The organism is Streptomyces sp. NPDC127117 (assembly GCF_042677325.1).
Lineage (GTDB): Bacteria > Actinomycetota > Actinomycetes > Streptomycetales > Streptomycetaceae > Streptomyces.
In genome coordinates this window covers 53439-108110 of sequence record NZ_JBHXTM010000008.1, presented here as the reverse complement: position 1 = coordinate 108110, position 54672 = coordinate 53439, and the positions used below count along the sequence as shown (strand labels likewise).

55 protein-coding genes, 2 pseudogenes and 1 riboswitch (2 of these 58 running past the window's edge) are annotated in these 54672 nt (G+C 70.8%); of the genes and pseudogenes, 35 read left to right on the top strand and 22 right to left on the bottom strand.

Annotated features, from left to right (window positions below; genetic code table 11):
* The 3 genes in view from ACFVH0_RS10150 to ACFVH0_RS10140 are tightly spaced (at most 4 nt apart) and all read right to left on the bottom strand, a layout consistent with a single transcriptional unit that may run on beyond the window.
* On the bottom strand, positions 1 to 822 hold the 5' portion of the coding sequence (locus ACFVH0_RS10150) for a carbohydrate ABC transporter permease (protein WP_385819123.1). It extends 36 nt beyond the left edge of the window; 822 of the gene's 858 nt are visible here — the first part of the coding sequence; the start codon lies at positions 820 to 822; its stop codon lies off the left edge, out of view.
* Positions 819 to 1745, bottom strand: coding sequence for a carbohydrate ABC transporter permease (locus ACFVH0_RS10145; protein WP_385819122.1), 927 nt, complete (start codon positions 1743 to 1745; stop codon positions 819 to 821). The genes ACFVH0_RS10150 and ACFVH0_RS10145 overlap by 4 nt, the downstream gene beginning before the upstream one ends.
* 4 nt (positions 1746 to 1749) lie before the next feature.
* Positions 1750 to 2997 (bottom strand): ABC transporter substrate-binding protein, encoded by a 1248-nt coding sequence (locus ACFVH0_RS10140; RefSeq protein ID WP_385819121.1) that lies wholly within the window; start codon positions 2995 to 2997, stop codon positions 1750 to 1752.
* Between the two features lie 226 nt (positions 2998 to 3223).
* On the opposite strand from ACFVH0_RS10140, the gene gcvPA reads away from it, so the two are divergent.
* From gcvPA to ACFVH0_RS10100, 8 genes are all read left to right on the top strand, one after another.
* Complete coding sequence (gene gcvPA / locus ACFVH0_RS10135; RefSeq protein WP_385819120.1) at positions 3224 to 4615, top strand: aminomethyl-transferring glycine dehydrogenase subunit GcvPA; 1392 nt, start codon at positions 3224 to 3226, stop codon at positions 4613 to 4615.
* Positions 4612 to 6210 (top strand): aminomethyl-transferring glycine dehydrogenase subunit GcvPB, encoded by a 1599-nt coding sequence (gene gcvPB, locus ACFVH0_RS10130; protein WP_385819119.1) that lies wholly within the window; start codon positions 4612 to 4614, stop codon positions 6208 to 6210. Before gcvPA ends, gcvPB begins: the two co-directional genes overlap by 4 nt.
* On the top strand, positions 6207 to 7379 hold the full coding sequence (locus tag ACFVH0_RS10125) for an ATP-NAD kinase family protein (RefSeq protein WP_385819118.1): 1173 nt from the start codon (positions 6207 to 6209) through the stop codon (positions 7377 to 7379). Before gcvPB ends, ACFVH0_RS10125 begins: the two co-directional genes overlap by 4 nt.
* Before the next feature lie 44 nt (positions 7380 to 7423).
* A complete protein-coding gene (locus ACFVH0_RS10120) occupies positions 7424 to 8170 on the top strand; it encodes an SDR family NAD(P)-dependent oxidoreductase (protein WP_259930275.1) in 747 nt (248 codons plus the stop codon).
* Between the two features lie 49 nt (positions 8171 to 8219).
* A complete protein-coding gene (locus ACFVH0_RS10115) occupies positions 8220 to 8861 on the top strand; it encodes a GntR family transcriptional regulator (RefSeq protein WP_266422811.1) in 642 nt (213 codons plus the stop codon).
* A gap of 103 nt (positions 8862 to 8964) precedes the next feature.
* A complete protein-coding gene (locus tag ACFVH0_RS10110; protein WP_385819117.1) occupies positions 8965 to 10182 on the top strand; it encodes a DUF4032 domain-containing protein in 1218 nt (405 codons plus the stop codon).
* A 70-nt stretch (positions 10183 to 10252) separates the two neighbouring features.
* Positions 10253 to 10972, top strand: a complete 720-nt coding sequence (locus ACFVH0_RS10105; protein ID WP_385819116.1) for a lysophospholipid acyltransferase family protein — start codon at positions 10253 to 10255, stop codon at positions 10970 to 10972.
* 64 nt (positions 10973 to 11036) lie between these two features.
* The gene (locus ACFVH0_RS10100) at positions 11037 to 12086 is read left to right on the top strand and encodes an NAD-dependent epimerase/dehydratase family protein (protein WP_385819115.1); all 1050 of its coding nucleotides are present in this window, start codon (positions 11037 to 11039) and stop codon (positions 12084 to 12086) included.
* Positions 12087 to 12103: 17 nt separating this feature from the next.
* On the opposite strand, the gene ACFVH0_RS10095 is transcribed toward ACFVH0_RS10100, so the two are convergent.
* From ACFVH0_RS10095 to ACFVH0_RS10065, 7 genes are all read right to left on the bottom strand, one after another.
* Positions 12104 to 12871, bottom strand: a complete 768-nt coding sequence (locus ACFVH0_RS10095) for an urease accessory protein UreD (RefSeq protein ID WP_385819114.1) — start codon at positions 12869 to 12871, stop codon at positions 12104 to 12106.
* Positions 12868 to 13545, bottom strand: coding sequence for an urease accessory protein UreG (ureG, locus tag ACFVH0_RS10090; protein WP_385819113.1), 678 nt, complete (start codon positions 13543 to 13545; stop codon positions 12868 to 12870). Before ureG ends, ACFVH0_RS10095 begins: the two co-directional genes overlap by 4 nt.
* 26 nt (positions 13546 to 13571) lie before the next feature.
* The gene (locus tag ACFVH0_RS10085; protein WP_385819112.1) at positions 13572 to 14234 is read right to left on the bottom strand and encodes an urease accessory protein UreF; all 663 of its coding nucleotides are present in this window, start codon (positions 14232 to 14234) and stop codon (positions 13572 to 13574) included.
* A 34-nt stretch (positions 14235 to 14268) separates the two neighbouring features.
* Entirely contained in the window at positions 14269 to 15990 is a 1722-nt protein-coding gene (locus tag ACFVH0_RS10080) for an urease subunit alpha (RefSeq protein WP_385819111.1), read from the bottom strand.
* Positions 15983 to 16294, bottom strand: coding sequence for an urease subunit beta (locus ACFVH0_RS10075; protein WP_385819110.1), 312 nt, complete (start codon positions 16292 to 16294; stop codon positions 15983 to 15985). The genes ACFVH0_RS10080 and ACFVH0_RS10075 overlap by 8 nt, the downstream gene beginning before the upstream one ends.
* 15 nt (positions 16295 to 16309) lie before the next feature.
* The gene (locus ACFVH0_RS10070) at positions 16310 to 16612 is read right to left on the bottom strand and encodes an urease subunit gamma (protein WP_385819109.1); all 303 of its coding nucleotides are present in this window, start codon (positions 16610 to 16612) and stop codon (positions 16310 to 16312) included.
* 138 nt (positions 16613 to 16750) lie between these two features.
* Positions 16751 to 17158, bottom strand: coding sequence for a hypothetical protein (locus ACFVH0_RS10065; RefSeq protein WP_385819108.1), 408 nt, complete (start codon positions 17156 to 17158; stop codon positions 16751 to 16753).
* A 95-nt stretch (positions 17159 to 17253) separates the two neighbouring features.
* Here ACFVH0_RS10065 and ACFVH0_RS10060 point away from each other — a divergent pair.
* Positions 17254 to 18243 (top strand): annotated as a pseudogene (locus tag ACFVH0_RS10060) (ABC transporter permease).
* Positions 18244 to 18327: 84 nt separating this feature from the next.
* Here ACFVH0_RS10060 and ACFVH0_RS10055 read toward each other — a convergent pair.
* Positions 18328 to 18612, bottom strand: coding sequence for a type II toxin-antitoxin system Phd/YefM family antitoxin (locus tag ACFVH0_RS10055; RefSeq protein ID WP_385819107.1), 285 nt, complete (start codon positions 18610 to 18612; stop codon positions 18328 to 18330).
* Positions 18613 to 18705: 93 nt separating this feature from the next.
* Here ACFVH0_RS10055 and ACFVH0_RS10050 point away from each other — a divergent pair, with 93 nt between their 5' ends.
* The 3 genes from ACFVH0_RS10050 (at position 18706) to ACFVH0_RS10040 (ending at position 20706) form a co-directional block, all read left to right on the top strand.
* On the top strand, positions 18706 to 19341 hold the full coding sequence (locus tag ACFVH0_RS10050) for an ATP-dependent Clp protease proteolytic subunit (RefSeq protein WP_385819201.1): 636 nt from the start codon (positions 18706 to 18708) through the stop codon (positions 19339 to 19341).
* 7 nt (positions 19342 to 19348) lie between these two features.
* Positions 19349 to 19657 carry a hypothetical protein gene (locus tag ACFVH0_RS10045; RefSeq protein ID WP_385819106.1) on the top strand — a complete coding sequence of 103 codons (309 nt, stop codon included), beginning with the start codon at positions 19349 to 19351 and terminating at the stop codon, positions 19655 to 19657.
* Between the two features lie 391 nt (positions 19658 to 20048).
* A riboswitch (cyclic di-AMP (ydaO/yuaA leader) is annotated at positions 20049 to 20229 on the top strand.
* A gap of 3 nt (positions 20230 to 20232) precedes the next feature.
* On the top strand, positions 20233 to 20706 hold the full coding sequence (locus ACFVH0_RS10040; protein WP_385819105.1) for a C40 family peptidase: 474 nt from the start codon (positions 20233 to 20235) through the stop codon (positions 20704 to 20706).
* A 57-nt stretch (positions 20707 to 20763) separates the two neighbouring features.
* Here the strand turns inward: ACFVH0_RS10040 and ACFVH0_RS10035 are convergent, their stop codons facing one another.
* Positions 20764 to 21396: a LysE family translocator gene (locus tag ACFVH0_RS10035; RefSeq protein WP_385819104.1), complete on the bottom strand. Its 633-nt coding sequence runs from the start codon at positions 21394 to 21396 to the stop codon at positions 20764 to 20766.
* 72 nt (positions 21397 to 21468) lie between these two features.
* Between ACFVH0_RS10035 and ACFVH0_RS10030 the strand changes: the two genes are divergently transcribed.
* Complete coding sequence (locus ACFVH0_RS10030; protein ID WP_385819103.1) at positions 21469 to 22407, top strand: LysR family transcriptional regulator; 939 nt, start codon at positions 21469 to 21471, stop codon at positions 22405 to 22407.
* Positions 22408 to 22416: 9 nt separating this feature from the next.
* Here the strand turns inward: ACFVH0_RS10030 and ACFVH0_RS10025 are convergent, their stop codons facing one another.
* Positions 22417 to 22848: an ATP-binding protein gene (locus ACFVH0_RS10025; RefSeq protein ID WP_385819102.1), complete on the bottom strand. Its 432-nt coding sequence runs from the start codon at positions 22846 to 22848 to the stop codon at positions 22417 to 22419.
* 204 nt (positions 22849 to 23052) lie between these two features.
* On the opposite strand from ACFVH0_RS10025, the gene ACFVH0_RS10020 reads away from it, so the two are divergent.
* Both ACFVH0_RS10020 and ACFVH0_RS10015 read left to right on the top strand, forming a co-directional pair.
* Positions 23053 to 23913: a helix-turn-helix domain-containing protein gene (locus tag ACFVH0_RS10020; RefSeq protein WP_385819101.1), complete on the top strand. Its 861-nt coding sequence runs from the start codon at positions 23053 to 23055 to the stop codon at positions 23911 to 23913.
* A gap of 24 nt (positions 23914 to 23937) precedes the next feature.
* Complete coding sequence (locus tag ACFVH0_RS10015; protein WP_385819100.1) at positions 23938 to 24144, top strand: DUF397 domain-containing protein; 207 nt, start codon at positions 23938 to 23940, stop codon at positions 24142 to 24144.
* Here ACFVH0_RS10015 and ACFVH0_RS10010 read toward each other — a convergent pair.
* Positions 24137 to 25279, bottom strand: coding sequence for an 8-amino-7-oxononanoate synthase (locus ACFVH0_RS10010; protein ID WP_385819099.1), 1143 nt, complete (start codon positions 25277 to 25279; stop codon positions 24137 to 24139). The two genes, ACFVH0_RS10015 and ACFVH0_RS10010, sit on opposite strands and share 8 nt — an antisense overlap.
* A 142-nt stretch (positions 25280 to 25421) precedes the next feature.
* Here ACFVH0_RS10010 and bioB point away from each other — a divergent pair, with 142 nt between their 5' ends.
* The 4 genes from bioB (at position 25422) to ACFVH0_RS09990 (ending at position 29329) form a co-directional block, all read left to right on the top strand.
* Complete coding sequence (gene bioB, locus ACFVH0_RS10005; protein ID WP_385819098.1) at positions 25422 to 26585, top strand: biotin synthase BioB; 1164 nt, start codon at positions 25422 to 25424, stop codon at positions 26583 to 26585.
* A complete protein-coding gene (locus ACFVH0_RS10000) occupies positions 26578 to 27882 on the top strand; it encodes an adenosylmethionine--8-amino-7-oxononanoate transaminase (protein WP_385819097.1) in 1305 nt (434 codons plus the stop codon). Before bioB ends, ACFVH0_RS10000 begins: the two co-directional genes overlap by 8 nt.
* 1 nt (position 27883) lies before the next feature.
* The gene (gene bioD, locus ACFVH0_RS09995) at positions 27884 to 28573 is read left to right on the top strand and encodes a dethiobiotin synthase (RefSeq protein WP_385819096.1); all 690 of its coding nucleotides are present in this window, start codon (positions 27884 to 27886) and stop codon (positions 28571 to 28573) included.
* Positions 28574 to 28651: 78 nt separating this feature from the next.
* Positions 28652 to 29329 carry a class I SAM-dependent methyltransferase gene (locus tag ACFVH0_RS09990; protein WP_385819095.1) on the top strand — a complete coding sequence of 226 codons (678 nt, stop codon included), beginning with the start codon at positions 28652 to 28654 and terminating at the stop codon, positions 29327 to 29329.
* Positions 29330 to 29454: 125 nt separating this feature from the next.
* On the opposite strand, the gene ACFVH0_RS09985 is transcribed toward ACFVH0_RS09990, so the two are convergent.
* A complete protein-coding gene (locus ACFVH0_RS09985) occupies positions 29455 to 29826 on the bottom strand; it encodes a fic family toxin-antitoxin system, toxin component (protein ID WP_093551070.1) in 372 nt (123 codons plus the stop codon).
* Complete coding sequence (locus tag ACFVH0_RS09980; RefSeq protein WP_385819094.1) at positions 29823 to 30050, bottom strand: antitoxin; 228 nt, start codon at positions 30048 to 30050, stop codon at positions 29823 to 29825. Before ACFVH0_RS09980 ends, ACFVH0_RS09985 begins: the two co-directional genes overlap by 4 nt.
* 418 nt (positions 30051 to 30468) lie before the next feature.
* Here ACFVH0_RS09980 and ACFVH0_RS09975 point away from each other — a divergent pair, with 418 nt between their 5' ends.
* The 7 genes from ACFVH0_RS09975 (at position 30469) to mug (ending at position 37066) form a co-directional block, all read left to right on the top strand.
* Positions 30469 to 30975 carry a transglycosylase SLT domain-containing protein gene (locus tag ACFVH0_RS09975; protein WP_385819093.1) on the top strand — a complete coding sequence of 169 codons (507 nt, stop codon included), beginning with the start codon at positions 30469 to 30471 and terminating at the stop codon, positions 30973 to 30975.
* 60 nt (positions 30976 to 31035) lie between these two features.
* Complete coding sequence (locus tag ACFVH0_RS09970; RefSeq protein WP_385819092.1) at positions 31036 to 31461, top strand: GNAT family N-acetyltransferase; 426 nt, start codon at positions 31036 to 31038, stop codon at positions 31459 to 31461.
* A 173-nt stretch (positions 31462 to 31634) separates the two neighbouring features.
* Positions 31635 to 32972, top strand: a complete 1338-nt coding sequence (locus ACFVH0_RS09965; RefSeq protein ID WP_385819091.1) for a hemolysin family protein — start codon at positions 31635 to 31637, stop codon at positions 32970 to 32972.
* Positions 32969 to 33988: a hemolysin family protein gene (locus ACFVH0_RS09960; RefSeq protein WP_385819090.1), complete on the top strand. Its 1020-nt coding sequence runs from the start codon at positions 32969 to 32971 to the stop codon at positions 33986 to 33988. Before ACFVH0_RS09965 ends, ACFVH0_RS09960 begins: the two co-directional genes overlap by 4 nt.
* Before the next feature lie 126 nt (positions 33989 to 34114).
* The gene (locus ACFVH0_RS09955) at positions 34115 to 34963 is read left to right on the top strand and encodes an SGNH/GDSL hydrolase family protein (RefSeq protein ID WP_385819089.1); all 849 of its coding nucleotides are present in this window, start codon (positions 34115 to 34117) and stop codon (positions 34961 to 34963) included.
* 59 nt (positions 34964 to 35022) lie between these two features.
* Positions 35023 to 36465: an adenylosuccinate lyase gene (purB, locus tag ACFVH0_RS09950; RefSeq protein WP_385819088.1), complete on the top strand. Its 1443-nt coding sequence runs from the start codon at positions 35023 to 35025 to the stop codon at positions 36463 to 36465.
* A 19-nt stretch (positions 36466 to 36484) separates the two neighbouring features.
* Positions 36485 to 37066 (top strand): G/U mismatch-specific DNA glycosylase, encoded by a 582-nt coding sequence (gene mug, locus ACFVH0_RS09945; protein WP_385819087.1) that lies wholly within the window; start codon positions 36485 to 36487, stop codon positions 37064 to 37066.
* A 246-nt stretch (positions 37067 to 37312) separates the two neighbouring features.
* On the opposite strand, the gene ACFVH0_RS09940 is transcribed toward mug, so the two are convergent.
* The 3 genes from ACFVH0_RS09940 to ACFVH0_RS09930 form a co-directional block, all read right to left on the bottom strand.
* Entirely contained in the window at positions 37313 to 37750 is a 438-nt protein-coding gene (locus tag ACFVH0_RS09940) for a hypothetical protein (protein ID WP_385819086.1), read from the bottom strand.
* A 114-nt stretch (positions 37751 to 37864) separates the two neighbouring features.
* Positions 37865 to 38602 carry an ABC transporter permease gene (locus tag ACFVH0_RS09935; protein ID WP_385819085.1) on the bottom strand — a complete coding sequence of 246 codons (738 nt, stop codon included), beginning with the start codon at positions 38600 to 38602 and terminating at the stop codon, positions 37865 to 37867.
* Between the two features lie 2 nt (positions 38603 to 38604).
* Positions 38605 to 39543: an ABC transporter ATP-binding protein gene (locus tag ACFVH0_RS09930; protein ID WP_385819084.1), complete on the bottom strand. Its 939-nt coding sequence runs from the start codon at positions 39541 to 39543 to the stop codon at positions 38605 to 38607.
* Between the two features lie 108 nt (positions 39544 to 39651).
* On the opposite strand from ACFVH0_RS09930, the gene ACFVH0_RS09925 reads away from it, so the two are divergent.
* From ACFVH0_RS09925 to ACFVH0_RS09915, 3 genes are all read left to right on the top strand, one after another.
* Positions 39652 to 40845, top strand: a complete 1194-nt coding sequence (locus ACFVH0_RS09925; protein WP_385819083.1) for a sensor histidine kinase — start codon at positions 39652 to 39654, stop codon at positions 40843 to 40845.
* Between the two features lie 157 nt (positions 40846 to 41002).
* Positions 41003 to 41653: a response regulator transcription factor gene (locus ACFVH0_RS09920; protein WP_259934545.1), complete on the top strand. Its 651-nt coding sequence runs from the start codon at positions 41003 to 41005 to the stop codon at positions 41651 to 41653.
* Positions 41654 to 41752: 99 nt separating this feature from the next.
* Positions 41753 to 42910 (top strand): ROK family protein, encoded by a 1158-nt coding sequence (locus ACFVH0_RS09915; RefSeq protein WP_385819082.1) that lies wholly within the window; start codon positions 41753 to 41755, stop codon positions 42908 to 42910.
* 82 nt (positions 42911 to 42992) lie between these two features.
* On the opposite strand, the gene ACFVH0_RS09910 is transcribed toward ACFVH0_RS09915, so the two are convergent.
* Positions 42993 to 43760 (bottom strand): GntR family transcriptional regulator, encoded by a 768-nt coding sequence (locus ACFVH0_RS09910; protein ID WP_385819081.1) that lies wholly within the window; start codon positions 43758 to 43760, stop codon positions 42993 to 42995.
* 246 nt (positions 43761 to 44006) lie between these two features.
* Positions 44007 to 44921: an RNA polymerase sigma factor SigJ gene (gene sigJ / locus ACFVH0_RS09905; RefSeq protein WP_385819080.1), complete on the bottom strand. Its 915-nt coding sequence runs from the start codon at positions 44919 to 44921 to the stop codon at positions 44007 to 44009.
* 154 nt (positions 44922 to 45075) lie between these two features.
* On the opposite strand from sigJ, the gene ACFVH0_RS09900 reads away from it, so the two are divergent.
* Positions 45076 to 45906 carry an alpha/beta fold hydrolase gene (locus tag ACFVH0_RS09900; RefSeq protein WP_385819200.1) on the top strand — a complete coding sequence of 277 codons (831 nt, stop codon included), beginning with the start codon at positions 45076 to 45078 and terminating at the stop codon, positions 45904 to 45906.
* A gap of 75 nt (positions 45907 to 45981) precedes the next feature.
* Here ACFVH0_RS09900 and ACFVH0_RS09895 read toward each other — a convergent pair.
* Positions 45982 to 46830 (bottom strand): annotated as a pseudogene (locus ACFVH0_RS09895) (DMT family transporter); the annotation flags it as partial.
* 47 nt (positions 46831 to 46877) lie between these two features.
* Between ACFVH0_RS09895 and ACFVH0_RS09890 the strand changes: the two are divergent.
* The 5 genes from ACFVH0_RS09890 to ACFVH0_RS09870 form a co-directional block, all read left to right on the top strand.
* Positions 46878 to 48365, top strand: coding sequence for a PLP-dependent aminotransferase family protein (locus ACFVH0_RS09890; RefSeq protein WP_385819079.1), 1488 nt, complete (start codon positions 46878 to 46880; stop codon positions 48363 to 48365).
* A 92-nt stretch (positions 48366 to 48457) separates the two neighbouring features.
* Positions 48458 to 50038 carry an alkaline phosphatase D family protein gene (locus ACFVH0_RS09885; protein ID WP_385819078.1) on the top strand — a complete coding sequence of 527 codons (1581 nt, stop codon included), beginning with the start codon at positions 48458 to 48460 and terminating at the stop codon, positions 50036 to 50038.
* A 73-nt stretch (positions 50039 to 50111) separates the two neighbouring features.
* Positions 50112 to 51485 carry an SWIM zinc finger family protein gene (locus tag ACFVH0_RS09880; protein WP_385819077.1) on the top strand — a complete coding sequence of 458 codons (1374 nt, stop codon included), beginning with the start codon at positions 50112 to 50114 and terminating at the stop codon, positions 51483 to 51485.
* Positions 51482 to 54136 (top strand): DUF6493 family protein, encoded by a 2655-nt coding sequence (locus ACFVH0_RS09875; protein WP_385819076.1) that lies wholly within the window; start codon positions 51482 to 51484, stop codon positions 54134 to 54136. Before ACFVH0_RS09880 ends, ACFVH0_RS09875 begins: the two co-directional genes overlap by 4 nt.
* A 213-nt stretch (positions 54137 to 54349) precedes the next feature.
* On the top strand, positions 54350 to 54672 hold the 5' portion of the coding sequence (locus ACFVH0_RS09870; RefSeq protein ID WP_385819075.1) for a GNAT family N-acetyltransferase. 1084 nt of this gene lie beyond the right edge of the window; 323 of the gene's 1407 nt are visible here — the first part of the coding sequence; its start codon is at positions 54350 to 54352; its stop codon lies off the right edge, out of view.

Sequence of the window (54672 nt, the reverse complement as noted above, 5' to 3'; positions counted from 1 at the left end):
GAACTGCCGCTGGAACAGCAGGAAGAGGAGCATCAGCGGAAGCGTGGCGAGGAGCGAGCCGAGCATCAGTCCGGAGTAGTCGACGTGGGAGAGCCCCGTGAGGGTGTTGAGCGCGACGGGCACGGTGTATTTGTCCTCCGAGTTGAGCATGAGCAGGGGCCAGATGAAGCTGTTCCACTGCGCCATGAACGTGAAGATGACCAGGGCGCCGAGTTGCGGGCGCACGCATGGCAGCACCACCTGGTAGAAGGTGCGAAGTTCGCCGGAGCCGTCGATCCGGGCCGATTCGAGGAGCTCGTCGGGGAAGTCGACGAAGCTCTGCCGCATCAGGAGGATGCCGAAGGAGTTCGCCAGGAACGGCAGGATCACCGCCTGGTAGGAGTCGATCCAGCCGACGCTCGCCATCATCTGGAACAGCGGCACGAGCAGTACCTGGAACGGGATCATCATGGTGGCGAGCACGACGCCGAGCAGCAGTCCCCGGCCGCGGAAGCGGTACTTGGCGAGTCCGTAGCCGCACATGGCGGAGATCAGTGAGCTGAGCGCGGTGTGGACGACGGCGATGCCCACGCTGTTGAGGAGGACCCGGCCGAAGCCGATGGTGTCCTGGAGCCGCACCAGGTTGTCGAGCAGCCGGCCGCCCGGCAGGAACGGCGGCGGTGAATGGAACAGGTCGGACGTGGAGTGTGTCGCGGCGATCGCCATCCAGAGGAACGGCACCAGGCTGACGACGGCACCGGCCGCGAGCAGCAGCCTCACGGCATAGCGGCCCAGGCGCCGGGCCGGGTGGATGCGTACGGGGGCCTGCTGGAGGGCGTTCACCGGCGGCGCTCCCTTCCGAAGGCGACGTACTGGAGGGCGGAGATCGCGGCGATGAGGGCGACGACCACCCAGGCGATGGCGGCGGCGTAGCCGAAGTCGAGCTGCTGGAAGCCGACCTTGTAGAGGTAGACGACCGGGGTGAGGGTGGCGTCGTCGGGGCCTCCGCGGGTGAGGACGTAGTTCTCGTCGAAGAGCTGGAGCGTTCCGATGGTGGAGGTGATCACGCAGAACAGGACGACGGGGCGCAGCTGCGGCAGGATCACCCTGCTGTACGTGGAGAAAGTGGTGGCGCCGTCGATGGCGGCGGCCTCGTACTGTTCCTTGCCGATGGACTGGAGTCCGGCGAGCAGGATGACGGCGTTGTAGCCGGTCCAGCGCCAGGTGAGGGAGGCGATCAGGGAGACGCGGGCCCAGGTGGGACTGTTGAGCCAGTCGACCTGGCCGATGCCGACGGCACCGAGGATCTGGTTGACGAGGCCGCCGTCGGTCTTGAGGAGGACCTGGAAGACGACGGCGTAGGCGACGAGTGTGGTGACGGCGGGCAGGAAGTAGACGGCCCGCCAGGTGCCGCGGAAGCGCAGCCAGGACTGGTTGAGCAGGACGGCGAGGACGAGTGCCAGGCCGATCATCACGGGGACCTGCACGACGAGGATGACCCCGGTGTTGAACAGGGACTCCAGGAAGGCGGGGTCGTCGATCATGCGCCGGTACTGGTCGAGTCCGGCCCAGTGGGTGGCTCCGGCGTCCTCGGTGGTGAAGCTCTGCAGGAGGCTGGCGCCCAGCGGATAGGCGAAGAAGAGCACGAAGAGGACGGCCGCGGGCCCGGCGAAGATCCAGGCGGTGGGCCGTCGGCGTCTGCGGCGTGCCGCGGCCGGGGCGCGGGCGGGGGCGACCGGCCGTTCGTGGGCGGTGTGGACGGCCATCGGGCTACTTCACCCTTTCGCGGCCGGTGGCGGTGGCGAGCTGCCGCGCGGCCGAGTCGAGGGCGGCGCGCGGGTCCTTGCCGCGCAGCATCACGCCGGTGACGGCGGAGACCATGATGTCGGAGGCCTTGGCGTCGTCCTTGTTGTTCTCGACCGGCGGGATGTTGCGGGCCAGCCGGGCGAACACGTCGAGGGCCGCCTGTCCGCCGAAGTACTCCTGCTTCTCGCTCAGGTACGGGTCGTCGAGCGCGGGCAGGTAGGCGGGGAAGAGTCCCTCGCGTTTGAGCATGGAGACCTGGTTCGCCCTGCCGGTGAGCAGGAACTGGATGAATGCCCAGGCGAGGCGTGGGTTCTTGCTCTGCGCGGGTACGCAGAGCGTGGAGCCGCCGATGTTGGAGGTGCGGATGCCGTCGGTGGTGAAGCCGGGCAGCGGCACCACTCCGAACCTGCCCTTCAGCTCCGGCATCTCGTCGGTGAGCGTGCCCGTCCACCAGGCGGCGGTGGGCGTGGTGACGGCCTTGCCCTCCTTGGTGCCGGTGACGAGCCCGTCCCAGCCCTTCTCGTAGGCGACGAGCCCCTTGTCGTGCAGGGTCTTCATCAGGGTGAGGGACTTGACGGCCTCCGGGGTGTCGACGGCGACCCGGCCCCCCTTGAAGTAGGACTGGCCCTGCTGCTGGAGCAGCATCGGCAGGATCCCGGCGTCCGTGGAGTCCATGATGAGCAGCTTGCGGCCGGTGGCCTTCTTGATGCGGACGCCCGCTGCCACGTAGTCGTCCCACGTCAGCAGCGAGGCGGGGTCGACCCCCGCGGCGCGGAAGTGGTCCCTGCGGTAGTAGAGCGCGCAGGGGCCGATGTCCCAGGGCAGGGCGAGGACCGCGCTGTCCTTGCCGGTGACGGTGCGCCAGGCGGCGCGGTCGAAGTCACCTCCGTAGCGGCCGCCGAGGCTCGTCAGGTCGTAGAAGCCGCTGGGGAAGTTCCCGGCGTAGCGCGGCATGTAGCTGCCCTCGACCGTGAGGACGTCGGCAAGGCCCGTGCCCCCGCGCAGGCCCACGGTGATCTTGTCGTAGGCGTTGTCGTAGCCGATGTCGACGATGTCGACGGTGGTGCCGGGGTGGCGCTGCTCGAAGGCGCCGGCGAGGCGCTTCATGGCCTTGGCGGCCACGTCCCACGACCAGACGGTGATGCTGCCGCTGACCTTGCCCCCTCCGCCGTCCTCGATGTCCCGGGCCTCTCCGCCTCCCGCGCCGCCCATGGCACATCCACTGACCAGGGACGACGCCGCGGTCGCGAAACCTGTGGCCAGAACAACCCGTCGGGTGGGTCTCGTTGACACTCTTGCCTCCTGGAGCCTGAATGCCTAATGCTGTATTCAGAACACTGAATGACGGAGCCTGCCGTCAAGAGGTGTACAGCCAAAGACTTTTGTTGCTGTGATTCATGACCGGACCGACCGAGTCGGCTCACGCGAAAGGCGCGGCATGACGTCATCCCAGGACTTCGTTCCCCCCTACGCCCATCCCTACATTCCCAACGCCGTGCCGGCCGTGCGGCAGGCGATGCTGGAGGAGATCGGCGCCGCGGGCGTCGAGGACTTCTACGCCGACATCCCGGACGGCATCCGGCTGCACCGCCCCCTCGACCTGCCGGCCCCACTGCGTTCGGAAGCCGAACTCACCCGTCACATGGAGGGGTTGCTGGGACGCAACACCTCGACGCGACAGGCGCTCAGCTTCCTCGGGTCCGGTTGCTACCAGCACCACGTACCGGCGGTCGTGGACGAGGTGGTCAACCGCAGCGAGTTCCTCACGGCCTACGCGGGCGAGCCCTACGAGGACCACGGCCGCTTCCAGGCGCTGTGGGAGTACCAGTCGATGATGGCCGAGCTGCTCGACGTGGAGATCGTCAACGTCCCGGTGTACGACGGCTTCCAGGCCTCGGGCACCGCGCTGCGCATGGCCGGCCGGATCACCGGCCGCCGCCGGGTGCTCGTCGCCACCGCGATCGACGCCGACAAGCTCTCCCGCATCCGTGACTACGTACGCCCCGACCACGATGTGACGGTGATCCCGGTCGACGCGGACACCGGCTGCGCCGACCTCGGCGCAGTGCGCGAGGCGCTCGCCGCGGGCGACATCGCGGCGGTGTACGCGGACAGCCCGTCCGCGCTCGGAATCGTCGACGAGGCGCTCCCCCGCCTCGCCGAACTCGCCCATGAGGCGGGTGCGTTGTACGTGGTGGGCTGCAATCCGCTCACGCTCGGCGTGCTCGCGCCGCCCACCGCGTACGGCGCCGACATCGCGTGCGGCGACATCCAGCCGCTGGGCCTGCACCAGAGCTTCGGCGGCGGCAACGCGGGCTTCATCGCGACCCGCGACGAGGAGAGGCTGGTCGCCGAGTACCCGTCGCGGCTGTTCGGCCTGGTGCCGACGAGTGTCGAGGGCGAGTACGGCTTCGGTGACGTCGCCTACGAGCGGACCTCGTTCGCGCTGCGCGAGGAGGGCAAGGAGTGGGTCGGGACGGCCGCCGCGCTGCACGGCATCGGTGCCGGGGTCTATCTCGCGCTGATGGGACCGCAGGGCATGCGGGAGATCGGCGAGACGATCCTCGCGCTCACGGCGTACGCCCGCAGGAGCCTCTCCGAGGTACCCGGCATCGAGGTCCCCTACGGAGACGCCCTGCACTTCGCCGACTTCACCGTCCGCTACACGGGCGGGAGGACCGCCGCCGAGATCCGCGCCGAACTCAAGGAGCGGGGCATCTTCGGCTCCACACCGACCGGCATCCATGAAGCCGCTTACTGCGTCACCGAAGTCCACACCAGGGCCGACATCGACCGGCTCGCCGCGACCCTGAAGGAGATCGTCAAGTGACCGCCTCGCACGCGCCCGTGCCCGTCTCCCCCGAGGAGGCGCGCATCACTCCGAAGCCTCGGCTGCGCCGGTTCCAGCAGGCGTCCTGGGACGAGAAGCTGATCTTCGAGCTCGGTTCGCCGGGTGAGCGGGGCGTCCTCGTACCGGCCGCGGACCCGTCCGTCGCGCTGCCCGTGATCCCCGCCGCCCTGCGCCGCGCCGAGCCGCCCGCCCTGCCGGAGATGTCCCAGCAGCAGGTGCTGCGCCACTACTTGCGCCTGTCGCAGGAGAACCTCGGCGCCGATCTCAACATCGACGTCGGCCAGGGCACCTGCACCATGAAGTACAGCCCCAAGGTCAATGACCAGTTCGTCCGCGACCCCCGGATCGCGGCGCTCCACCCGCTCCAGGACGAGGACACGGTACAGGGCGTCCTCGGGATCATCCACAGCCTGGAGCAGCTGCTGAAGGAGATCTCCGGCATGGACCGGGTCTCGCTCCAGCCAGGCGCGGGCTCCGCCGCGATCTACACCAACGTCGCCATGATCCGCGCCCACTTCGCCGCGCGCGGCGAGCTGGACCAGCGCGACGAGGTCATCACGACGATCTTCTCCCACCCGTCCAACGCCGCCTGCGCGAAGACGGCCGGCTTCAAGGTCATCACCCTCCACCCGGACGCGGACGGCTACCCCGACATCGAGGCGCTGAGGGCGGCGGTCGGCCCGCGCACGGCGGCGCTCCTGATCACCAACCCCGAGGACACCGGGATCTACAACCCGCGCATCGAGGAGTTCGTACGGATCGTGCACGAGGCGGGCGGCCTGTGCTCGTACGACCAGGCCAACGCGAACGGCATCCTCGGCATCACCCGGGCCCGGGACGCTGGCTTCGACCTGTGCCACTTCAATCTGCACAAGACGTTCTCGACCCCGCACGCGTGCGGCGGACCGGCGGCGGGCGCCTGTGCCGTCACCGAGGAGCTGGCCCCGTACCTCCCGCGCCCGACCGTCGAGTTCGACCAGGAGACCGGTGTGTACCGGCTGGACGACGACCGGCCCGAGTCGGTCGGCAAGATGCGGCCGTTCTACGGCGTCGTGCCGAACCTGGTACGCGCCTACGCGTGGATCATGTCGCTCGGTGCGGAGGGGCTGCGGGCCGCCGCCGAGACGGCCGTGCTCAACAACAACTATCTGCTCCACAAGGTCCGGCAGATCCCGGGCGTCTCCGTGCCGTACGCGGCCGGACGCCCGCGCGTGGAGCAGGTCCGCTACAGCTGGGAGAAGCTCCACGAGGACACCGGCCTGCACTCCGAGGACATCGGCCTGCGCGCCGCGGACTTCGGCACGCACTACTGGACCAGCCACCACCCGTACGTGGTGCCGGAACCCATGACGCTGGAGCCGACCGAGTCCTACACGCGCGCCGACCTCGACGAGTACGCGGCGATCCTCGCCGAGATCGCCCGCGAGGCGTACGAGGACCCGGAGACCGTACGCACCGCACCGCACCGTTCGACGATCCACCGGGTACGCCCCCAGGCGCTGGACGACCCGGCGACCTGGGCGGTCTCCTGGCGCGCCTACCGCCGCAAGGTGCTCGGTGAGGCCGGCCGGTGACACGGATCGGTCTGGTGGTCAATCCGGTCGCCGGACTCGGCGGCCGGGTGGGCCTGGGCGGCACCGACGGCCCCGACCGTCCGCGCGTGGCACTCTCGCTGGGCGCACGCCCGCAGGCGGGAGCGCGCGCAGCCGCCGCCCTGGGTGAACTGGCCGTGCGTCGGGCTGTGTTGACCGACCCCGGGCCGCGGGGCGGAGCAACACCCCCCGCACTCCTCGTCCTCACCGCCGCCGGCCCCCTGGGCGCCGACTCCGTCGCCGCGGCCGGGCTCGCGGGGCGGGTCGTGTACACCGCGGGCACCGGGCGGGACACCTCGGCCGCGGACACCGCCGCCGCGGTGCGGGCGGTCGTGGCCGAGGGCGTCGACCTGCTGCTCTTCGCCGGCGGCGACGGCACCGCGCGCGATGTGCTCGGCGCCTTCGGCGACGTGCGCTGTCCGGTCCTCGGCATACCGACCGGCGTCAAGATGCACTCGGCCGTCTTCGCCGTCGGCCCGCGTGCCGCGGGCGAGGTCGCGGCGGCGTGGCTCGCCCGCACGGGCGGCGTCCGGCTGCGGGACTCCGAGGTGATGGACCGCGACGAGAAGGCCCTGGCCGAGGGGCGCGTCACCTCCCGGCTCTACGGGTGGCTGCCCGTCCCCGACGTCCCGGTCCGGGTGCAGCAGCGCAAGACCGGCAGCACCACCGCCTCGCCCGAGGCGGTCGGCGGGATCGCGGCCGAGGTCGCCGAGCGGGTCGGGGACGGGCTGCTGGTGCTCGGTCCCGGCAGCACCACCCGGGCGGTCGCGGCCGCGCTCGGCGCGGACATCTCGCTCACCGGGGTCGACGCGCTCGCCCTGCGGCCGGGCCGCCCGCCCCTGGTCGTGGCCCGCGACGCCCGCGAGGACACCCTCCTGGCACTCGGCCCTGCCCGGATCGCCCTCTCCCCCATCGGCGGCCAGGGGTTCCTCCTCGGCCGCGGCAACCAGCAGATCTCACCACGCGTGCTGCGCGCGGCGGGCGGCCGCGAGCACCTGCTGGTGCTGTGCACGGAAGCCAAGCTGGCCGCGCTCGGCGGCCGCCCGCTACTCCTCGACACCGGCGACGACGCGCTCGACGCGGAGCTGTCCGGCCACCTTCCCGTCATCACCGGCAGGCGGCGCACCTCGCTGTACCGCCTGGCCATGTGACCACGTACCCCGGACACCCCCACCCAGGACACAAGGAGCCCACGATGATCTCCCTCGACGGCAAGCGCGCGATCGTCACCGGCGGCGGAGCCGGCATCGGCCGCGCCACCGCCCAGGTCCTCGCCGAACTCGGCGCGCGCGTGGTGATCGCCGACATCGACACGGACGGTGGCGAACGCACCGCGAAGGACACCGGAGGAACCTTCGTGCGCTGCGACGTGTCACGGCGCGAGGACTGCGAGGCCGTCGTGCGGACGGCCGAGGAGCGGTTCGGCGGCGTGGACGTCCTCTTCAACAACGCCGGCATCATCCGCCGCTCCACGGTCTGCGAGATCACCGAGGACGACTGGGACCTGGTGATGGCCGTGAACATCCGCTCGGTGATGCTGATGAGCCGCCTGGTGATCCCGGGGATGGCGGCCCGGGGCGGCGGCTCCATCGTCAACACCGGCTCCGGGTGGGGCATCCGCGGCGGTGGCCGGGCCGTCTCGTACTGCGCGTCGAAGGGTGCCGTCGTCAACATGACCCGCGCCATGGCCATCGACCACGGCCCCGACAACATCCGCGTCAACTGCGTCTGCCCCGGCGACACGGCGACCGGGATGCTCGCCGAGGAGGCCCGCCAGCTCGGCGAGAGCTCCGACGCGTTCTACGCCGACGCCGCGGACCGGCCGCTCGGCCGGATCGGGCAGCCCCGGGACATCGCACAGACCGTGGCGTTCCTCGCCTCCGACGCCTCGGCGTTCCTGAGCGGGGCGATCATCCCCGTCGACGGCGCCGGTACCGCGTGACCCGCCGGTAGCGGATAATCGACCGGACCGAAGGGGAGGGCAGCCTCACATGCCAATCGAAAACCGCCCGCTGCGCGAACAGGTCAAGGAGGAACTGATCAAGCGGCTCGGGCGCGGCACGATCGCGACCAACTCCCCGATCAACGAGGGGCAGCTCGCCACCGAGCTCGGCGTCAGCCGTACTCCGCTGCGCGAGGCACTGATCACGCTGGAGCGTGAGGGCGTCATCACCAGCGAGCGTGGCAAGGGCTTCCGCTTCACGCCGCTCAGCGCTCAGGAGTTCCGCGACCTGTCCGCGATCGTCGCGACGCTGGAGGCGCTCGCGCTGGAGTCCAGCGATCCCGAGCATCTGGCGGCTACGGCCCCGCGCCTCCTTGAGGAAGCCCGCGCGTTCTCGGCCCCGCAGGCGCCGCACGACGTCATAGAGCGTTACGACGACGCGTGGCACGACCTGCTGCTGTCGGGCTGCACCAACGACCGTCTGATGAAGCTGATCACCTCCCTGAAGGTGACGATGCACCGCTACGAGCGGGTGGCCCTGGGCGACCAGGACATCCTGGAGCGTTCCGCGGAGGAACACGAGCGGATCGCCGAGTGTCTGCAACGCGGCGACCTCGACGCGGCCGTCGCGGCGCTCAAGGAGAACTGGAACAGCGGGATGCACCGGATCCTGGAGCACCTGAAGGACTGATGCCACGGGTGGTGGTGCGGGTCCGGCACCGGTCTTGACCCGCACCGCCCCTTCGGGGTCCGATCACGGTGGATCCGCCGCTCGACCCAGGGACTGTGACCGCATGACTCTGCAGATCAGCGCCACCAACCCCGAACACCCGGCCCTCCTGCTCGAACTGCCCTGGCACATCCCCCTGGAGCAGTGGCCGGACGAGTACCTCGTGCCGCTCCCCCGCGGCATCTCCCGCCACGTGGTGCGCTACGCGCGAGCGGGTGAGGAGACCGTGGCCGTGAAGGAGCTGGCCGAGCGGCCGGCGCTGCGCGAGTACGGACTCCTGCGTACGCTCGACCGGCTCGGGATACCCGCCGTGGACCCGCTCGCCGTGGTCACCGGCCGGACCGAGGCCGACGGCTCGCCCCTGGAACCGGTTCTGATCACCCGTCATCTGGGCGGTTCTCTGCCCTACCGGTCGATGTTCGAGACGACCATGCGCCCCGGCACGGTGCACCGCCTGATGGACGCCCTGGCCGTCCTGCTCGTACGGCTGCATCTGACGGGGTTCGCCTGGGGGGACTGCTCGCTGTCCAACACCCTGTTCCGGCGGGACGCGGGCGCGTACGCCGCCTACCTCGTGGACGCCGAGACCGGTGAGCTGCACCCCCGGCTGAGCGACGGGCAGCGCGGGTACGACATCGAGCTGGCCCGGGTCAACATCAGTGGCGAGATGCTCGATCTGGAGGCGGCCGGCGCGCTGCATCCGTCCATCGACCCGATCGCGTTCGGCCTGGAGATCGAGGAGCGCTACCGGGCGCTGTGGACGGAGCTGACCCGCACCTCCGTCTACCCTGCGGGCAAGCACCACTACATGGAGCGCCGGATCCGCCGCCTCAACGACCTGGGTTTCGATGTCGCCGAGATGCAGATCTCGCACTCGGACCAGGGAGACACGGTCACGTTCGTGCCCAAGGTCGTGGACGCCGGTCATCACCAGCGCCAACTCCTGCGGCTCACCGGGATGGACGCCGAGGAGAACCAGGCGCGGCGGCTCCTGGGCGACCTGGAGAGCTGGATGGCCACCCAGCACGACTACGCCCCGGGCGACCGGCAGGGTGCCCGCACCGAGGTGCTGGCCCACCGCTGGGTCCGGGAGATCTTCCGGCCCACCGTGCGCGCGGCGCGCGACCATGTGCCTGCCCGGATGGACGCGGCCGAGCTCTACCACGAACTCCTCGAACACCGCTGGCACCTGTCCGAGCAGGCCCAGCACGACATCGGACTCGACGCGGCGGTCGAGGACTACGTCAGGAAGACGGCTGCAGCGGACGACGGCTGCACATAGGCTGCCCTCCCGGAGCTGTGCCCTGGCGATCCCAGGGATGATCCAGACGAGAGGCCCTAGGAGCCGCCCCGTGTTCTATCACGTGCTCAAATACGTCTTCATCGGGCCGCTTCTCCGATTGTTCTTCCGCCCCAGGATCGAGGGTCTGGAGCACATCCCGGAGGACGGCGCGGCCATCGTCGCCGGCAACCATCTGTCGTTCTCCGACCACTTCCTGATGCCCGCGATCCTCAAACGGCGCATCACCTTCCTCGCCAAGGCCGAGTACTTCACCGGGCCGGGTGTGAAGGGGCGGCTGACCGCCGCTTTCTTCCGCAGCATCGGGCAGATCCCGGTGGACCGCTCCGGCAAGGAGGCCGGGCAGGCGGCGATCCGGGAGGGGCTCGGGGTGCTGAGCCGGGGCGAACTGCTGGGGATCTACCCGGAGGGCACCCGCTCGCACGACGGCCGGCTCTACAAGGGCAAGGTGGGCGTAGCCGTCATGGCGATCAAGGGACAGGTGCCCGTGGTGCCGTGCGCGATGGTGGGTACGTTCGAGATCCAGCCGCCGGGAAAGGTCGTCCCGCGCATCAAGCGCGTCACCATCCGCTTCGGTGAGCCGCTGGACTTCTCCCGCTACGCCGGGCTGGAGAACCAGAAGGCCGCGGTCCGGGCGGTCACCGACGAGATCATGTACGCGATCCTGGGGCTCTCGGGTCAGGAGTACGTCGACGAGTACGCGGGCAAGGTGAAGGCCGCGCAGGCCGAAGAGGCGGCGCAGTCCAAGAAGTTCCCGAAGCGGCGACGCTGACAGCGGATCCGCGCTCGGTGAACTTCGCGGGTCCGGGCGGCCGGCCGGACCTAACGTCGATCCCATGAACGCGGGAAACGCATGGGTGCTGGGTGCGACGGGACAGATCGGGCGGGCGGCGGTGCGGTCGCTCGTGGCGGACGGCTGGGAGGTGACGGCCGCCTCGCTCGGCGGCGGCCGGGACGCCGGGTGGGACGGATCGGTGCGCACGGTCGCCCTGGACCGCAACGCCGAAGGGGCGCTCGCGGCGGCGCTGGGCGACGGCTGTGACGTACTGGTCGACATGGTGGCGTACGACGCGGATCATGCCCGCCAGCTGACCGGTCTCGCGGACCGGATCGGTTCGGCGGTGGTGATCTCCAGCGGTGCTACGTACGAGGACGACCGGGGCCGCAGCTTCGACACACAGGGCGAACCCGATGGCGCTCCGCACTATCCGCTGCCGATCCCGGAGTCGCAGCGGACCGTGCCGGCCGGTGACACGACGTACGGGACGCGGAAGATCCGGCTGGAGCGGGATCTGCTGGCCGCCGGGGACGCACTGCCGGTGACGCTGCTGCGGGCCGGGGCGATTCACGGGAAGCACTGCCGCTCACCGCGTGAGCTGTATTTCGTGAAGCGGCTCGTGGACGGCCGCGACCGGCGGGTGCTCGCGTTCGGTGGGGAGTCCCGCTTCCACCCGGTCCATGTCTCCAACCTGGCCGAGCTGATCCGGCTCGCCGCCCTGCGCCCGGGTTCGCGAGTGCTGAACGCCGGGGATCCGCAGGCGCCGACGGTCGCGGAGATCGGCGAGGCCGTCGACGCGGTGCTCGGCCGCCGCACCCCGACCGTGCTGATTGCGGGCCCGCCCGGGAAGGACGGCGTCGGCGGGACGCCCTGGAGCAGCCCCCACCCCATCGTGTACGACATGACGGCCGCCGAGCGTGAGCTCGGGTACCGGCCGGTCACCGGCTATGTGCAGTCGCTTCCGGAGACGGTCGAGTGGATCGCCGCACGGCTTGCGGACCAGGACTGGACAAAGGCCTTCCCCGCCATGCTCCGGTCGTACGGGGAGAAGCTCTTCGACTACGCGGCGGAGGACGCCTGGCTGGCGGCGTACGACCGGAGGGGGTGAGACGGCGCCCGCGTGGTTCACCCTGCGCGGGCGTCGAGCAGATCGTTCATCGCCTCGTCCAGCACACCGCGCAGCCGGCGCGCATCGGGGGCGAGGGCGGTGACCAGCACGGCCGGGCCGGCGAGCGGGGTGAGCACAGCGGTGTCCCCCAGCACTCGCGCTTCGGGGCATTTCTCGTCGAACGCCGGTTCCACTACGAGGAGTTGCCCCACGGCCCGGCGGCCTCCCAGCACCGCCGCACCGTCCCAGCCGCCGGGGGCGCCCGGCCCGTAGGCCAGCTGCTGGTCGATGAGCGGACGGCCCGCGCGGTGCACGGTGAGGCGGCTGATGAGGGTGCCGGTGGTCTCGGCGTGGCGGCCCAGGATCTGTTCCTCGCGGAGCACCAGGCGTGCGGTGGGGGCGAGCCGGACCCGGGTGGTCATGTGCAGAGCGCTGCCGTGCGCGGAGACGAGCTGTTCCGGCAGCCAACGCAGCTCGGCCCGCTCCCCGACGCTCAACTCGATCCCGTAAGTGGCGGGTTCGCGCACTTCGCCCGGAAGGGCCACGGTCGCCGCCGCCGAGTCGACGGTGAGCCGGGCGCCCTCGCCGACGTGCGTCACGACGGTGAGCCGGTCCCCGCCGAGCGGTGCGCTCATGGCGCCGACGACGGTGACCCGGGCACCGGACCCGGGCGTGGTCCGGGTACGGCGCGGGGCGAGCGGCCCGTCGCCCTCCAGCACGGGCAGCGAGGTGGTGCCCCGGCCGTCGAGGGCCGCGGTGATCCGGGCGGTGGCTCGGACGCTCATGCGGTCCAGGCGGCGAGCTGCCCGCGCACCCAGTCGGCGACCGGCCCGACGCCCTCCTCGGAGGTGAGCGAGGTGAAGGCCACGGGGAGCGGGCCGCGCTGCTGCGCCGCGTCTTCGGCCATCCGGCCGAGATCGGAGCCGACATGGGGGGCGAGATCGGTCTTGTTGATGACGAGCAGGTCCGAAGTGGTGACGCCGGGGCCGCCCTTGCGCGGGATGTCGTCGCCGCCCGCCACGTCGATGACGAAGATCTGCGCGTCGACGAGGCCCTTGGAGAAGGTGGCGGTGAGGTTGTCGCCGCCGGATTCGACCAGGATCAGATCGAGCGGGCCTGCGGTGTCCTCCAGGTCCTCGACGGCTTCGAGGTTGGCGGAGATGTCGTCGCGGATCGCGGTGTGCGGGCAGGCGCCGGTCTCGACGGCCTGGATGCGCTCGGGCGGCAGGACGGCCTCACGGAGCAGGAAGGCGGCGTCCTCGCGGGTGTAGATGTCGTTGGTGACCACCGCGATGGAGAGCCGGTCGCGCAGGGCCCGGCAGAGGGCGGCGACGGTCGCGGTCTTGCCGGAGCCGACCGGTCCGCCGAGTCCGATGCGCAGGGCGCGGCGGGTTCCGTCGGGGCGGGCGGCGTCGGCGCTCACGGCGGCGGGGCCGTGTCGGTCGTGGTCGAGATGCATGGATGCGGCTCCTGGTTCGTGCGGGGTCATGAGGCGAACAGACGGACCGGCCGGGCCGCGTGTGCCTCGGCGGTGATGTCGAGCAGGGGTGCCGAGGCTGCGGGCAGCGCGTGGATGGTTCCGTGCGCCGCCGCGGCGGCCAGTGCGGCGATCCGGTCGACTTCCGGTGCGAGGCGGGCGAGGACGGCGGTGGCCTCGAAGGGGTCGAGGGAGAGCAGTCGGACGACGGCGGCAGCGGGTCCACCGACGGTTTCGTAGGCGACGCAGTGCGCGGCGTCCTCGGGGCCGAGACCCGCCGAGCGTGCGGTGAGGCCGAGAACGACGGGCTGGTGGGCGCCGCGCGGCCGGGCCGCGGCGAGCGCGTCGAGTTCGGGGCTCGGCCAGGTGGCTCGGGCCGCCCGCATCAGCTGCCGGCCGAGCCTGCGGGCGACGGCGCGCAGGGCGGGTGACGGGGTGCGGGCGTCGGCGGCCTCGTCGAGCGCGAGCGGGTCGTGGCCATGGGCGGCCGCCGCGGCGAGTGCGGCAGCCGTGAGTCCGGTGGTGTGCAGACGGCCCCGGCAGAAATCGGTGAGGTCCTCGGCGTTACGGATCCGGCCCGCCTTCACGGCCGGTTCGGCGCCGCCGGAGTGAGCATGGCCACCGGCGGGGAACCGGCCGTCGGCGAGGACGAGCAGGGCCGCGCGGCTCATCGCACGCCCCGCCGCGAGCGTGGTGCGTTCCGCATCAGAAGAGGAAGTAGCGTTGGGCCATGGGCAGTTCGGCGGCCGGTGCCGGTTCGACCGGCTCGCCGTCGATCGTCACGGCGAAACTGTCGGGGTCGACCCGGACGTCCGGAAGCGCGTCGTTCTCCCGCATGTCCGCCTTGGTGACACCGCGCGTGCTGCTGATCGGCACGAACCGCTTGCCGAGACCGAGGCGCTCCGGCAGCCCGTCCCGGATTGCGGCATCGGCGACGAAGTTGAAGGAGTTGGCCTCCGGTGAACGACCCACCGCGCCGAACATCGGGCGGGGCAGCACCGGTTGCGGGGTCGGGATGGAGGCGTTGGCGTCGCCCATCTGCGCGTAGGCGATCTGGCCGCCCTTGATCACGGTCTGCGGCTTGACGCCGAAGAAAGCCGGCTCCCACAGCACCAGGTCGGCGAGCTTGCCCTGCTCCACCGAGCCGATCTCCCGGTCGAGCCCCTGGGCGACCGCCGGATTGATGGTGTATTTGGCGACATAGCGACGTACTCGTCGGTTGTCGGCCCGTCCGTCGCCGGGCAGCGCGCCGCGGCGCCTCTTCATCACATGGGCGGTCTGCCAGGTGCGCAGGACGACCTCGCCGATGCGGCCCATCGCCTGGGAGTCGGACGAGATGATCGAGATGGCCCCGAGGTCGTGGAGGATGTCCTCGGCCGCGATGGTGGACGGCCGGATCCGGGATTCCGCGAAGGCCAGATCCTCCGGCACGGCCGGGTTGAGGTGATGGCAGACCATCAGCATGTCGAGGTGTTCCTCGATGGTGTTGACGGTGTGCGGCCGGGTCGGGTTGGTGGAGCTGGGCAGGACGTACGGCTCGGAGACGACACCGATGATGTCGGGTGCGTGCCCGCCGCCGGCGCCTTCGGTGTGGTAGGCGTGGATGGAGCGCCCGGCGATGGCGGCGAGGGTGTCGGCGACGAATCCAGCCTCGTTGAGGGTGTCGGTGTGGATGGCGAGCTGGGCGCCCGTCTCCTCGCAGACGCCCAGGCAGGCGTCGATGACGGCGGGGGTGGCGCCCCAGTCCTCGTGGATCTTGAATCCGAGTGCGCCGGCGCGGAGTTGGGAGTGCATGGCCTGGCGCGACATGGTGTTGCCCTTGCCGAGCAGACCGATGTTGACGGGGTACGTGTCCAGCGCCGCGAACATCCGGGCGAGGTGCCACGGCCCCGGGGTGATGGTGGTGGCCTTGGTGCCTTCGGCCGGTCCGGTGCCGCCGCCGACCAGGGTGGTGATCCCGGAGGAGAGTGCCTGGTCGATCAGGGTCGGCGAGATGAAGTGGACATGAGCGTCGATGGCTCCGGCCGTGAGGAACTTGCCGTTGCCCGCGATGATCTCGGTCTCGGGGCCGATGACCAGGTCGGGGTGGACGCCGTCCATGGTGTCCGGGTTTCCGGCCTTGCCGATCCCGGTGATGCGCCCGTCGCGGATGCCGACGTCCGCCTTGACGACGCCCCAGTGGTCGATGATCACCGCGCCGGTGACGACGGTGTCCGGGGCACCCTCGGCGCGGGTGGTGCGGGCCTGTCCCATCGACTCGCGGATGACCTTGCCGCCACCGAACACGGCCTCGTCACCGGCGAGTCCGGGGCCGCCCGAACGGTCCTCCTCGATCTCGACGAGCAGATCGGTGTCGGCCAGCCGGATGCGGTCACCGATCGTGGGGCCGAACAGGTCGGCGTACACGGCACGTTCCAGTTCAGCCATCGAGGGCACCTCCGGTCTCGCCGCGCAGACCGGGGACGGTGCGCCGTCCGGCGAGCGGGACGAGTTCGATGTCGATCGGGATGCCGGGCTCGAAGCGCACGGCGGTCCCGGCGGCGATGTTCAGCCGCAGTCCGCGGGCGGCCGAACGGTCGAAGTCCAGGCCGGGGTTGGCCTCGGCGAAGTGGTAGTGCGAGCCGACCTGGACGGGCCGGTCGGCGGCGTTGAGCACGGTGAGGCGGGTGACGGGGCGTCCCTCGTTGAACGGCACGAGCCCGTCCGCGTACAGGATCTCGCCGGGAATCATCGGTGGCTCCTCCCGTCAGACGATCGGGTCGTGGACGGTGACGAGCTTGGTGCCGTCCGGGAAGGTGGCCTCGACCTGGACGTCGTGGATCATCTCGGGCACCCCGTCCAGGACGTCGTCGCGGCCGAGCACCATACGGCCCGACGCCATCAGCTCGGAGACCGTACGGCCGTCGCGGGCACCCTCCAGCAGGTGCACGGTGATCAGCGCGATCGCCTCGGGGTGGTTGAGCCGCAGTCCGCGCGCCCGGCGCTGTCGCGCCACATCGGCGGCGACATGGATGAGCAGGCGTTCCTGCTCCTGCGGGGTCAGTCGCATGCTTCCACCTCACAGTCCGGTGCCCAGTACCGTCCCTGGGCGCGGCGAGGCACCGGCCGTGCCCAACACGGCCGGTGAACAGCGAACCGCTGACTCGCGCGAGACGCTGCACATTAGGACCGGAGTTTTTCCGGCGCGTTAACTCCGGCGCGACATTTCCGGCACGTCGATTCCGGCGGGTAAATTCCCGCGCGTCAGCCGGTCTCCGGCCGGCCCATGGCCATCAGGCCGCGCATGCCGTTCTCCAGCACCTCGGGACCGGTCACCGAAGAGCGCCATCTGGAAGAACCCCTGCGTGGCCGTCATCGTCCGCGCCACATGGTCCGCGGGTACGTCCGCCCGCAGGTTCCCCGCCTCCCGGTGGCCCTCGGCCACGTCCGTCCAGACGACCCGCACGGCGCCGTATCCGTCTTCGAGAGTGGCGGCCAGGTGCTCATTGCGCAGGGGCCCGGACCACACCTGCACGATCAGCGAGGCGAACTGCCGCCCGTCCAGACCGCACACCTCCCCCGGGAACAACCCGCGCAGCACTCGGCCCAGCAGCACGTCCGGAGCCGGCGGCGGCGTGGGGTTCGCGGCTTCCCAGAAGGCCCGGCGAATGCTGGTGACGAACGATCCTTCTCTTTGGATCGAGGCCCTTCGTGCCCGCGACCCGGAACCGCCGCATGGTGGCGGTCATCCTGCTGATCCCCCTGGTGGTGATGCTCACCCTCTGAGCCTTCGCAGGGCCTGCGGCCCGGACCTCTCCCCACGACCTGCCCGTCGGGGTCGTCGGCTCCGCCCCCGCCGCCGACCGGCTCCAGCAGCGGCTCGAACAGCGCGACGGCGCCTTCGAGGTGCACCGTTACGCCTCCGAAAGCGAGGCCCGCCACGCGGTCGAGAACCGGTCCGTGTACGGCGCCGTCGTGACCTTCCCGCAGGGCGCCCGGCTCCTGACCGCGTCCGCGGCGAGCCCGGCCGTCGCGCAGTTGCTGCGCGAGGCGATCACCGCACAGGCCCCCGAAGGTGCCCGGATACAGGTCACGGACGTGGTGGCGGCGCCCGGCCCGGATCCGCGCGGCAGCGTCCTCGACGCGAGCTTCCATCCGCCGGCGATCGCCGGCGTGCTTTCGGGCTCGGCGGTCACCCTGCTGCGGCTGCGCGCCGGCCCGGCCACGCTGACCCCGACCGGGGTGGCCGCGACGACCGGGCTCGGCGCGACGGCGCTCACGGCCGACCGGCTCGGCGTGATCACCGGCAACCGGTGGGCGGAGGCCGGGACGCTGGGGCTCACCGTGCCGGCCCTCGGCGGGACGGTCGCGGGACTCGCCGCGCTCATCGGCCCGCCCGGCGTCGGCGTCGGCGCCGTGCTGATGGTGTTGCTCGGCAACCCCTTCCCGGGCGTCACCAGCGCACCCGAGCTGCTCCCCGGGCCGGTCGGGGCGATCGGTCAGCTGATGCCGCCGGGTGCGGGCGGCCCGATGCTGCGCTCGGTCGCGTTCTTCGACGGCAATGACGCGGGCGGCCCGCTGCTCACCCCCGCACTGCGGGCGGCGCTCGGACCAGGTGCCGTGTTCATCGGAGGCCGACGCCGCACCGAGCCCCCGGTCGCGCCTCCCGCGCGCACCCGGGGACCGGCCCTGGCGGGCTGACCTCCTGCTCGGACACGCCGTGTACCCCCGTCGCAGCGGACGGGGGTACACGGCTTCTCCGCGTCGCGGGCCGTCGGGCGGGGGTCAGTTGCCCGGCTTGCCGTGCTCCCGGTGCTCCGCCGCGATACCGAAGCGCCGCCGTTCGCCGGGAGCGGACACCGAGGAGCCGATCGAGGAGACCGAGCTGATCACCTGTTCCTCGACGGCCGCCTCCTCCTTCTCCAGTCGCTCCAGGTCAGCGGCCGAGACGAGCGCCACCAACGGCTTGCCGTGCCGCGTCACGACCACGCGCTCGCCGCCGTAGACAACGCGGTTGATCAGTTCGGCGAGCTCAGCTCGGGCTTGCGTCACCGGAATCTCGTAGGCCATGCTCCCCATCATAACCTTCTGTACGTCCTGTACATTTTTTACGGAAGCTTGTGCAGACCCCCGTGCAGACCCCGCAGGAGAGGCATCGCCATGCTGTTCCGCCCCACCGCCCGTCATGTGCTGCCCGAGTTCACCGAGCGCACGACCAGTGGAACCCGCACCCTCGACCCGTACTCCAAGCTGCTCGCCGAACGGATCGTCTTCCTCGGCACCCCGGTCGACGACACCGCGGCAGGCGACCTGATCGCGCAGCTCATGTACCTGGAGCACGACGCACCGGACCGGCCGGTGTCGCTCTACATCAACTCGCCCGGCGGCTCGTTCGGGGCCATGTCCGCGATCTACGACACGATGCAGTACCTCAGCTGCGGGGTGGAGACGTACTGCCTCGGCCAGGCCGGCTCCTGTGCCTCCGCACTGCTCGCCGCGGGCACTCCCGGCAGGCGGTACGCACTGCCCGGCGCGAGGGTCGTCGTACGGCAGCCCGAACTCACCGAGCCGGTGCAGGGCCGGCCCTCCGACCTGGAGATCGAGGCGCGGGAACTGGAACGGGTCCGCACGATGCTCACTTCCCTGTTGGCCCGTCACACGGGCCGCACCGAGGAGCAGATCACCGAGGACACCGAACGCGACCTCATCCTCGACGCGGCGGGCGCCAGGGCGTACGGGCTGGTGGACCACGTCCTGGAGAACCGGAACGCCGCTCTGCCGTCGCACGGCGCGAGGTGAACACCCGATGCGACCACCGGAGTTCCCACCGCTGCCCGCACTGACCCGCGCCGAGGGGGAGTTCATCGACCGCTACCTCGAAGTCCTCGACCAGGTCGGCCGGATCAACCCGGCCCGCGGCAGCGACACCTACGGCGCGCTGCGCGCCGCCCAGGCCCTCGTCGCGCGGTCACGCGCACTGCGGGACGCCCTCGCGTTGATGCACGAGCGCGGCGAGGCGCGGGTCCACGCGGCCACGCTCGCCCGTGCGCTGCGGGTGCTGGACGGGGAACGACGGGCCGGGCGCGTCACCGTACCCCCCGCTCCGCCGAGTTGACCGACTTCCGCAGCCCGGGCGGCCGGCGGACTCCGGCCAACTCCCCATGGCCCGGGGTCCGGCGACCGTCACCCAACTCCCGTACCCGACACGCCCGACGGGTCCACCGAAAATTCTCGCTCGTTCGGCGTAGGAAGTCCCCCTCAGGAGGGATCGCTCAACTTGCGTTTTCCGCGTGAACAGTGAACGGAATCCGCCCTTCCGCCCCAGGTACGAACCTGGTCCGAATCACCGGCGGAGCCTCAGAAATCATCATGTCCACCCGAACGGATCAGTCGTGAGGAGCCTCACATATCCCTGTTTCAGCTCGGAAATCCGGCAGTCGGTGAGTCAAGATCCCTGGGACGACAAGCCCCCGCCACCGCGGCGGGGCGGTCCGGGCGGACGCCGAGTCCTGCCGCCGCCCGGATGCCTGGTCGACAGAAGTGGATCGGCAGGAGTGGAGGACCCGAGCACAACGGGTCGACCTGAACACCGGTCGACCCTCGGGGTGAAGCCGCCGCACGCGGCCGGGCAACTTCGCCAGCCCGAACCCGACAGGTCATCCTTCACAGGCGGCTGACGAAGGGTTGCGCATGACTGCGCAGGTTCATGTCCCGTCTCTGCTCGTCCGGGCCGGTACGGCCTCGGTTCTCACGCTCGCCGCCGTCGGCGGCACCATGTTCGCCCCGGGCGCCACGACAAACGCCCAGGCGGCGACGCTGTCGATGAAGGCGCTCAACATCGCGGCGTCGAAGAAGGGATCGCCCTACAGGTGGGGGGCCACCGGCCCCAACCGCTTCGACTGCTCGGGGCTGACGCTCTATTCGTTCAAGAAGGCCGGCAAGAAGCTCCCCCGCACGGCCCAGCAGCAGTACAACCGGACCCGCCATGTCTCGGCCTCGCACCGGCAGCGCGGCGATCTGGTGTTCTTCCACTACGGCCGCAGCGTCTACCACGTGGGGATCTACGCCGGTAAGGGCAAGATCTGGCACTCGCCGAGGACCGGCTCCGTGGTGCGGCTGGAAAAGATCTGGACCAAGAGCGTCTACTACGGCCGGGTCCGCTGAGACACCGCCCGTCCGGCGGTCCGGGGCCGCCGGACGGGCCCGGTGGCCCGCCCCCGCTCAGTGCGGCAGCGGACCGGTCACCAGCACCAGGCCCAGCGCGGTGAGCGCCGCGCCGCTGCCGCCCTCGATGGCGCGCGCGGTACGCGGCCGGCGCAGCCACCGGCCCAGCCGGTCCACGAGGAGCGCCACGGCGGGGAACCAGACCAGCGCCAGTGCGACGACGATCGCCGCGAGCAGCAGGGTCCTGGGCAGCGGCGGCTCCCCGTCGGGGACGAACTGCGGCAGCAGGCTCAGGAAGAGGACCGGCGCCTTGGGATTGAGCGCGTTGGTCAGAAAGCCCTGCCGCAGTGCGCGTACGTGCCCCGGGTCCGCATTCCGGTCCTCGGTGCCTTCCCCGTCCGGGGTGTCGCGCCGTGCCGCGCGCAGGGCACTGATGCCGAGGTAGAGGACATAGGCCCCGCCGAGCAGCTGGACGGTGCGCAGGAGTGCGGGGACCGCCACCAGCACCGCGGCGAGCCCGGCGACGGCCAGGGCGGTGTGCACCAGCAGTCCCCCGGCCACGCCCAGCGCGCTGGCCACGCCCGCACCGCGGGAGGCGAGCGCGTTGCGTACGACGACGGTGAAGTCGGCGCCGGGCAGCGCGACCATTCCTGCGGCGACCCCGATGAAGGCGATCAGTTGTGCGTCCATGGGTCCACCCTGACCCTGCGGAGCCTTTAGCGTGTACTTGGAATCTTCTGGGTCTGCCAAAAGGAACGCTTAATGTACGACCCGACACGGCTGGCCGCCCTGGTGGCGGTCGCGGAGGCCGGATCGATCACCCGGGCCGCCGCACGGCTGGGCTACACCGCTCCGGCCCTCTCCCAGCAGCTCGCCAAACTGGAGCGGGAGGCGGGTGCGGCGCTGTTGGTACGTCACCACCGCGGGGCCCGGCTCACGGCTGCGGGCGAGCTGCTGGCCGGGCGCGCCCGGCGCATCCTCGACGAGATGGGCCAGGCCCGCCATGAGCTGACCCGCCTCTCCGGGCTCTCCGGCGGGCGTCTGCGGGTCGGCACGTTCACCACGGCGGGGATACATCTGCTGCCGCCGGTGCTGAGCGCCTTCCGGCGCGCCCACCCGGATGTGGAGCTGGCGGTCACCGAGTACGAGCCGCCCCAGGGGGTCGCCGCGGTTGCCGCGGGCGAGGTCGACCTGGCACTGACGCATGTGTACGAACCGGCCGCCGCGACGCCCTGGCCCGCCGGGGTCTTCGCCGAACCGCTGCTGGTCGAGGAGCTGGTCCTGATCACGGCGGTCGGGCAGATGCTCTCCGAGGGCAGCGGGAGGCTGCCGGTGACGGAACTGGCGGGGCGACCGCTGATCAGCAGCGCGCCCACGCATCCACCGCGCCGCGGGGTCGAGCAGGCGCTGGCCGAGGCCGGGGCGACGCCCGCCGTGGTCTGCGAGTCGCCCGGCTATGCGCTGGTGTGCGCGCTGGTCAGTGCGGGCATCGGGATGGCGGTCGTTCCGGAGATGGTCGCCGCGATGTCGCCGACGCCGCTGTCGGTGCGGCGGCTGGATCCCGCTTCCTTCCGGCGGACGATCTCGGTGGTGCACCGCGGTGACCGGGCGAGCGCAGCCGCGGCGACGCTCCAGGCCCTGTTGCGCAGTGGGTTCGGGCGGGCGGGGGCGGCGCAGCGGCCTGGCGGCGAGGCCGGGTGAGCGCGTCGGTCAGCTCTGCACGGGGATGCTCCACGGGAGCGCGATCCATACCGTCTTGCCGCCGTCGGCAGTGGGGGTGACGGTGAGCCGGCCCCCGCACTCCTTGGCCAGACAGCGGATGATCACCATGCCGCGTCCGTTGTCCTGCTGGACGGCGGCGGGAAGTCGCCGGGGCCAGCGGGGGTGACTGTCCGTCACCCCGAGGTACAGCTCCTCCTCGCGCTCCAGCCGGAGGTCCACCGTGAACGTGGGCGACTGCCCGAAGGTGTGCTGGACGGCGTTGGTCGCGAGCTCCGAGACGATGAGCTGGATGCTGTCGGCGAAATCGGTGTCGGTGGCCAGGCCCCATTCGGTGAGCACCCGGGCCACGTACCTGCGGGCTGCCGAGACCGAGACCGGCAGGCTCGGCAGGGTGACGTTTGCTTCCTGATGGTCTGCCATGGCGAGCCGTCCCTTTCCCACCTGTACCGACCCGCGATCGGTACAGGTTGTGCTTCGCGCCAGATTGCCACCGATGCTGCCCTCTGTGACGGCGATCCACCAAGATATGCATATATCTGTCGCTCGAAGCGGTGAACCCTGCCACGCAAGACCGTATGTGGGCGGCACACTGTCCGCTCGGCAGAAGAGGGAGGGAGGCCGCGGATGCAGAACGGCCCTGCGGTTCGACGCCGCAAGCTCGGGGAGGAGCTCCGGAGTCTGCGCCACGCGTCGGGACTGACCAGTCGGGACGCGGCGCGGATGCTCGGCTGGCACCAGTCGAAGGTGAGCCGGATCGAGACCGGGGTGAGCGGGGTGCAACCGGCCGATGTGACCCGGCTGCTGGACACGTACGGCGTGGACGACACCCAGTTACGGGATCTCCTGGCCGCGCTGGCGGGTTCGGCGGGCGGTGGCGGCAGCGGGTGGTGGCACGCCTATCGCGGCCTGATCCCGCCCCAGTACCGCGATTTCATCAGTCTGGAGTCCCAGGCCCGGACCGCACGCACGCTGGAGACCTCGGTGGTGCCGGGGCTGTTGCAGACGGCCGACTACGCGCGTGCGGTGACCCGGGCGTCGCTGGACGGGCTGCCGGCCGGTCAGCTGGACTCACTGGTGGAGGTGCGGCTGGCCAGGCAGGGGGTACTGCGGACCGATCCGCCGCTGCGGCTGAGCGCGGTGCTCGACGAGGCGGTGCTGCGGCGCCAGGTCGGCGGGTGCCGGGTGATGCGGGAGCAGCTGCGCCATCTGGCCCGGGTGGCCCAACTGCCCCATGTGCAACTCCAGTTGCTGCCGTTCTCGATGGGCGGCTATGCCGGCCTCACCGGTCCTTTCGTTATCTTCTCATTTCCGAACACTTCTGATCTGGATGTGGTCGTTCTCGACCATTTGACGAGTAGCCTCTACCTGGAGCGGAAAGAAGACCTTGAGGCGTACAGCTCGGCCTTCCGCACCATGCAGGCTCACGCGCTGTCGCCGGAGCACTCGTTGGATCTGATCGCCGCGATCGACCGCGACGGTCGGTGACCCCGGACCGCCCGAGGGGGCCTCATGTCGGATTGCCTCGCACAGCACGACTTACGTTGGCGGCGCAGCAGCCGCAGCACGGGTATGAACAACTGTGTGGAGGCCGCGCCGTTCGGTGACGGGCGGCTGGCCGTTCGGGACTCCAAGGATGTGTCCAGGCCGCCGTTGCGGTTCTCCGCGGCGGCCTGGACCTCGTTCGTCTCCGGCCTGCGCCGGAGTCCGCTCAGCTGACAGGGGCGGTCCGCGCCACCACCGACACCGCGGTGGCGATCTGCTCCTCGGTGAGATCGGCCCGCGCGGTCAGCCGCAGCCGGGACACCCCGTCCGGCACGGACGGGGGCCGGAAGCAGCCCACCACGATGCCGGCGGCACGGCAGTCGGCCGCCCAGCGCACCGCCGCGTCCGCCGAGGGGGCACGCACCGAGACCACGGCCGCGTCCGGCCGTACGGCGGCCAGACCGGCCCCGGTGAGCTGCTCGTACAGCGCCGCGGCGACCGCGCGGGCCCGCCCGGCCCGCTCCGGTTCGCGGCGCAGCAGCCGCAGGCTTCCCAGTGCGGCGCCCGCCGCGGCCGGCGCGAGACCGGTGTCGAAGATGAACGTTCGGGCCGTGTTGACGAGGTGTTCGATGACCCGGGCCGGCCCCAGGACCGCTCCGCCCTGACTGCCGAGGGACTTGGAGAGGGTGAGCGTGGTGACGATGCCCCCGTCGCCCGCGAGGCCGGCGGCGGCGAGCGCTCCTCGGCCGCCGTCCCCCAGCACGCCCAGGCCGTGTGCGTCGTCGACGAGCAGGGCGGCGCCCCCGGCCCGGCAGACATCGGCCAGTTCGGGCAGCGGTGCCGCGTCGCCGTCGACCGAGAAGACCGAGTCGGTGACGGCCAGCGCCCGGCCTTCGTGTGCCTGAAGGGCCTTGCGCACCGCCTCGGGATCGGCGTGCGGAACGATGGCGGTCCCGGCCCGGGAGAGTCGGCAACCGTCCACGATCGAGGCGTGGTTGCCCGCGTCGGAGACGATCAGCGAGCCATGACCGGTGAGCGCCGTGACGGCCGCCAGGTTGGCCGCGTAGCCGGACGACAGCACCAGGGCCGCTTCGAAACCGCAGAATTCGGCCAGTTCGCTCTCAAGTTCGGCATGCAGCGCCGTGGAGCCGGTGACCAGTCGGGATCCGGTCGCACCCGCACCCCACTCGCGTGCGGCCCGGACCGAGGCGGCGATGACGTCGGGGTGTCGTGTCAGGCCCAGATAGTCATTGCTCGCCAGGTCCAGGAGTCCGGACACGGCGGGCCGGGGGCGCAGGGTACGGACGAGTCCGGCGTCCGCGCGGCGGCGCGCCTCGGCATCGATCCAGTCGAACGGGTCGAAGGGCATGAGCGGTCCCTTTTGTAGGCAGCTCACAGACCCTAACCGCGCTTGCAACAGGTCATGGTGTGGCAATACACACACCCTCGGCGGCCTCTGTTGTCCGGTTCCTCCTTGGCTGAGGGCCGTGCGGTAGGCCAGGATCTTGACCATGGACCTCCTGAACACGCTGGCGGACAAGGGGCTGCGGCGCGAGCTGCCGACCCGCGAAGAAGCCCTCGCCGTACTGGCGACCTCCGACGACGATCTGCTCGAAGTGGTGGCCGCGGCCGGAAAGGTGCGCCGCCAGTGGTTCGGGCGGCGCGTGAAGCTGAACTATCTGGTCAACCTCAAGTCCGGTCTCTGCCCCGAGGACTGCTCCTACTGCTCGCAGCGGCTCGGTTCCAAGGCCGAGATCCTGAAGTACACCTGGCTGAAACCGGACGAGGCGTCGAAGGCCGCCGCCGCCGGGGTGGCGGGCGGGGCCAAGCGGGTATGTCTGGTGGCGAGCGGCCGTGGTCCGACGGACCGCGATGTCGACCGGGTGTCGGAGACCATCGAGGCGATCAAGGAACAGAACGAGGGCGTCGAGGTGTGCGCCTGCCTCGGTCTGCTCTCCGACGGGCAGGCCGACCGGCTGCGGTCGGCGGGGGCCGACGCGTACAACCACAACCTCAACACGTCCGAGGGGACGTACGGGGACATCACCACCACACACACCTATGCGGACCGGGTGGAGACGGTGCACCAGGCGCAGGCCGCCGGGCTCTCGGCGTGCTCCGGGCTGATCGCCGGTATGGGTGAGAGCGACGCCGATCTGGTCGATGTCGTCTTCTCGCTGCGCGAACTGGACCCGGACTCGGTGCCGGTGAACTTCCTGATCCCGTTCGAGGGAACGCCGCTGGCCAAGGAGTGGAACCTCACCCCGCAGCGCTGTCTGCGGATTCTGGCGATGGTCCGGTTCGTCTGCCCGGATGTGGAGGTACGGCTCGCGGGCGGGCGTGAGGTGCATCTGCGCTCGATGCAGCCGCTGGCCCTGCACCTGGTCAACTCGATCTTCCTGGGCGACTACCTGACCAGCGAGGGGCAGGCGGGGCAGGCGGATCTGGACATGATCGCGGACGCCGGTTTCGAGGTGGAGGGAGCGGGCACGACGACGCTGCCCGCGCACCGTGCGGAGTCCGGCGGCTGTGGTTCGCACGACGGCGGCTGCGCCCCGTGCGGTGACGCGCCCGAGGAGGCCGCGCCCGAGCCCCCTGAGGTGCCGGCCGCCCGCACGGACCTGGTGTCGGTCCGCCGTCGCGGCGCGGGAACGGATCTCGCCCCCAATGCCTGAGGCCCTCTCCCCGGCCGAGCTGCGCTCCCTGGACCGGGCCCATGTCTGGCATCCGTACGGCCCGATGCCGGGCCGACAGGAGCCGCTGGTCGTGGAGTCCGCGTCCGGGGTACGGCTGAAGCTGGCCGAACCGGCCCACGGCCAAAGCGAGTTGGTCGACGGCATGTCGTCGTGGTGGTCGGCGGTGCACGGCTACAACCATCCGGTGCTCAACGAGGCGGCTCGCGATCAGCTGGGACGGATGAGCCATGTGATGTTCGGCGGGCTCACCCATGAGCCCGCCGTGCGGCTGGCCACCCGGCTGGTCGAGATCACCCCGGAGCCGCTGCGGCATGTCTTCCTCTCCGACTCGGGGTCGGTCGCCGTCGAGGTCGCGGTCAAGATGTGTCTGCAGTACTGGCGCTCGGCCGGGCGGCCCGCCAAGCAGCGGCTGCTGACCTGGCGCGGCGGCTATCACGGGGACACCTGGCAGCCGATGTCGGTGTGCGACCCCGAGGGCGGCATGCACGAGCTGTGGTCGGGGGTGCTGCCCCGCCAGGTCTTCGCCGACGAGCCCCCCGCCGGTTTCGACGCGGAGCCGGACGCCGCTTACGTACGGCATCTGCGGGAGCTGATCGCCGAGCACGCCGACCGGCTGGCCGCGGTGATCGTGGAGCCGGTGGTGCAGGGCGCGGGCGGGATGCGGTTCCACTCCCCCGCGTATCTGCGGGTGCTGCGCGAGGCGTGCGACGAGCACGAGGTGCTGCTGGTGTTCGACGAGATCGCCACGGGCTTCGGCCGTACCGGAGAACTGTTCGCAGCAGGGCATGCGGGCGTCTCCCCCGATGTCATGTGTGTGGGCAAGGCGCTGACCGGCGGCTATCTGACGATGGCGGCGACGCTGTGCACCTCCCGGGTGGCACAGGGCATCTCCAGCGGCGAGGTGCCGGTGCTCGCGCACGGACCGACGTTCATGGGCAATCCGCTCGCCGCCGCGGTGGCGTGTGCCTCCGTCGATCTGCTGCTCGGCCAGGACTGGGAGAGGGAGGTGAAGCGGATCGGTGCGGGGCTCCGGGAAGGTCTCGCTCCGGCGTCGGAGCTGCCCGGGGTGCGGGATGTCCGGGTGCTGGGCGCGATCGGTGTCGTACAGCTCGATCACGAGGTGGACATGGCGGCCGCGACCAGGGCGGCGGTACGGGAAGGGGTGTGGCTGCGGCCGTTCCGCGACCTCGTCTACACGATGCCGCCGTATGTGACCGGTGACGAGGACGTGGCACGGATCTGCCGCGCCGTGTGCGCGGCTGCGCGAGAGGGCTGAGATGACGGTTCTGGTAGTGACGGGTACGGGTACGGAGATCGGCAAGACGATCGTGACCGCGGCCGTGGCGGCGGCGCGCTCGGACCTCCGCGTCGCGGTGCTCAAGCCGGCGCAGACGGGACTGGCCCCCGGCGAGGCCGGTGATGCCGCCGAGGTGGCGCGGCTGGCGGGCGGCCATGTCACCGCGCTCGAACTGGCCCGGTTTCCCGAGCCGTTGGCGCCCGCCACGGCCGCCCGCAGGGCGGCTCTCCCGCCGGTGCGGCCGTACGAGATCGCCGAAGCGGCGCAGAAGCTGGCGACCGAGCACGACCTGGTGCTGATCGAGGGTGCGGGCGGTCTGCTCGTACGGTTCGACGACGAGGGCTCGACCCTGGCCGATGCCGCCCGGCTGCTGGACGCGCCGGTGCTGGTGGTGACGCCCGCCGGTCTGGGCACGCTCAACACCACGGCGCTGACCGCGGAGGCGCTGCGGGCCCGGGGGCTGGGGTGTCTCGGTGTGGTGGTGGGTAGCATGCCCGCCGAGCCGGACCTGGCGGCGCGCTGCAATCTGGCGGACCTTCCCGTGGTGGCGGGTGCCCCGCTGCTGGGTGCGGTGCCGGCCGGTGCGGGGGCACTGGAGCCCGCCGACTTCCGTGCGCGGGCCCGGAGTTGGCTCGCGTCAGAGCTGGGCGGGAATAGGCCGGCCGGATGAGCGGATGAGCCGCGCCGGACGGGGGAGAATCAAAGTAGCCGTACTTTCTGCCGGAGCGCCCGGTCGAGGAGGTCCGTCATGCGTCTGCGCACCACGAGAATCCCGGAGGATGCGGTCCACCACCCCGTCTTCGCCCGGCTCTACGCCCGGATGAGCGTGGTCGCGGAGACCAGGGCGGGGCTGGCCGCGGTGCGCTCGGACCTGTTGGCCGGCCTGTCCGGGCGGGTCATCGAGATAGGTGCGGGCAATGGCCTGAATTTCGCGCACTACCCGCCCTCGGTGTCGGAGGTGGTGGCCATCGAACCCGAGCGCAGCCTGCGGCGGCTCGCGGTGCGGTCGGCGCTGCGTGCCGGACTCCCGGTGGATGTGGTGCCGGGCGCGGCGGAGGCGCTGCCGGTGAAGAGCGAGGCGTTCGACGGGGCCGTCGCCTCGCTGGTGCTGTGCAGCGTCCGGAATGTGGAGCGCTCGCTCGCGGAGATCGTGCGGGTGCTGCGGCCCGGTGGTGAGCTGCGCTTCTTCGAGCATGTGCGGGCCGATGACCGGGCCATGGCGGCCGCGCAGCGGGTGCTGGACCGTACGTTCTGGCCGCTGCTGACGGGCGGGTGTCATACGGGGCGCGACACCCTGGCCGCCATCGAGAGGGCCGGATTCGTTGTGGAGACGTACCGCAGGGTCAGGATGCCTGAGTGCGGGATCCGGCTGCCCACGTCGACCTGCGTGCTGGGTGTGGCGCGCCGGACGGGCGTGCTGAGCTGACGTGACGTGCTGAGCCGACGTATCGGCCGCCCCCGGCGCCGGGCCGGGCCGATGCGCAGGCCCGGCGTGGAGCGGGGCCGATGCGTCGGAGTGCGCGTCGGTCCGCTGTCACGCTGCCGAGGTCGTCACAGGCTCCACTGGCGGAGTTCGTCGGCGATGGCCCGGACGTCCGCCTTGCCCTCCTTCACCAGCCGGGCCAAGTCGCGCACCTGCTCGGGCGAGGTGATGACCTTGAGTCCGGAGGCGACGAGATAGCCGTACGCGACGGCCGAGGAGAACATCGCGTTGGAGTGTTCGAGCGCGGGGACATGGAGCAGCAACTGCAGGAGCGCGGCAGCCCGGGAATGCGGGTCGCTGTAGACGGGGCTGCCGAAGATCTCGGCCTCGTGGCGGGCCACGGCGGCCACGAGCGCGCCCCAGTCGACCACCTGCGGATCACCGGGGGTCTTGTGCTCGGCCACCATGAGCAGCCAGGAAAGGTCGATCTGGAGGTTCAACGCGTGCCTTTGCACTCCGGGCCGAACTCTTCGGCGAACACCGACTCGTACTGCTTCATGAAGTCGGCCGCGGCCTCGACGAAGGTGTGTCCGACCTCGCCCGCGTCCTGCCGCACGAGTTCTTCTATGTAGCGATTCACGCTCATCCCCCTCTGCAGCGCGCGCTGTCGCGCGGCCTCGGCGGTTGCCTCGTCCACTCTCACGTTCAGCTGAGTCTTGGGCACACCAACACGCTAGCGCGCATCCGCTAGCACCGGCAAGAGGAGTACACCGGCTCTGCGCATACGGGCCACCGCGCACAGAACCCCCGCCCCGGACGCCCGCCGAAGCCCCCGAAACGGCTCTGTGGATGTGATGCCACCCATAGGGGCCACGTCACATCCTAGGCCGGATAGTAGAGGCGGAGCCCGTCCCAGCGGCATAGAAACGGTCCAGAACGGCCCATTTCGGACATTACTCCGTATTGGGGTAGTACGTCACATCATTGACCCCCGTCCCGGCCGCCGCTAACCATGGATCCCGTCGCCGGACAACGCGACCGGTCCGGACGGACAACCATCCGGACCACCCCCGGGGCACCGCCCCACCCGCCGCCACCGACACCGGACGGCACACCCCACACCACAGGAGAGTCCCTTCCGCATGACCACGCACACCCAGAACCGCACCGCCCGCACCGCCCGCCTGCGCACCCTGTCCCTCACCGCACTGGCCACCACCGCCGCCGCGGCAGCCGCCCTCAGCCTCACCTCCACCTCCGCACACGCCGCGGAGACCAAGCAGCCCACCGCCCCCGCCGCCGGCGACTCCCGGACCGGCAGCGGCCACGCCGACAACCTCGACGGCTGGATCAAGGAATCCCTCGCCATCATGAAGGCCAAGGGCATCCCCGGCACCTACGAAGGCCTGCACCGCAACATCATGCGCGAGTCCAGCGGCAACCCCAACGCCCAGAACGGCTGGGACGTCAACGCCCAGAAGGGCACCCCCTCCAAGGGCCTGCTCCAGGTCATCCAGCCCACCTTCGACGCCTACCACGTCAACGGCACCGCCAACAGCCTCACCGACCCCGTCGCCAACATCACCGCGGCCGCCAACTACGCCGCCGACCGCTACGGATCCATCGACAACGTCAACTCCGCCTACTGAGCCGGGGTCCGATGCCGAAATCGTTGGCCGAGCGGATCAACGCTCTGCTTGGCTCGGTCCATGAGTGATCTCCACATACGCCCCGCCGGCCTCACAGACGTCGACACCGTGCTGCGGTTCTGGCGCGAGGCCGCAGAGGGCACGAGCATCAGCGACGACCACGACGGTGTGGCCCGGCTCATTTCGACAGACCCCGAAGCCCTGTTGCTGGCGGACCGGGACGGCCGTCTCGTGGGAACCGTCATAGCCGGCTTCGACGGCTGGCGATGCTCCGTCTACCGGCTGGCCGTACACCCCGGATCCCGCCGACAGGGGATCGCCACCGCGCTGCTGGAAGCGGCGGAGCAGCGATTCCTCGCCCTGGGCGGGCGACGGGTCGACGCCATGGTCCTGGAAGCCAACGAACGGGCGCACCACACCTGGGCCGCGGGTGGATACCACCGCGAGGACCACTGGCGGCGCTGGGTGAAGCCGCTCACGGACTGAGAGGATCACTGACAGATCGGTCGGCTTTGCCGATCCTTTACTATGGTTCTCCTCCTGTCCGATCCTTCCGAAAGGTGTGAGCGTCCGCCCATGGGCGAGCCTCCCAGTAGTCGACATCGCCGGCACCGAGCGATCCTCCTGTCCCTGCCCGATCATGGGACGGAGGTGAACCGATGACCGAAGTGCTTCTGCTGCTCGTGGCGGTACTGCTCTCGCTGGCCTGCGGCGCCTTCGTCGCGGCCGAGTTCTCTCTGACGACGGTCGAGCGCGGACAGCTCGAACGCGCCGTCGAGCGGGGCGAGCGGGGCGCGGCGAGCGCCATGAAGGCCGTACGCAGCCTCACCTTCCAGCTCTCCGGCGCTCAGCTCGGCATCACCGTCACCAACCTGGTGGTCGGCATGCTCTCCGAACCGTCCATCGCGAAACTGATCCGCGGTCCCGTGGAAGCGGTGGGCCTCTCCCCGAGCGTGGCGTCCTCCGTGGCCCTCGTCCTCGGGACGGCGCTGTCCACCGTGTTCCTGATGATCGTCGGTGAACTGGTCCCGAAGAACTGGGCGATCTCCTCCCCGCTCGCCGTCGCGAAGGCCGTGGCCACCCCGCAGCGGGCGTTCACCGCCGTCTTCCGGCCCTTCATCAGCCACCTCAACAACACCGCCAACCGGATCGTGCGCCGCATCGGCCTGGAACCGGCCGAGGAGCTGGCCTCCGCCCGCAGCCCGCAGGAGCTGGCGGCGCTGGCCCGGCACAGCGCCAAGCAAGGTGCGCTGGAGGCCGACACGGCGGAGCTGTTCGTCCGCACGCTGAATCTGGCCGAACTGACAGCGGAGAACGTGATGACCCCCCGGGTCCAGGTCACCGCGCTGGAGGCGCAGGCGACCGCCGAGGACGTCGCGAACGCCACCCGGGCGACGGGCCTGTCCCGTTTCCCCGTCTACCTCGGCAGCCTGGACACCGTCGTCGGTGTGGCACACATCAAGGACGTGCTGGCCATCCCCGCCGAGCAGCGGCCCCACACCCGCGTGTCGGAGATGCTGCGCGAACCCCTGCTCGTACCCGAGACTCTCACCGTGGACCGGCTCCTGGACCGGTTGTCCGGCAAGTTGGCCATGGCCGTCGTCATCGACGAGTACGGCGGCACGGCCGGGGTCGTGACGCTGGAGGACATCGTCGAGGAAGTGGTCGGTGAGGTGCGCGACGAGCACGACCCGCACGAGACCGCTGACCTCGCACCGGCCGGCGAGGACGCCGACGGGCGGACCCTGTGGTCGGCCGACGGCGCCGCCCGCCTCGACCAGCTGAAGACGATCGGACTGCGGGTGCCGGACGGACCGTACGAGACACTCGCCGGCCTCATCGCCACCGAGGTCGGCCGCATCCCCGCCGTGGGTGACACGGTCGAGCTGGCGGGCTGGCGGATCGATGTGGTCGACGCGTCCGGACGGCGTGCCGCGCGGGCCCTGCTGCACGCGCCGCTGCCCGGCGACGACGAGCGGACGGAGAACGCACGATGATCGCCGTCCAGCTCTTCATCGGACTGATGACCCTGGTCGTCAACGCCTTCTTCGTCGGGGCGGAGTTCGCGCTGATCTCCGTACGCCGCAGTCAGATCGAACCCGAGGCCGAGGCCGGGAACCGGCGGGCGCGGAGCGTCATCTGGGGCCTCGAACACGTATCGGCGCTGCTCGCGGCGGCGCAGCTCGGCATCACCCTCTGCACGCTGGTGCTCGGTATCGTCGCCGAGCCGGCTTTCGCACATCTGCTGGAGCCGGTCTTCGATGCGGTGGGCGTGCCGCACGGGCTGATCCATCCGATCTCGTTCGTGATCGCGCTGTCCGTGGCGACGTATCTGCACATGCTCCTCGGCGAAATGGTGCCGAAGAACATCGCTCTGGCCGAGCCCGTTCGCGCCGCGCTGCTGCTCGGGCCGCCGCTGGTCGCCCTCGCCAGGGCGCTGCGTCCGGTGATCTTCGCGATCAACGCCTTCGCCAACGCGCTGCTCAAGATCCTTCGGGTCGAGACGAAGGACGAGGTGTCCGCCACGTTCTCCGACGACGAACTGGCCCGGCTGGTGACGGACGCGGGCGACGCCGGGCTGGTCGACGACCGCTCGGCCGAGCGCCTGCGACATGCCCTGGAACTGGGCCGTCGCCCGGTGCGCGATGTGGTGATGCCGGTGGACCGGGTCGTGTACGCCAAGGTCGGAACCACGCCGGAGCAGCTGGAGCGGCTCTCGTACGAGACGGGCTTCTCGCGCTTCCCGGTGATGGACAGCGAAGAACGGATCCTGGGCTACCTCCATGTGAAGGACGCACTCGATGCCACCCCGCGCGATGTGCCCTTCCCGGTGACGGCGATGCGCCCGATCGCCCGGGTCCGGGCGAGCACACCGCTCGACGATGTCCTGACCGCGCTGCGGCGCAGCCGTACGCATCTGGCGGCGGTTCTCGACGAGGACGACAGGCTGGCCGGAATGGTCACCATGGAGGACGTGCTCCGCGAGCTGGTGGGGCGCCCGAAAACGCGCTGACCTGAGCGGGGGCCGCGGTACGGATTTCCGGCCGCGGCCCCCGCCACTCCTGGATCCATGGTCCGGCCCTTGTACGGACACGGGCTCCGGAAGGGGCCGGACCGGCCGCGATACGATCGCTTCGCCATGGAAACAAATGCCTCCTACAACAGTCTTGTCGCGGTCGGCGACTCGTTCACCGAGGGCATGTCGGACCTGCTGCCCGACGGTTCGTACCGCGGCTGGGCCGATGTGCTCGCCGGCCGGCTCGCCACCCGCACTCCGGGATTCCGCTACGCGAATCTCGCCGTACGGGGCAAGCTGATCGGCCAGATCGTCGACGAGCAGGTCGATGTGGCCGCCGCCATGCGTGCGGATGTCGTCACACTCGTCGGCGGGCTCAATGACACGCTGCGGCCGAAGTGCGACATGGGCATGGTCCGCGGACGGCTCGAAGAGGCCGTGGAGCGTCTCGCGCCCTCGTGCGGAACGCTTGTGCTCATGCGAAGCCCGGGGCGCAACGGTCCGGTGATGGAGCGCTTCCGTCCGCGGATGGAGGAGCTGTTCGCCCTGATCGACGACCTGGCGGCCCGGCACGGAGCGGTGGTCGTCGATCTGTACGGGGCACCGACGCTGGGCGATCCCCGGTTGTGGGACGTCGACCGGCTGCACCTGACGGCCGACGGGCACTCGCGGGTCGCCGAGGCGGTCTGGCAGACGCTGGGTCTGCCGCCGGAGAACGACTGGCGCACACCGCTGCCGGCCTCCGTTCCGCCCAGGTGGGCCAGGCGGCGCATCGAAGACCTCCGCTTCGGCCGCGAGCATCTGATTCCCTGGATCGGCCGCCGCCTGACCGGCCGCTCCTCCGGCGACGGCCGGAGCGGCGCCCAGTACAGCTCCGAACTGGGCAGGGCGTTCTGGGTCACCCCGGAGGACGCCCGCGACCCCGGTCCCGTGGCGACCTGGCGCCGGGTCGACTCGGCTCCGCTCTCGTAGCAACCCACAAACCGGACCGCGGCGCTGGCCTGCACAAACCGCCAGTAGAATCTGGACACGTGACTGCTGTGTCTGCGAAGCCTCGCATCCCCAATGTCCTGGCCGGCCGCTACGCCTCCACGGAGCTGGCCGTCCTCTGGTCCCCCGAGCAGAAGGTGAAGCTGGAACGCCAGCTGTGGCTGGCGGTGCTGCGCGCTCAGAAGGACCTCGGGATCGAGGTACCGGACGCCGCGCTCGCCGATTACGAACGTGTCATCGACCAGGTCGACCTGGCCTCGATCGCCGAGCGCGAGAAGGTCACCCGGCATGACGTCAAGGCCCGGATCGAGGAGTTCAACGCCCTCGCCGGTCACGAGCAGGTCCACAAGGGCATGACGTCCCGGGACCTCACGGAGAACGTCGAGCAGCTGCAGATCCGCCTCTCCCTGGAGCTGATGCGCGACCGTACTGTGGCGGTCCTGGCCAGGCTCGGAAAGCTGGCGGGCGAGTACCGCGAGCTGGTCATGGCCGGTCGCTCCCACAACGTCGCCGCGCAGGCGACCACGCTCGGCAAGCGGTTCGCGACCGCGGCCGACGAGCTCCTGGTTGCGTACGGACGGCTTGAGGACCTGCTCGGCCGCTACCCGCTGCGGGGCATCAAGGGCCCCGTCGGCACGGCGCAGGACATGCTCGATCTGCTGGGCGGCGACGCCGGCAAGCTCGCGGACCTCGAACAGCGCATCGCCGCGCACCTCGGCTTCGCCCAGGCGTTCACCTCGGTCGGCCAGGTCTACCCGCGCTCGCTCGACTACGACGTGGTGACCGCGCTGGTCCAGCTGGCCGCGGCCCCGTCCTCGGTCGCCAAGACGATCCGTCTGATGGCCGGGCACGAGCTGGTGACCGAGGGCTTCAAGCCGGGTCAGGTCGGCTCGTCCGCGATGCCGCACAAGATGAACACCCGGTCCTGCGAGCGCGTCAACGGCCTGATGGTGATCCTGCGCGGCTACGCGTCGATGACCGGCGAGCTGGCGGGCGACCAGTGGAACGAGGGCGACGTGTCCTGCTCCGTGGTCCGCCGGGTGGCGCTGCCGGACGCGTTCTTCGCGTTCGACGGCCTGCTGGAGACCTTCCTGACGGTCCTCGACGAGTTCGGGGCGTTCCCCGCCGTCGTCGCCCGTGAGCTGGATCGCTACCTCCCGTTCCTCGCTACGACCAAGGTCCTGATGGGCGCGGTGCGTGCGGGTGTCGGCCGTGAGGTGGCCCACGAGGCGATCAAGGAGAACGCCGTCGCCTCGGCCCTGGCCATGCGCGAGCAGGGCGCCGAGCGCAATGAGCTGCTCGACAAGCTGGCCGCCGACGACCGGATCCCGCTGGACCGCGCCCAGCTCGACGCGCTGATGGCCGACAAGCTCTCCTTCACCGGTGCCGCGGGCGACCAGGTCACGGCGCTGATCTCCCGCATCGAGGACATCGCCAAGCAGCACCCCGAGGCCGCCGCGTACACGCCGGGCTCCATCCTCTGACGGCCACCACCTCAGTCGGATGACACCCGAAGAGCTCCAGGCCGCCCGCGACCGCACCGTTCCCGATGTGGTCGCGGGCGGTCTGCGTGTGCTGTTCTGCGGAATCAACCCGAGCCTGATGACCGGGGCGACGGGCCACCACTTCGCCCACCCCGGCAACCGGTTCTGGCCGGTACTCCACCGGTCGGGCTTCACGCCCAGGCAGTTGAAGCCGGCCGAGCAGACCGAGCTGCTGCGATACGGCCTCGGCATCACCAACGTGGTCGCCAGGGCCACCGCCCGGGCGGACGAACTGTCCGCCGAGGAGTTCCGCGAGGGCGGGGAGATCCTGGCGGCCAAGGTCGAACTGCTGCGACCGCAGTGGCTGGCGATCGTAGGGGTTACGGCATACCGCACGGCCTTCGGCAGGCGCACCGCCCGGATCGGCCCGCAGGACCACACGATCGGCGACACCCGCGTCTGGGCCCTGCCCAACCCCAGCGGCCTCAACGCCCACTGGACCACCCAGACAATGGCCGAGGAATACGGCCGCCTCCTCGCCTGCGTCGACCACAACACCAGCCCCACCCTCACCCCCGCCGTCCCCACGGAAGACCGCTGACGCCCCCGGAACCTCCCCGAACGCTCCGCGCGCATGGCCGCGCACGCGCACTTGCGGCCATATGCCGGGTTCGAACCCGACGGCCACGGAGCAACCGCCACCACACACAGACCTTGGTCCCGTCCGCCCATCGTCCAGCCAACCGGCTGACCGGCTGACCGGCTGACCGGCTGACCGGCTGACCGGCTGACCGGCTGACCGGCTGACCGGCTGACCGGCTGACCGGCTGACCACAGCCTGCTCATGTCACGGTGGGTCGATCTCCGTCACCACGACATTCAGCTCACACCCCGGACCTTCCTCCTCCAGGTACAGCCCGATGCCGATCCATCGGTCCTCGACCCTCCAGAGCTGGAGGAACTCGCAGCCCGCGACCGTATCTGCCCATGCCTCCGGTATCTCCTCACCGGCGATCATCCGTTCCTGCGCGCTCCACAGGCTGATCGGCTCCGGCTCCCCCCAACGACCGGCGAGCAGCGTCAGCAGGGCATCATGCTCTGCGAGGCACTGGGCGCGGTGTTCCAGCCGCTGCGCCTCGTCGTCGTCCCAGTGATCGACGTCCGCGTGCAGGGACGCCGTGTGGTAGCCGGGCCCGCTGACTCCCGAGCCTGACCGGATGCGTTCCGCTGGAAAGTCCGAGGTGCGCATCGCGTCGATGAGGCGGAGGTGATGTGCGGTGGTCATGCCGCCAGTAAACCGCGCAGCACTGACAAGCCGCCCCTCGCCATGACCTTTGAGATACTTTCAGTCGCCCTCAACCGTATTGAATTCATGGCGGCCGGGCTGCTGAGCAGTCGGCTACGCATCCCTTCGCCGGATCGCCCACGAGCCTGCCAGGAGTGCGGCCGCCGCCCAGGCCGCCGTCACCGCGAGCCCGGCCCACGGTCCGAGACTTCCCTCGGGGTTCTGGTGGAGCACCAACTGTCCTGCCCGGTCCGGCAGATACTGCGCGACACCGCCTGCGACGTCACCGACTACGAAGGAGACTATGAGGACGAATGGGATGAGCAGGCTGAGTACGGCTACAGCGCTGCGCAGCACCACGGTCAATCCGGCCGCGAACAGGGCCATCAGCGCCAGATAGATCCCTCCCCCGAAGGCCGCCCGCAGAGCCCCCGGCTCCCCCAGGCCGATCGCGTACTTCCCCATGAACAGTTGCCCCACGAGGAAGGCGCCGAAGCTGGTGACGAGGCCGACAGCCAGTGCCAGGGCCCCGACGAGAGCGATCTTGGCAGCGTAGAAGAGGTTGCGGCGCGGAACGGCGGCGAGCGATATCCGCAGGGCTCCGTTGAGGAACTCGGAGGAGAGCGCGGTCGCGCCGAAGCTGATGGCGGCGATCTGACCGAAGTTCAGTGCGTAGAAGGCATCGAAGACCGGCTCGGCATCGACATTGTCCGCCTCGGCCTGACCGACAGTGGAGAAGGCAAGCACGGTGATGGCAAGGGTCACCAGGAGGACCGCTATCAGTGATCCCGCTACGGACCGAACCGATCTGATCTTGATCCACTCGGAGCGCAGCACTGCGGTTGTCGACATGTTCAGGCCTCCTGACGGTTGGCGGACGAGGTCGACGCCGATGCGAATTCCGCGGCGTCAGCGGTGAGGTCGAGGTAGGCCTGCTCCAATGTGGCCTGCTCGTCGATGAGTTCCAGGATGGGAATGCCTTCGGTGGCGGCTATCGCACCGATCTCCCCGGCTTTCGCGCCGTCGATGGTCCAGCAGCCGTCGTCGCCCTGCGCAGGCTCATATCCCTTGCGGATCAGGACGTCGCGCAGCCGAGTGGACTCGGTGGTGCGCACCCGCACGCGGGGCCTGCTGCGGGAGTCCAGGAATTCCTGCATCGGCAGGTCGGCAAGGAGCCGGCCCCGGCCGAGAATCACGAGGTGATCGGCGAACGACGAGGTCTCGTTCATCAGATGGCTGGAGACCAGGACCGTGCGGCCCTCACGGGCGAGCCGCTTCATCAGCTCCCGGATCCAGATGATGCCTTCGGGATCGAGGCCGTTCGACGGCTCGTCCAGCATCACGACCTCCGGGTCGCCCAGCAGCGCGGCCGCTATGCCCAGTCGCTGTCGCATGCCGAGGGAGAAGGTCTTGATGCGGGCGCCCCCGACCGCGCCGAGACCGGCCTCCTCCAGAACTTCCTCGACCCTGCGCGCGCCGAGGCCGTTGCTGACCGCCAGGGCCAGCAAGTGGTTCCGCGCGGTGCGAGAGCCGTGGGCGGCCTGGGCGTCCAGCAGGGCGCCCACCCGACGCAGCGGATCGTCGAGGGTGGCGTAGAGCTGCCCGCCGATCGTGGCCGTGCCACCGGTGGGCCGGTCGAGGCCGAGAACGAGTCGCATGGTGGTGGACTTGCCTGCGCCGTTGGGACCGAGAAATCCGGTGACGCACCCCGGCCGCACGCTGAACGTGAGGTTGTCCACGGCACGGGTCGTACCGAATTCCTTGGTGAGTTCATGGACGTCGATGCTGGTCATGTCCTCAGCCTGGCGGCCACGCCCGGGTCCTCGCCTCCCCCGCGGGTGGGGATCATCTCCCTCTCCCGGGGGAGCCTCCGCGCGTGTGCGGCCTGACACGATGGAGGCATGTTCCGCCTCCTGCGCCCGCTCGCCGCGTCTGTCACCTACACCGGGTGGCTGCACCTCCTCATCCCGGGTGCGGGCTACAGCGTGTGGATGTTCATCTCGCCGGAATCCCCGTGGGCGCCCATGGTCTTCGCCGTTCCGGTCGGCTTGGTGCCCGGTATGCGGCTGGCAGAGGGGGTGCAGGCACAACTTCTGCTCGCTCCGGACGAGCGCGGCAGAGCCGATGCCAGTATCTCCGCGACCACGGCCGCCACTTGGGCCGACCGTTGGAGAACCGTGCTGTGGCTGGAGACTCGGATGTTGCTCGCCGTTCCCGTTGGGTACGCGACGGTGTGGCTGTTGGCCACCGCGGTGGACCTTGTTCTCACCGCCGCCGGCAACGGGCCGAGCGATGAATGGCTGATCCGCGGAGTGGAGCCGCACTGGTGGTATGCCTTGCTCGCCCCCCTGCCCCTCGTGGCGCTGCTCACCGTCGTCGTGGTGAGCGGCCGGCTGATCACCGAGGCCGCCAAGCGGCTTCTCGGCCCCTCGCCGGTGCAGCGGCTGACCGCTCTGGAGGAGCGCACCGAGCAGTTGTTGGAGCGCAACCGCATCGCACGTGAGCTGCATGACTCGATCGGGCATGCGCTGACGATCGCGGTAGTACAGGCCGGCGCGGCCCGGGCGGCACACGATCCGGATTTCACCGAGCGGGCCCTGGCCGCGATCGAAGAGACGGGCCGGGACGCGCTCGACGACCTGGAGCGGGTTCTGCGAGTGCTGCGCGAGTCGGGGACGCCGGTGGGGCAGCGGCCGACGCTGGTGGAAGCGGACCGGCTCCTGGACTCCGCGCGTGGTTCGGGCGCGAAGATCGACGCGGACGTGTCAGGTCCGCTGGAGCGGGTTCCGGGTGCGGTCTCCCGCGAGGGGTATCGCATCCTTCAGGAGTCGCTCACCAATGTGCTGCGTCATTCGGGGACGGTCCCCGTCCGTGTGCGGATCGCCGTCGCCAACGGCCGGCTGGAGTTGGAGGTGACCAATCCGCTCAGTGACTCGACCGCTGATTCGGCAGCCGTTCCGGGTGGCGGAAGCGGGCTGCGGGGCATCCGGGAGCGGGCGGCCCTGCTGGGCGGGAAGGCCGAGACGGGTCCGCACGAGGGGGAATGGCGCGTTTACGCGAGGCTTCCGTTGGACGGGCTGAGGGCTGCCCCGTAGTCCTGGGGAATCAGCGCGCGGTCTCGAATGCGGCACGGCGCGAGGCAGGGGACATCGCTACACCGGATGCGGGCGGGTACTGCGGCAGCACGGCAAGGCGCCCCGGCCGTCGTCGTAGGCACACCGGGGGGCGCGGGACAGCCCTTATGGTGGCCCAATGCCGGTTAGCGTACTTCTGGTCGATGACGAACCCCTCGTCCGCGCGGGGTTGCGTGCTGTCCTTGAGGCTCAGCCCGATATCGAGGTGGTGGGCGAGGCGGGCGACGGCGCCGCCGTGATCCCGCTGCTGCATCAGCTGCGCCCCGACGTGGTGGCCATGGATGTGAGGATGCCGTTGATGGACGGTATCGAGGCCACGCGGGTGGTGCTGCGCACGGTTCCGAACCCGCCGAAGATCCTCGTGGTGACCACGTTCGAGAACGACGAGTACGTCTATGAGGCGCTGCGTGCCGGTGCGGACGGCTTCCTCATCAAACGTGCCCGGCCCTCCGAGATCGTGAACGCGGTGCGTCTGGTGGCCGAGGGTGAGTCGCTGCTCTTCCCGGCGGCGGTCCGGCAGCTCGCGGCCGAGTACGGGACGAGCAAGGCGCGTGCGGCCATGGACCGGGCTGCGCTCACCGAGCGGGAATCCACGGTCCTCCGGCTGATGGCCCGGGGCCTGTCCAACGCCGAGATCGCCGCCAAACTCGTGGTCGGCGTCGAGACGGTGAAGACCCATGTCAGTGCGGTACTGGCGAAGTTGGGTGCCAGGGACCGCACCCAGGCCGTGATCGCTGCGTACGAATCCGGGTTCGTCGCCCCGGGCTGAATTCCCCGCCCGGGGAAACCCACCTCGGCCCACGGTCGCCCCGCACCGGGGCAACGAGTACCATCCGCGTGACATGCGCTAGAGCTGGGAGGACACACCGTGGGCCGGCTGACCGGTGGGGATCCGTCGCTGTTGCGGCGCATCAATTCCGCGGTGGTGCTGCACGCTCTGCGTGGCGCCGACTCCCCGACGCTGACGGACCTGACCCGGATCACCGGGCTGTCCCGGCCGACGGTCGAGGGTGTCATGGAGGGGCTCTTCGAGGCCGGGCTGGTTGTCGAGTCGGGGCCCGACGGTGGTGAGACCCGACGTCAGGGGCGGCCGGCCCGCCGGTTCCGGTTCCGTGCCGAGGCCGGGCATCTGCTCGGCATCGAGATCGGCCCGCATCGCGTCTCAGCACTGCTGTCGGGCCTGGACGGCCGGATCATCGGCGCGGGCGCACGCGAGGTGTCGGAAACCGCCTGCGCCGACGACCGGCTCGACAAGGTCAGGACCGTGGTGGCGGACCTCCTGCGGCGGACGGGCGTAGCGAGGAGCAGTCTGCGCGCGGTGGGTGTCGGCAGTCCCGGCATCGTGGAGGCCGACGGGACGGTTCGGCTGGGAACCGCCCTGCCGGGCTGGACGGGTCTCGCACTGGGCGAGCGGCTGAGGCGCTCCTTCCGCTGCCCCGTCCTGGTGGAGAACGACGCCAATGCCGCGGCGGTCGCGGAGCACTGGAAGGGTGCCGCGACCGAGTCCGACGACATCGTGTTCGTCCTGGCGGGGCTGAGCCCGGGGGCCGGTTCGCTGATCGGCGGGCGGCTGCACCGTGGATTCGGCGGTGCGGCGGGCGAGATCGGCGCGCTGCATCTGCTCGGCCGCGAAGTGACCCCGGAGCGGTTGCTGTCCACGACAGACACCCCGCTGGATCCGCTGGACGAGGTCGCGGTCGCCGATGTGTTCGCGCAGGCCCGGCGCGGCGATGTCCGGGCACAGGCGGCGGTCGAGCGGTTCATCCAGCGCCTGGTGCACGATGTGGCGGCGCTGGTGCTGGCGCTGGACCCCGAGCTGGTGGTCGTGGGCGGCTGGGCCACCGGGCTGGACGATGTACTCGATCCACTCCGCGGCGAGCTGGCCCGCTACTGCCTCCGGCCGCCACGGGTCACGCTGTCGCTGCTCGGTGAGGCGGCGGTGGCCACCGGTGCGCTGCGGCTGGCTCTCGACCACGTCGAGGAGCAGCTCTTCGCGGTGGAGGGAACGGTGACGGCCCGCCGCTGAGAGCGACGGGCCGTGCATACCGACGGGCTGTGCGTACCGACGGATGGTGCGTACCGGCGTGGGCCGGTGGGGACGGCCTCGGTCAGGAGGCCTGACGCTCCTGGTCGTGGTGGCTGATCTCCAGGTCGCCCGAGTCGCCGAAGGTGAGCCGGCAGGTGTCGGCCCGGTACGTGGCGACGGAGAGCGCGGCGGTGCCGCCCGCCGCGAGGTAGCGGGTGGTGACGACGAGCACGGGCGCGCCGGGCAGCCGGTCGAGCTCCTTGGCGTCGTCCACACGTGCCGAACCGAGCTCCACCGACCGGTCCTGGCCGTCGGGGCCGAGGCGGTGCAGTTCGCGCAGGACACGGCGGGCCCGCGCAGGACCGGACGGAGCGTCGATCGCGGAGAGTTCGGGCACGGACGAGGACGGGACGTAGAGCAGCTCCGCCGCGACGGCCTGCCCGTTCGTCACCCGGATCCGGCGCACGATGTGTACCGGCTCGTCGGCTTCCACGTCGAGCGCGGCGGCCACTGACGACGGCGCGACCGCCGCCGAGCAGTCCACCGGCTGCCAGCCCTCCGCCGGACCGCCACCGGACCAGTCCCGCTGTGCCGTGGAGACGGCGACCCCGACGCGCGGCGGGGCGACCGTGGTCCCGACGCCGCGGCGGCGCTGCAGCCTTCCTTCGAGTTCGAGCTGTTCCAGAGCCTGCCGGAGCGTGGCTCGGGCGACTCCGAACCGGGCGGCGAGCTCGCGCTCGTTGGGCAGGATCTCCCCCACCGCAAAGTCCGAGTCGAGTGCCTCACTGAGCACGGTCTTGAGGTGCCAGTACTTCGGCTCCTGCACCGATTCCAGCTGCGTGGTCCCCACCCTGTCCTCCGCAATCACCCAGCGGCTATTCCGCGACGTTATTTATTAAAGGTTCCTGTCTTAACGTTGAGACCATAGGACGGTACACATCCTTGGTCAAGACCAATCCTCGGTCGGTCACGCAGCGAAACGGGTCTCTGCCGCAGAGCGTTCACAGGACGTTCGTGGTGCCGTGAGGCGGGCGCAGCAATGAGCCCCACGACCGGGCAGGACGTGGGGCTTCGAACCGGGGGCGCGGACCGGCGCTCAGGCGGTCGCCGCTCCTCCGGACTCCTCCGGAAGGTCGGCGAAACGAGTGAGCTTGTCAGGATTCCGCACGATATACACGCACTGGATGAGCCCGTCCTCGATGTCGAGCTGAACGACCGAGTCGACCTTTCCGCCCAGGAACAGCAACAGGCCCGGCCCGCCGTTGAGCTCCAGCAACCGGAAGTCGAGGTCCTCGACCTGTTCGTGGGCGACGGCGAAGAGGAAGCGCCCGACCTTGTCGGCACTCTCGATGACCCGCAGCGGCGCCCGGGACTTTCCGCCGCTGTCCCCCACGAGCCTCGCGTCGGGCGCGAGCAGGGCCAGCAGTTCCTCGATGTCACCGCCCGCCGCCGCGGCGAGGAACCGCTCGGTGAGGTCACGACGGTGCGCCGGGTCGACGTCGTACCGCGGTTTGCGCTGCTCCACATGATGCCGCGCACGCCCCGCCAACTGGCGCACCGCGGCCTCGGTGCGGTCCAGAGCCGTGGCGATCTCCGCGTACGGGAAGCCGAAGGCCTCGCGCAGCACGAAGACGGCTCGCTCCAGCGGCGACAGGGACTCCAGGACGACCAGTACGGCGACCGATACCGAGTCGGCCAGCACCGTCTGCTCCGCGGTGTCGGGCACGGAGGGGCCGAAATCGGTGACGACCGGCTCCGGCAGCCACGGCCCGACGTACGACTCGCGCCGTGACTGCACCTGCCGCAGCCGGTCGATGGCCAGGCGGGTGGTGATCCTCACCAGAAAGGCGCGCGGCTCCCGTACGTCCTCGCGGGGTGCGGAGGACCAGCGCAGCCATGCCTCCTGCACCACGTCCTCGGCATCGGCGATCCGGCCCAGCATGCGGTAGGCAACGCCGGTGAGCACGGGGCGGTGGCTCTCGAAGACATCGGTCGTGGTGTCGGCAGTCACTCCTCCATCCCAGCCGACCTGCCGCACCCTGTCCAGCGCGAATCGCCCACCCCTCTTGAAGTGCGGGCTACTGAACGGTAATTGTTATTGACGAGACGTCTAAGTCGCCTTCAGGCATGGTCCCTTCATGCCGGATCACCCCGGGAGCACCAGCATGGCCACCACGGTCTCGTTCAGCGTCGACTCACCGCAAGGGCCTCGGACGGTGTCCGTGGCGTATGAGCGGACCGGTACCGGCGAGCCACTCCTCCTGCTCCACGGTATCGGCCACCACCGGCAGGCCTGGGATCCGGTGTTGTCCGTGCTCGCCGTGGAGCGGGATGTGACAGTCGTAGATCTCCCCGGCTTCGGCGTCTCGCCGGAACTGCCCGACGGACTGCCGTACGACCTGCCGACGATGGTCAAGGTGCTCGGCGCATTCTGTGAGGAGATCGGTCTGGACCGGCCGCATGTGGCGGGCAATTCGCTCGGCGGACTGCTGGCGCTGTCGCTCGGCCGGGAGAAGCTGGTCCGGTCGGTGACGGCGCTCTCGCCCGCCGGTTTCTGGACCGAGGGCGAGCGTCGCTATGCGTTCGTGACGCTGCGGGCCATGCGGCGGGCCGCGTTGTCGATGCCGGTGCCGCTGATCGAGCGGCTCTCGCACAGCGCCGCCGGGCGGACGGCACTGACCAGCACCATCTACGCCCGGCCCGGCCGCCGTTCACCCGGTGCAGTCGTCGCGGAGACCCTCGCGCTGCGCGAGGCGACCGGATTCCACCGGACGCTCGCCTCCGGCGGAAGCGTCGCGTTCACCGACGATGTGCCCGGGCTGCCGGTGACCGTCGCCTGGGGCAGCCGGGACCGGATACTGCTGCGCCGGCAGGGAATCAGGGCCAAGCACACCATCCCCGACGCCCGGCTGGTCCGGCTTCCGGGCTGCGGCCATGTGCCGATGAACGACGATCCGGCGCGGGTGGCGCGCGTCATTCTCGACACCAGTCGCTGACGGCGTACCGGGCGCCGGATCCGTACCCCGTGTCGCTGCGCTCCGGGACAGCACACCCGATCCGATGGCAACCCCCAGCCCGACCAGAAGGCTGCCGCCGACCTGTGCGATGCCGTACGAACCGGCACCGACGAGCGGTGCGGTGAGCGCGGCCGAGACCGGGATCAGGCCGGAGAAGAGAGTGGCCCGCTCGGCGCCGATGCGCTGCATGCCCATGTACCAGCAGACGAAACCGATGACGGTGACCACGGCCGCCTGCCACAACAGCGCGATCGCCTCCGCCGCAGTGGGCGTTCTCAGGGCCTCGCCGCCGTCCAGGACCAGTCCGAGGCAGGCCGACTCGGCGGCGGCGAGGCCGCAGACCGTGGCGGACAGCAGCTTCGGCCCGAGCGGTCGCAGGACCGGTACGGCAAGGACGGCGAAACCGACCTCGCCCGCCAGCGCGCCGGCCGAGCAGAGGATGCCCTCCAGGTCCGTACGGCCCCAGCCCTGGACCACGAAGGCCCCGGCGGCGACGAGCGCAGCCGCGCACAGAACCGTACGCGTGGGCCGGCGGCGGTCCATGAGCGGTGCGAGTACCGCGACGAAGATCGGTGCGCAGCCCACGAACACCCCTGGCACAGCCGGTTCCGCGGAGCGTTCGGCGCCGAGCACTGCAAGGTTGAAGCCGACCATCCCGATGGCTGCCAGCAGTGCGAGGCGTCCCCACTGACGCCGGGTGAGGGTGCGCAGCACGGCGGTCGCCCGGGGCTGCTTGTCGCGGGCCAGGAGAAATACGAGCAGAAGTCCCGCGAGGCCGTAGCGCAGCGCCTGGCCGCCCGCGTACGGATACTCGCCCAGGACACTGTTGGCGGTGAAGGACGCACCCACGAGGATGCAGGCGAAGGCGGCCAGGAGCGCCCCGCGCAGAGAGCTGACGTTCATGGAATCGACGCTAGGCAGCCGGGCGGTCCGGTTTAAGGTCCACTTTCATGAAGTCTTCGGGGACCAATCCGCCGTCGGACCGCTCCCGGGGCGGGGAGTTCGGCACCGCCGCCTGGGAGTTGCTGCTTCCGGCCGCCGCGGCGCCGGCCCGTCGGCGTGGCCGAGCCCTGCAGTCGGCCCTGCGCGAAGCCGTGCGCTCCGGCCGGCTCGTTCCGGGTACCCGACTGCCGTCCAGCCGTGCGCTCGCCACCGATCTGCGGGTGTCGCGGGGGCTGGTCACCGAGGCGTACGAGCAGCTCACTGCCGAGGGCTATCTGCGCAGCGGACGTGGGTCGGGCACCTGGGTGAGCGAGGCGGTCCGTGCTCCATTGCCGGGGGCGCGTGATCTCGCTCCGCGTGCCGAGGACGTACGCGTGGACTTCCGGCCCGGCACGCCCGATCTGTCGATGTTTCCGCGCAGCGCCTGGGCCGCCGCCCATCGCTCGGTGCTCGGCCGGCTGCCGCACGGCACGCTCGGCTACCCCGATCCGCGCGGGCTGCCCGTCCTGCGGGAGGCCCTGGCCGCGCTGCTTTCCAGGCGCCGTGGCGTGGTCGCCGATCCGGAGCGCCTGGTGGTGTGCTCCGGCGTGGCGCAGGCGACGACTCTGCTGGGGTTCGTGCTGCACGGACGGGGAATGCGGACCGTCGGCGTCGAGGACCCGGGGAGCCCCGAACACTCCGCGCTCTTCGCCTCCGCGGGCATCACCACCGTCGGCCTGCCTCTCGACGACGAGGGGTTGGCGCCCGAGCCCCTCGTGCGCTCGGGCGTGCGCGCCGTCGTCACCACACCGGCGCACCAGTTTCCGACCGGGATCGCCTACTCGGCCGCCCGCCGGGGCCGGCTTCTGGAGTGGGCGCGCGCCATGGACGGACTGATCGTGGAGGACGACTACGACGGCGACTTCCGCTACGACCGCGCACCCGTCGGCGCACTTCAGGGGCTCGATCCGGAACACGTCGCGTACACCGGCTCGGTGAGCAAATCGCTGGCGCCCGGGCTCCGGCTGGGCTGGCTGCTCGCGCCGGCGGACATGACCGACGAGATCGTCGCCCGCAAACGCACCATGGATCTGGGCAATCCGGCCGTCGACCAGGCGGTCCTCGCCGACTTCATCACCCGCGGCGGCTACGACCGGCAGCTGCGCCGCTGTCAGCGCGCCTATCGCGAGCGCCGCGACACGCTCACATCGATGCTGGCGGAGCACTTCCCGGGAACCGAGGTGAGCGGGATCGCCGCGGGCCTGCACATCATCGCCGCGCTGCCCGAGCGGTACGGCCCGGAGGCGGTGTTCATGACGCGGGCGGCCGATGCCGGAGTCGCACTGCGGCCGCTCGGTGCCTGCGGCACCCTGCCCGGCGAGGACGGGACGGTGCGTCTGGTGCTCGGCTACGCACATCTGGCTCCGCCCGACATCGAGCGGGGCGTACGCCTGCTGGCGGCGGCGCTACGGGGCACGAACGGACGGGCCGCCGGCGGGGGCCGGGTGTTCATCTGACGTTGGTGTGCGCGCCGCCGACGGCAACAAGGGTGGGCTCGCCAGACCGGTCACCCGTTCGTCCCGCTGACCACCGCCCCGGAGGCGCCCCGATGTCGAACCGTCCGCGATTCCCGTCCCCCGCCCGCCGCAGTGTGCTGCGCGGTTCGCTCGCCGCGTCGGCCGCGCTGGCGCTCCCCGCGGTGGGCGCCGCGGCCCCCGCCTTCGCACTGTCCGGGCGGCCGCGCGCGGCATGGGGTGTGCAGGTGGGTGATGTCACATCGTCGTCCGCGCTGATCTGGGTCCGGTCCGACCGGCCGGCCCGGATGATCGTGGAGACCTCGGCGACGGAGTCGTTCCGGCGGGCCCGCACCTGGCACGGTCCGCTCGTCGGGTCCGGCACCGACTTCACCGGCACGACGCCGCTGTACGGGCTGCCGCCGGGCGAGCAGGTGCACTACCGCGTGACGCTCGCCGACCCCCACGACCCCCGCCGCACCGGCGAGCCGGTGCACGGAACCTTCCGGACGGCACCTGCCCGGCGCCGCGACGGGGTGCGCTTCCTGTGGTCGGGCGACATCGCGGGACAGGGCTGGGGCATCAATCCGGACATCGGTGGCTACATGGTGTACGACGAGATGCGCCGGCTCGATCCCGACTTCTTCCTGTGCAGCGGTGACAACATCTACGCGGACGGCGTGATCGAGCCCAGCGTGACGCTGCCCGACGGGCGGGTCTGGCGCAATGTCACCACCGAGGAGAAGGCGAAGGTCGCCGAGACCCTTGCCGAGTACCGCGGGAACTTCCGTTACAACCTGCTCGATCACAACCTCCGTGAGTTCAACGCGCAGGTCCCCTCGATCGTTCAGTGGGACGACCACGAGGTGCGCAACAACTGGTATCCCGGGCAGATCCTCGACGACGCCAGGTACACCGAGAAGAACGTGGATGTACTGGCGGCCCGTTCGATGCGGGCGTTCCGCGAGTACTTCCCGGTGTCCACGCTGCATGCCGCATCCGGGGAGGGCCGGATGCACCGCGTGGTGCGGCACGGTCCGCTGCTCGATGTGTTCGTCCTCGACATGCGGTCCTTCCGCAACGCCAACTCCCCCGGCCGGCAGCCCGACGACAGGACGGGCATCCTCGGTGCCGAGCAGCTGCGTTGGCTCAAGCACGAGCTGTCCCGGTCCCGCGCGGTGTGGAAGGTGATCGCCGCGGACATGCCGCTGGGTCTGGTGGTCACCGACGGTGCGACGGACTTCGAGGCGGTCGCGCAGGGCGATCCCGGTACCCCGCTCGGCCGTGAACTGCAGATCGCGGAACTGCTCCGGTACATCAAGCACCGCCGGATCACCGGCACGGTCTGGCTGACGGCGGACGTGCACTACACGTCGGCGCAGCACTACGAGCCGGAGCGTGCGGTGTTCAAGGACTTCGCTCCGTTCTGGGAGTTCGTGTCGGGACCGCTGGCCGCCGGTCAGTTCCAGGCGAACGAGCTCGACGCGACGTTCGGTCCCGACCGGGTCTTCGTGCGGGCGCCGGACCGGGCGAACGTGTCGCCGATGGAGTCCCCACAGCACTTCGGGGAAGTCGAAATCGACGGTGACAGCGGCGAGTTGACCGTACGTCTACGGGCGCAGGGCGGCTCCGTGCTGTTCAGCAAGGTTCTGCGGCCGGGGCGCGTCGGGCAGTGAACCGACGCCCGACGACCGGCCTCCCGGGTGCCGGCCGGGGCCGATTGTCAGTGGTGGGATCTACGGTTTTTCCATGACCCGATCCGTTCAGGCATTGGCCTACGCACGCCCGTCAGTTCTGGAGTCCTCGCAGACGGGGCAGCTCCTCGGGCTGGAGACCTCCGGTGGCCTCACACCGCGGGGCGCCGAGTCCCATCCCCGGTTCTTCTCCGGCTTCCTCACATCACCGGGGGTCGCCGCCCGGGGTCTGCTGGCCGTGGCGGACGTGGCGTCCACGCGCTACTACCAGCGCACCCTGCCGGCGTCACTCGACCCGGTGGTGACGGGCAACGGCGACCGGCTGCGCTTCGAGTCGTTCTCCGGCTGCTGCGGGGTGTACGCCCGCCTCGATGTGCTGCAGGACGGTCTGGACGGGGTGCGGACGGGTCATGGCACGACGAATGTGGATGTCAACAATCCGCTGCGGGAGGCGCTTTCGCGGATAGCGGGGGACGATCCGCTGCATCTGCGGGTGGGCCCGGACGAGATGGCCGTCACCACGTTGGACGGCCCGGTGGTGGAGAAGAAGGTGCCGCTGCCCGACCGGTGGCTGCGCGGCTTCGCCGAGGCCCAGGTGGTGTCGGTCGGTTTCGATCTGCGGGCCGAGCTGCCGGCCGCCGAGGCTGTCCGGTTCCTCCGTTCGCTGCCGCGTTCGTCCGGGAGCGCCTCGCGGGGTGCCCGGTGGGTGGTTCCCGCCGGGAAGACGCTTCGGCCGACGACCCGGCCGGTGGCCGGCGCGGTGTGTCTGCCGGGACCGGAGCGGCTGGTGGCGTTGCAGCGGGTGCTGCGTCATGCCACGTCGTTGCGGGTGTACGGGCCGGTCACCGACGGGGCGGCGACCGCGAGCGCCTGGGAGGTCGTGCTGCCGGGCATGCGTCTCACCCTGACGCTCTCGCCCGATGCCTCGCGAGGGTTCTCGGGCGAGGGCGGCGTGCTCGACGCGCTGGCCACCGATGACGCCGCGGCCGACGCCGAGCTGGTGTCCGTGCTGCTGGCCTGGGAGCCCCGGATCGACACCGCCGACCTGGCGGAGCAGTCGGGCCTCACGGTGGAGCGGGTACGGGCCGCGCTCACCCGGCTGGGGACGGCGGGCCGGGTCGGCTACGACCTCGCCGACGCGGCCTACTTCCACCGCGAGCTGCCGTACGACGCCGACCGGGTCGAGCGGCACAATCCGCGTCTGGTGGCGGCCCGGCAGCTGGCCGGCTCGGGGGCGGTCGTGCTCGACGGGGATGTGGCGAACGTGACCTCGGGAGAACGCCGCTATCAGGTGAGGGAGCAGGACGGCATGCTGAGATGTACCTGCCAGTGGTGGGCGGACTATCGCGGGCGGCGGGGCCCGTGCAAGCACGCTCTGGCGGCCCGTATGGTCCGTCGCGGTGCGCCGGTCGCCGGAGGTGTGCGATGAGGGAACTCCTCACCGCCGTGCGGGAATCGCGCGCGCACGACGTGCCGGACCTGCTGGCCCCGATGGACGCGGCGGAACGCAGAGCGGCGCTGGCCGAACTGAAGACGATCCGGAAGGAAGCGCGGAACTGGTCCTGGGACAAGCAGAACAAGGTCCGCAAAGCCCTGCTGGTGGCTGGTGCGGGCTGCCACACGGGCGCCGCGGCGTGCGCCGCCTGGATCGGCAGCCGGGATCTGGCCGGCTGGGGCCGCTCGCCCTTCCCACTGGTCCTCGCCGTCCTGTCGGACCGTGACCCGGAGTGGCTCGGTGATGTGGCGCACCGGCTGGCGGCCCGGCCCGCGACCGCGGAGACCGCGTACGAGCTGATCTCCGGGCTGGTGAAGAAGGCGCAGTGCCCCACCCCCACGACGGAGGGTTTCGTGCGGGGCTGGGTCGAGGCGATCTCGACCGCACAGTGGCATCGGCGCAAGACACGGCCCCTCATCGAGAGGCTCCGCACCGACCCGTTCGCGGCCACCCTGCTGCCGCGGATCTTCGAGGTGACGGAGCTGCCGTCACAGATGCTCTGGCCCGACGATGCGAACGATCCGTGCCGGTGGGCCGCCACGTTGGCCGCTCTCCCGGAGGAGGGCCTGCTGGACCGGCCGGCGCTCGTCGAGGCCTGTGTGACCCGGCTGTTGCGCGGTGGCAGGCTCAACGAGCTGCGCTTCTTCCTCAGTCTTCTGCGCAAGCTCGAACTGACCGAGCAGGAGGAGACCGAGCGGGTCGCGGACTGGACCGGGATGGCCGCGGACGGCATCTCCACCGTGGCCGGTCACGCCCAGGGGGTGCTCGCCCGGCTGGACGGGCGCGGTGAGCTTTCCGTGCGGGCCCTGGCGGACATCTCGGCATCGGTGCTGTTCCGCACCGAGAAGAAACTGGTCCGGTCCCAGCTCGTGCTGCTCGGCAAGGTGCTGCGCCGCGAACCTTCGGCGGTCGACGAACTGCTGCCCGTCGTCGCCGGTGCTTTCGAGCACGAGGACATCGACATCCAGGAGCGGGCGCTCAAGCTCGTGGCCCGGTACCTGCCCGCTGCCGCGGCGCCGGTACGGGAAGAAATCGCCCTGTCGGCCGCGCTGCTGGGTCCGGCACACCGCACGATGGTGGCCGAGGTCTTCGGCAGTCCGGCGGCCGGGCAGTCCGGGACGGAGGAGTACGAGGAGCTGCTGCCCCCGGCACCGGCCCCGCAGCCCCTCGATCCGGCGCCTGCGACGCTGCCCGAGCTGGTCGAGGAGGTGGTGACCCTGGTCAGATCGGCAACACCGGACGTCACCGCCTTCGAGCGGTCCCTGGACGGGCTGGTGCGCCATGCCCACACCGACCGGCCGGCGCTGACGGACGCGTTGCGTGACGCGCTGGCGGGTGAGTGGTGGGTCGAGGGCGAACCGCCGTCGCAGAGCGAGCGGTATCTCCGCTCGGAGACGGGCATCAAGGTCGTCGTGGCCACGCTGCTCGGACGGGTGTCGGCACGGGCGGTGAAGGAGGAACGTGAGTCCTGGACCGGCACCGGGACCTGCGTCCACGCCGCGCTGAACGGCATCCTGAAGGCCCGGGTGTGGGAGGCGGCCGACGCGGTACTGACCGGCGGTACCCCCTTCCTGCTGGCCGTCCCGACCTGGCACACCGGCTCGCTCGACCCGGCCGTGCTGGTCGAGCGGCTGCGCACCTGTCAGCAGCTGGGGGTCCGGCCGGGCGAGGCCGACTTCGCCCAGGCCCTGCTGCGGGTGCGGCGCGGAGATCAGCACGGTGCCGCCGAGGCGGCGCTGCTCGGCACCGCTGAAGGCGACCGGCTGGCGGCATGGCTGCGGGCCGACGAGCCCCTCGCGCGGGTGTACCGCTTCGATCTGGAGAACAGGGTCCGGCAGGGACAGACGGTCGTCCGGTCGTCCCGCCCGCTGATGGCCAGCAGGGAACGCCAGTTCATCGAAGAGGAGTTCCCTCGCTCCTTCCACTGGCTGGGCCGGCCGCAGATCCCGACGCACAGCCACTGTCACCACTGGGACGACCACCCGAACCAGTGGACCGCCACCCTGCCCGAGGACGCCGAGACACTGGCCGCCTGGCTGTTGCCGCACATCGCTACGGGCGTGATCGAGGAGATACGGGACACCCTCCGGCCGCTCCTGCTGCTCGCCGAACTCGACGCGCCCGCGGGCGAGGCCGTGCGTCTGATGGTGGCGTACGGGCTGGGGGCCCGGCATCCGGAGGACCGGCTGTTGGCGGTGGACGCCCTGCTGATGGTCGCCGCCCGGCAGCAGCTCGACGCGGAGTTGCTCGGCGAGCAGCTGGCGGCCCTCCTCGGAAGCGGTCTGATCAAGCCCAGCCGCCTCGCGGAATCCGCCCGTACCGCCGCCGCCACCGGCGCGTACCGGACGGTGCTGTCCGCGCTGACCGGCGCTCTGCCGGGGCTGCTGGCGCAGGAGAAGGCGCCTCGCGGTCTGAGCGACCTGCTCTCCGTGGCCGCCGAGTGCGTGGAGCACTGTGGCGCGGTGGGTGATGGGGAGCCGATACCAGGGCTCGCCGAAACGGCCGGGCGCGGCGGGTCGTCGCAGCTGGTGCGTCAGGCGGTACGTCTGAAAGCCGCCTGGGAGCAGGGCTCGGGACGGGCCTGACGGCCCGGGGCAGGGGCGGCCGCACCACAATCCATCAACGCGGCCGCACCACAGTTCATCGGTGCGGCCACACCGTCACTGACCAATATCGGTGTGGCCACACCATTACTGACCAATACGGCGAAAGTGGTCAATAAGGGACTAGATCCACACTTAACCCATCGGTCACAAAGTGTTCGTGGTCAAGCAACAACGCTCGGTCAGAGTGAAGCCATGACTGTTGTGACATCCCCGAAGACCGCCCGCCGCTCCCACCACTGGCGGCGGGACATGATCGAGCTGGCCGCGCTGTTCACCGCGGTCGCGGTGGCCGATGCCATCGCGAACCTGGTCGGGCACCAGCCGGACGGGCCGTACCTGCTGATCGCCTCGGCCGTGGCTCTGGCGGTCACGGCCGCGTTCCACACCTGGTGGGCCCGGCGGCACAGCCACGCCCCGCCGCCGACCGGCTCCGACCTCGTCGCCGTGGGGGACGGCGACGACGCGGCACGAGGCCACGGCACCGACTGCGACGGCGACGGCCCCGAGGACACGGC

What these genes read in the sequence shown, in the direction of transcription:
- ACFVH0_RS09965 (WP_385819091.1), top strand. Translation starts at nt 31,635, where the DNA reads ATGACCGAAGTGCTTCTGCTGCTCGTGGCGGTACTGCTCTCGCTGGCC.
- ACFVH0_RS10100 (WP_385819115.1), top strand. Translation starts at nt 11,037, where the DNA reads ATGAACGCGGGAAACGCATGGGTGCTGGGTGCGACGGGACAGATCGGG.
- bioB (WP_385819098.1), top strand. Translation starts at nt 25,422, where the DNA reads ATGGACCTCCTGAACACGCTGGCGGACAAGGGGCTGCGGCGCGAGCTG.
- ACFVH0_RS10035 (WP_385819104.1), bottom strand. Translation starts at nt 21,396, where the DNA reads ATGGACGCACAACTGATCGCCTTCATCGGGGTCGCCGCAGGAATGGTC.
- ACFVH0_RS10120 (WP_259930275.1), top strand. Translation starts at nt 7,424, where the DNA reads ATGATCTCCCTCGACGGCAAGCGCGCGATCGTCACCGGCGGCGGAGCC.
- ACFVH0_RS09925 (WP_385819083.1), top strand. Translation starts at nt 39,652, where the DNA reads ATGTTCCGCCTCCTGCGCCCGCTCGCCGCGTCTGTCACCTACACCGGG.
- ACFVH0_RS10110 (WP_385819117.1), top strand. Translation starts at nt 8,965, where the DNA reads ATGACTCTGCAGATCAGCGCCACCAACCCCGAACACCCGGCCCTCCTG.
- ACFVH0_RS09940 (WP_385819086.1), bottom strand. Translation starts at nt 37,750, where the DNA reads ATGACCACCGCACATCACCTCCGCCTCATCGACGCGATGCGCACCTCG.
- ACFVH0_RS10020 (WP_385819101.1), top strand. Translation starts at nt 23,053, where the DNA reads ATGCAGAACGGCCCTGCGGTTCGACGCCGCAAGCTCGGGGAGGAGCTC.
- bioD (WP_385819096.1), top strand. Translation starts at nt 27,884, where the DNA reads ATGACGGTTCTGGTAGTGACGGGTACGGGTACGGAGATCGGCAAGACG.
- ACFVH0_RS09880 (WP_385819077.1), top strand. Translation starts at nt 50,112, where the DNA reads ATGACCCGATCCGTTCAGGCATTGGCCTACGCACGCCCGTCAGTTCTG.
- ACFVH0_RS10070 (WP_385819109.1), bottom strand. Translation starts at nt 16,612, where the DNA reads ATGCGACTGACCCCGCAGGAGCAGGAACGCCTGCTCATCCATGTCGCC.
- ACFVH0_RS09920 (WP_259934545.1), top strand. Translation starts at nt 41,003, where the DNA reads ATGCCGGTTAGCGTACTTCTGGTCGATGACGAACCCCTCGTCCGCGCG.
- mug (WP_385819087.1), top strand. Translation starts at nt 36,485, where the DNA reads ATGACACCCGAAGAGCTCCAGGCCGCCCGCGACCGCACCGTTCCCGAT.
- ACFVH0_RS09955 (WP_385819089.1), top strand. Translation starts at nt 34,115, where the DNA reads ATGGAAACAAATGCCTCCTACAACAGTCTTGTCGCGGTCGGCGACTCG.
- gcvPA (WP_385819120.1), top strand. Translation starts at nt 3,224, where the DNA reads ATGACGTCATCCCAGGACTTCGTTCCCCCCTACGCCCATCCCTACATT.
- ACFVH0_RS09890 (WP_385819079.1), top strand. Translation starts at nt 46,878, where the DNA reads ATGAAGTCTTCGGGGACCAATCCGCCGTCGGACCGCTCCCGGGGCGGG.
- ACFVH0_RS09935 (WP_385819085.1), bottom strand. Translation starts at nt 38,602, where the DNA reads ATGTCGACAACCGCAGTGCTGCGCTCCGAGTGGATCAAGATCAGATCG.
- ACFVH0_RS09975 (WP_385819093.1), top strand. Translation starts at nt 30,469, where the DNA reads ATGACCACGCACACCCAGAACCGCACCGCCCGCACCGCCCGCCTGCGC.
- ACFVH0_RS09885 (WP_385819078.1), top strand. Translation starts at nt 48,458, where the DNA reads ATGTCGAACCGTCCGCGATTCCCGTCCCCCGCCCGCCGCAGTGTGCTG.
- ACFVH0_RS10075 (WP_385819110.1), bottom strand. Translation starts at nt 16,294, where the DNA reads ATGATTCCCGGCGAGATCCTGTACGCGGACGGGCTCGTGCCGTTCAAC.
- ACFVH0_RS09875 (WP_385819076.1), top strand. Translation starts at nt 51,482, where the DNA reads ATGAGGGAACTCCTCACCGCCGTGCGGGAATCGCGCGCGCACGACGTG.
- ACFVH0_RS10030 (WP_385819103.1), top strand. Translation starts at nt 21,469, where the DNA reads ATGTACGACCCGACACGGCTGGCCGCCCTGGTGGCGGTCGCGGAGGCC.
- ACFVH0_RS10000 (WP_385819097.1), top strand. Translation starts at nt 26,578, where the DNA reads ATGCCTGAGGCCCTCTCCCCGGCCGAGCTGCGCTCCCTGGACCGGGCC.
- ACFVH0_RS10055 (WP_385819107.1), bottom strand. Translation starts at nt 18,612, where the DNA reads ATGGCCTACGAGATTCCGGTGACGCAAGCCCGAGCTGAGCTCGCCGAA.
- ACFVH0_RS09930 (WP_385819084.1), bottom strand. Translation starts at nt 39,543, where the DNA reads ATGACCAGCATCGACGTCCATGAACTCACCAAGGAATTCGGTACGACC.
- ACFVH0_RS10040 (WP_385819105.1), top strand. Translation starts at nt 20,233, where the DNA reads ATGACTGCGCAGGTTCATGTCCCGTCTCTGCTCGTCCGGGCCGGTACG.
- ACFVH0_RS10045 (WP_385819106.1), top strand. Translation starts at nt 19,349, where the DNA reads ATGCGACCACCGGAGTTCCCACCGCTGCCCGCACTGACCCGCGCCGAG.
- ACFVH0_RS10080 (WP_385819111.1), bottom strand. Translation starts at nt 15,990, where the DNA reads ATGGCTGAACTGGAACGTGCCGTGTACGCCGACCTGTTCGGCCCCACG.
- ACFVH0_RS10115 (WP_266422811.1), top strand. Translation starts at nt 8,220, where the DNA reads ATGCCAATCGAAAACCGCCCGCTGCGCGAACAGGTCAAGGAGGAACTG.
- ACFVH0_RS09970 (WP_385819092.1), top strand. Translation starts at nt 31,036, where the DNA reads ATGAGTGATCTCCACATACGCCCCGCCGGCCTCACAGACGTCGACACC.
- ACFVH0_RS09960 (WP_385819090.1), top strand. Translation starts at nt 32,969, where the DNA reads ATGATCGCCGTCCAGCTCTTCATCGGACTGATGACCCTGGTCGTCAAC.
- ACFVH0_RS09990 (WP_385819095.1), top strand. Translation starts at nt 28,652, where the DNA reads ATGCGTCTGCGCACCACGAGAATCCCGGAGGATGCGGTCCACCACCCC.
- ACFVH0_RS10145 (WP_385819122.1), bottom strand. Translation starts at nt 1,745, where the DNA reads ATGGCCGTCCACACCGCCCACGAACGGCCGGTCGCCCCCGCCCGCGCC.
- ACFVH0_RS10025 (WP_385819102.1), bottom strand. Translation starts at nt 22,848, where the DNA reads ATGGCAGACCATCAGGAAGCAAACGTCACCCTGCCGAGCCTGCCGGTC.
- ACFVH0_RS09900 (WP_385819200.1), top strand. Translation starts at nt 45,076, where the DNA reads ATGGCCACCACGGTCTCGTTCAGCGTCGACTCACCGCAAGGGCCTCGG.
- ACFVH0_RS10010 (WP_385819099.1), bottom strand. Translation starts at nt 25,279, where the DNA reads ATGCCCTTCGACCCGTTCGACTGGATCGATGCCGAGGCGCGCCGCCGC.
- ACFVH0_RS10085 (WP_385819112.1), bottom strand. Translation starts at nt 14,234, where the DNA reads ATGAGCCGCGCGGCCCTGCTCGTCCTCGCCGACGGCCGGTTCCCCGCC.
- ureG (WP_385819113.1), bottom strand. Translation starts at nt 13,545, where the DNA reads ATGCATCTCGACCACGACCGACACGGCCCCGCCGCCGTGAGCGCCGAC.
- ACFVH0_RS10140 (WP_385819121.1), bottom strand. Translation starts at nt 2,997, where the DNA reads ATGGGCGGCGCGGGAGGCGGAGAGGCCCGGGACATCGAGGACGGCGGA.
- ACFVH0_RS10095 (WP_385819114.1), bottom strand. Translation starts at nt 12,871, where the DNA reads ATGAGCGTCCGAGCCACCGCCCGGATCACCGCGGCCCTCGACGGCCGG.
- ACFVH0_RS10015 (WP_385819100.1), top strand. Translation starts at nt 23,938, where the DNA reads ATGTCGGATTGCCTCGCACAGCACGACTTACGTTGGCGGCGCAGCAGC.